This window comes from Chitinophaga pollutisoli, assembly GCF_038396755.1.
GTDB lineage: Bacteria > Bacteroidota > Bacteroidia > Chitinophagales > Chitinophagaceae > Chitinophaga > Chitinophaga pollutisoli.
The window spans coordinates 57,672-115,342 of record NZ_CP149822.1 but is presented as its reverse complement, the minus strand read 5'-3'; the positions used below and the strand labels follow the sequence as shown (position 1 = coordinate 115,342).

The 57,671-nt window shown below is 53.5% G+C and carries 38 protein-coding genes and 1 other RNA gene (2 of these 39 cut by a window edge); 15 read left to right on the top strand and 24 right to left on the bottom strand.

From position 1 onward, the window contains the following. From WJU16_RS00385 to rnpB, 4 genes are all read left to right on the top strand, one after another. Positions 1-1,364, top strand: partial view of an amino acid permease gene (locus tag WJU16_RS00385; RefSeq protein WP_341836342.1) — the 3' portion only. Its footprint begins 292 nt before the window's first position; 1,364 of the gene's 1,656 nt are visible here — the last part of the coding sequence; its start codon lies beyond the left edge, outside the window; the stop codon is at positions 1,362-1,364. 158 nt (positions 1,365-1,522) lie between these two features. After that, a complete protein-coding gene (locus WJU16_RS00380; protein WP_341836341.1) occupies positions 1,523-1,972 on the top strand; it encodes a DoxX family protein in 450 nt (149 codons plus the stop codon). Positions 1,973-2,008: 36 nt separating this feature from the next. Beyond that, positions 2,009-3,028: a Smr/MutS family protein gene (locus tag WJU16_RS00375; RefSeq protein WP_341836340.1), complete on the top strand. Its 1,020-nt coding sequence runs from the start codon at positions 2,009-2,011 to the stop codon at positions 3,026-3,028. A 23-nt stretch (positions 3,029-3,051) separates the two neighbouring features. Next, positions 3,052-3,422, top strand: an RNA gene (gene rnpB, locus WJU16_RS00370) — RNase P RNA component class A. A 65-nt stretch (positions 3,423-3,487) separates the two neighbouring features. Here the strand turns inward: rnpB and WJU16_RS00365 are convergent. The 5 genes from WJU16_RS00365 to WJU16_RS00345 all read right to left on the bottom strand — a co-directional run bounded on the left by WJU16_RS00365 (position 3,488) and on the right by WJU16_RS00345 (position 12,850). After that, positions 3,488-4,183, bottom strand: a complete 696-nt coding sequence (locus WJU16_RS00365) for a DUF4998 domain-containing protein (protein WP_341836339.1) — start codon at positions 4,181-4,183, stop codon at positions 3,488-3,490. Between the two features lie 7 nt (positions 4,184-4,190). Further along, positions 4,191-5,411, bottom strand: coding sequence for a DUF4959 domain-containing protein (locus tag WJU16_RS00360; RefSeq protein WP_341836338.1), 1,221 nt, complete (start codon positions 5,409-5,411; stop codon positions 4,191-4,193). A gap of 30 nt (positions 5,412-5,441) precedes the next feature. After that, positions 5,442-7,352, bottom strand: a complete 1,911-nt coding sequence (locus tag WJU16_RS00355) for a RagB/SusD family nutrient uptake outer membrane protein (RefSeq protein ID WP_341836337.1) — start codon at positions 7,350-7,352, stop codon at positions 5,442-5,444. 39 nt (positions 7,353-7,391) lie between these two features. Beyond that, entirely contained in the window at positions 7,392-10,616 is a 3,225-nt protein-coding gene (locus tag WJU16_RS00350; protein WP_341836336.1) for a TonB-dependent receptor, read from the bottom strand. Positions 10,617-11,176: 560 nt separating this feature from the next. Next, entirely contained in the window at positions 11,177-12,850 is a 1,674-nt protein-coding gene (locus WJU16_RS00345) for a S8 family peptidase (protein ID WP_341836335.1), read from the bottom strand. 363 nt (positions 12,851-13,213) lie between these two features. Here WJU16_RS00345 and WJU16_RS00340 point away from each other — a divergent pair, with 363 nt between their 5' ends. Then, a complete protein-coding gene (locus WJU16_RS00340) occupies positions 13,214-13,792 on the top strand; it encodes a hypothetical protein (RefSeq protein WP_341836334.1) in 579 nt (192 codons plus the stop codon). A gap of 498 nt (positions 13,793-14,290) precedes the next feature. On the opposite strand, the gene WJU16_RS00335 is transcribed toward WJU16_RS00340, so the two are convergent. Further along, positions 14,291-15,817 carry an aldehyde dehydrogenase family protein gene (locus WJU16_RS00335; RefSeq protein ID WP_341836333.1) on the bottom strand — a complete coding sequence of 509 codons (1,527 nt, stop codon included), beginning with the start codon at positions 15,815-15,817 and terminating at the stop codon, positions 14,291-14,293. A gap of 29 nt (positions 15,818-15,846) precedes the next feature. On the opposite strand from WJU16_RS00335, the gene WJU16_RS00330 reads away from it, so the two are divergent. Both WJU16_RS00330 and WJU16_RS00325 read left to right on the top strand, forming a co-directional pair. After that, entirely contained in the window at positions 15,847-16,416 is a 570-nt protein-coding gene (locus WJU16_RS00330) for a YeeE/YedE thiosulfate transporter family protein (RefSeq protein ID WP_341836332.1), read from the top strand. Then, a complete protein-coding gene (locus WJU16_RS00325; RefSeq protein ID WP_341836331.1) occupies positions 16,413-16,823 on the top strand; it encodes a DUF6691 family protein in 411 nt (136 codons plus the stop codon). The genes WJU16_RS00330 and WJU16_RS00325 overlap by 4 nt, the downstream gene beginning before the upstream one ends. On the opposite strand, the gene WJU16_RS00320 is transcribed toward WJU16_RS00325, so the two are convergent. From WJU16_RS00320 to panC, 7 genes are all read right to left on the bottom strand, one after another. Further along, on the bottom strand, positions 16,820-17,716 hold the full coding sequence (locus WJU16_RS00320) for a DUF1338 domain-containing protein (RefSeq protein WP_341836330.1): 897 nt from the start codon (positions 17,714-17,716) through the stop codon (positions 16,820-16,822). The genes WJU16_RS00325 and WJU16_RS00320 overlap by 4 nt on opposite strands. 422 nt (positions 17,717-18,138) lie before the next feature. Continuing rightward, a complete protein-coding gene (gene panB, locus WJU16_RS00315; protein WP_341836329.1) occupies positions 18,139-18,957 on the bottom strand; it encodes a 3-methyl-2-oxobutanoate hydroxymethyltransferase in 819 nt (272 codons plus the stop codon). Positions 18,958-19,041: 84 nt separating this feature from the next. Beyond that, positions 19,042-19,935 (bottom strand): exopolyphosphatase, encoded by an 894-nt coding sequence (locus tag WJU16_RS00310; protein ID WP_341836328.1) that lies wholly within the window; start codon positions 19,933-19,935, stop codon positions 19,042-19,044. Between the two features lie 74 nt (positions 19,936-20,009). Continuing rightward, positions 20,010-22,157 carry a polyphosphate kinase 1 gene (gene ppk1 / locus WJU16_RS00305; RefSeq protein WP_341836327.1) on the bottom strand — a complete coding sequence of 716 codons (2,148 nt, stop codon included), beginning with the start codon at positions 22,155-22,157 and terminating at the stop codon, positions 20,010-20,012. A 121-nt stretch (positions 22,158-22,278) separates the two neighbouring features. Then, complete coding sequence (locus WJU16_RS00300; protein WP_341836326.1) at positions 22,279-23,307, bottom strand: lysylphosphatidylglycerol synthase transmembrane domain-containing protein; 1,029 nt, start codon at positions 23,305-23,307, stop codon at positions 22,279-22,281. A 29-nt stretch (positions 23,308-23,336) separates the two neighbouring features. Continuing rightward, positions 23,337-23,681: an aspartate 1-decarboxylase gene (panD, locus tag WJU16_RS00295; RefSeq protein ID WP_341836325.1), complete on the bottom strand. Its 345-nt coding sequence runs from the start codon at positions 23,679-23,681 to the stop codon at positions 23,337-23,339. Between the two features lie 46 nt (positions 23,682-23,727). Beyond that, a complete protein-coding gene (panC, locus tag WJU16_RS00290) occupies positions 23,728-24,576 on the bottom strand; it encodes a pantoate--beta-alanine ligase (RefSeq protein ID WP_341836324.1) in 849 nt (282 codons plus the stop codon). A gap of 110 nt (positions 24,577-24,686) precedes the next feature. On the opposite strand from panC, the gene WJU16_RS00285 reads away from it, so the two are divergent. The 5 genes from WJU16_RS00285 to WJU16_RS00265 all read left to right on the top strand — a co-directional run bounded on the left by WJU16_RS00285 (position 24,687) and on the right by WJU16_RS00265 (position 35,709). Beyond that, the gene (locus WJU16_RS00285) at positions 24,687-25,508 is read left to right on the top strand and encodes a glycogen/starch synthase (RefSeq protein WP_341836323.1); all 822 of its coding nucleotides are present in this window, start codon (positions 24,687-24,689) and stop codon (positions 25,506-25,508) included. A 119-nt stretch (positions 25,509-25,627) separates the two neighbouring features. Next, on the top strand, positions 25,628-26,992 hold the full coding sequence (locus WJU16_RS00280) for a DUF4270 family protein (RefSeq protein WP_341836322.1): 1,365 nt from the start codon (positions 25,628-25,630) through the stop codon (positions 26,990-26,992). A gap of 10 nt (positions 26,993-27,002) precedes the next feature. Next, positions 27,003-28,256, top strand: coding sequence for a methionine adenosyltransferase (gene metK, locus WJU16_RS00275; RefSeq protein ID WP_341836321.1), 1,254 nt, complete (start codon positions 27,003-27,005; stop codon positions 28,254-28,256). A gap of 82 nt (positions 28,257-28,338) precedes the next feature. Continuing rightward, on the top strand, positions 28,339-29,355 hold the full coding sequence (locus tag WJU16_RS00270; RefSeq protein WP_341836320.1) for a polysaccharide deacetylase family protein: 1,017 nt from the start codon (positions 28,339-28,341) through the stop codon (positions 29,353-29,355). Positions 29,356-29,580: 225 nt separating this feature from the next. Continuing rightward, entirely contained in the window at positions 29,581-35,709 is a 6,129-nt protein-coding gene (locus WJU16_RS00265; protein ID WP_341836319.1) for a PKD domain-containing protein, read from the top strand. A gap of 54 nt (positions 35,710-35,763) precedes the next feature. Here the strand turns inward: WJU16_RS00265 and WJU16_RS00260 are convergent, their stop codons facing one another. The 11 genes from WJU16_RS00260 to WJU16_RS00210 all read right to left on the bottom strand — a co-directional run bounded on the left by WJU16_RS00260 (position 35,764) and on the right by WJU16_RS00210 (position 55,372). Next, complete coding sequence (locus tag WJU16_RS00260) at positions 35,764-36,921, bottom strand: acyltransferase (protein WP_341836318.1); 1,158 nt, start codon at positions 36,919-36,921, stop codon at positions 35,764-35,766. A gap of 15 nt (positions 36,922-36,936) precedes the next feature. Continuing rightward, a complete protein-coding gene (locus WJU16_RS00255; RefSeq protein WP_341836317.1) occupies positions 36,937-37,734 on the bottom strand; it encodes a prolyl oligopeptidase family serine peptidase in 798 nt (265 codons plus the stop codon). Between the two features lie 10 nt (positions 37,735-37,744). Next, positions 37,745-38,380, bottom strand: a complete 636-nt coding sequence (locus WJU16_RS00250; protein ID WP_341836316.1) for a TolC family protein — start codon at positions 38,378-38,380, stop codon at positions 37,745-37,747. A 60-nt stretch (positions 38,381-38,440) separates the two neighbouring features. Continuing rightward, on the bottom strand, positions 38,441-39,937 hold the full coding sequence (locus WJU16_RS00245) for an O-antigen ligase family protein (protein ID WP_341836315.1): 1,497 nt from the start codon (positions 39,935-39,937) through the stop codon (positions 38,441-38,443). A gap of 96 nt (positions 39,938-40,033) precedes the next feature. Continuing rightward, positions 40,034-41,251 carry a glycosyltransferase gene (locus WJU16_RS00240; protein WP_341836314.1) on the bottom strand — a complete coding sequence of 406 codons (1,218 nt, stop codon included), beginning with the start codon at positions 41,249-41,251 and terminating at the stop codon, positions 40,034-40,036. Further along, positions 41,248-42,516, bottom strand: coding sequence for an oligosaccharide flippase family protein (locus WJU16_RS00235; protein ID WP_341838693.1), 1,269 nt, complete (start codon positions 42,514-42,516; stop codon positions 41,248-41,250). The genes WJU16_RS00240 and WJU16_RS00235 overlap by 4 nt, the downstream gene beginning before the upstream one ends. Positions 42,517-42,602: 86 nt before the next feature. Then, positions 42,603-43,703 carry an acyltransferase gene (locus WJU16_RS00230; protein ID WP_341836313.1) on the bottom strand — a complete coding sequence of 367 codons (1,101 nt, stop codon included), beginning with the start codon at positions 43,701-43,703 and terminating at the stop codon, positions 42,603-42,605. Then, complete coding sequence (locus WJU16_RS00225) at positions 43,703-45,889, bottom strand: Wzz/FepE/Etk N-terminal domain-containing protein (protein ID WP_341836312.1); 2,187 nt, start codon at positions 45,887-45,889, stop codon at positions 43,703-43,705. Before WJU16_RS00225 ends, WJU16_RS00230 begins: the two co-directional genes overlap by 1 nt. A gap of 106 nt (positions 45,890-45,995) precedes the next feature. After that, on the bottom strand, positions 45,996-52,745 hold the full coding sequence (locus WJU16_RS00220; protein ID WP_341836311.1) for a fibronectin type III domain-containing protein: 6,750 nt from the start codon (positions 52,743-52,745) through the stop codon (positions 45,996-45,998). 222 nt (positions 52,746-52,967) lie between these two features. Further along, positions 52,968-54,185, bottom strand: a complete 1,218-nt coding sequence (locus WJU16_RS00215) for an acyltransferase family protein (RefSeq protein WP_341836310.1) — start codon at positions 54,183-54,185, stop codon at positions 52,968-52,970. A 2-nt stretch (positions 54,186-54,187) separates the two neighbouring features. Further along, positions 54,188-55,372, bottom strand: coding sequence for a glycosyltransferase family 2 protein (locus tag WJU16_RS00210; protein ID WP_341836309.1), 1,185 nt, complete (start codon positions 55,370-55,372; stop codon positions 54,188-54,190). A 524-nt stretch (positions 55,373-55,896) separates the two neighbouring features. Between WJU16_RS00210 and WJU16_RS00205 the strand changes: the two genes are divergently transcribed. The 3 genes from WJU16_RS00205 to WJU16_RS00195 form a co-directional block, all read left to right on the top strand. Continuing rightward, on the top strand, positions 55,897-56,283 hold the full coding sequence (locus WJU16_RS00205) for a response regulator (protein ID WP_341836308.1): 387 nt from the start codon (positions 55,897-55,899) through the stop codon (positions 56,281-56,283). Between the two features lie 53 nt (positions 56,284-56,336). Then, entirely contained in the window at positions 56,337-57,464 is a 1,128-nt protein-coding gene (locus WJU16_RS00200) for a sugar transferase (protein ID WP_341836307.1), read from the top strand. A gap of 105 nt (positions 57,465-57,569) precedes the next feature. Then, a protein-coding gene (locus WJU16_RS00195) for a glycosyltransferase family 2 protein (RefSeq protein WP_341836306.1) crosses the window boundary here: on the top strand, positions 57,570-57,671 show its 5' portion. Its footprint extends 810 nt past the window's final position; only the first 102 of its 912 coding nucleotides appear in the window; the start codon lies at positions 57,570-57,572; its stop codon lies beyond the right edge, outside the window.

Sequence of the window (57,671 nt, the reverse complement as noted above, 5' to 3'; positions counted from 1 at the left end):
GCGCCTATACCTACTCCTACGTTACCTTCGGCGAAATGGCTGCCTGGATCATCGGCTGGGCGCTGATTCTCGAATATTCCATCGGCAACATCGTGGTGGCGATTTCCTGGAGCAGTTATTTCAACAACGTGCTCGAAGGCATTGGCATCCACCTGCCCGCCTGGCTCGCCACCGATTACAATACCGCCAAAGCTGCGTTCGCAGCCACGCCCGCCAAAGAGGAAGCCTGGAACACTGCCCCCATGCTCGGCAGCTGGCGCGTCATCCTCAACATTCCCGCATTCCTCATCGTCATCCTGGTGACCATCCTGGCGTACGTAGGCATCCACGAAAGCAAGCGCAGCGCTAACCTCATGGTAGGCCTCAAAATCGTGGTGCTCCTGGCCGTGATCGCCATCGGGGTCTTCCATATCAATACCGAAAACTGGCAACCGTTCATGCCCGAAGGGTTTAACGGCGTGCTGATGGGCGTTTCGGCCGTGTTTTTCGCCTATATCGGCTTCGATGCGATTTCCACCACAGCGGAGGAAAGCGCCAATCCCCAGCGCGACATGCCCCGTGCCATGATTTATTCCCTCATCATCTGCACGATCATTTACGTGATTGTGACGCTGGTGATCACGGGCATGGTGCATTACAAGGAATTCCAGCATGTAAGCGATCCCCTGGCGTATGTATTCGACAAGCTGAACATGCGCACCATCGGGTACGTGATCTCCATCAGCGCCGTGATCGCCGCCACCAGCGTGATCCTCGTATTCCAGATCGGGCAGCCCCGCATCTGGATGAGCATGAGCCGCGACGGGCTGCTGCCGAAAAAATTCGCGAAAGTACATCCCAAATACCACACGCCGGGTTTCTCCACCATCATCACCGGCGTGATCGTTGCGATCCCCTCGCTGTTCGTGGAAAGCGGCATTGTGACGGACCTCACCAGCATCGGCACCCTGTTCGCTTTCGTACTCGTTTGCGGCGGCGTGCTCCTGCTCCCGAAAGTGCCGAAAGGAGAGAAGAAGTTCAATCTACCCTACATCAACGGCCTGTTTGTGATTCCCGTCGTGTTCGGCCTGTTCTCCTGGTTCTTCTGGGACCGCGTCTCGGAATCCTTCGCCGGCATCGCCGCGATGGACCACGACCGCGTGCTTTTCGTGATTTTTTACATCCTGGCCACCCTCATCACCGTGCTCACCATCTGGAAAAAGCTGTCGCTCATTCCCGTGATGGGCATGCTTTGCTGCCTGTACCTCATGATCGAGATCCCGGTACGCAGCTGGGTGGTATTCTTTGGCTGGATGGCCGTGGGGCTGGCGATTTATTTCATGTATGGTTTCTGGAAAAGCAAACTAGCAGCAAAAAGAGTGTAACACACTGAAAAACAGATACATGTAAGGGCGGTCAGAAATGACCGCCTTTTGTTTTTGGGGGAATGAATGAAAACAGCCATAGCAAAGGATTTGCATCCAATGGCGTGAAATTTTCGTAACTTCAGGTAAGTGTTCTTTTCACCGCTAAAACTTTCGTTATGAACCTCCTGCAGCGTATCGAACGGTGGGGTGACAATCATCATCCCAAATGGGTAGACGGATTGCGGATACTGTTAGGTTTGTTTCTCATGTGGAAGGGCATCCAGTTTGTCGACAACATCGACCTGCTGAAGGCCCGGATCGCGGAGCAGCCTTTCCTGACCGCGTTATCGTTCTGGCTGGCTCACTACATCGTTTTTGCCCATACCGTAGGCGGATTGTTCATTGCACTGGGGCTGCTGACCCGCGTGGGCGTCATCGCCAACCTCCCGGTACTCATCGGCGCGGTATTTTTCATCAATTCTTCCACAAATCTTTTCAGCGTTTATCCCGAGCTGAGCCTGTCCGTGCTCGTGCTGCTGGGGCTTTTGCTGTTTCTCGTTGAGGGCAGCGGGAAGGTTTCCGTGGATGAATACATGAGGACCCACCCGGAGAAAAGCGCCGCCTGATTGCAGTAAGCGCGCCTTTTGTTAATTTTGCCTGCTATGAAATATACAGTAGGCGATAAGATACTTTTGCTCCATTCCAAGGAAGAAGGCACTGTACTGGATATCATCAACGATAAAATGGTGATGGTGGAAGTCGGCGGTACCAAATTCCCCGTGTACCTCGACCAGATCGATTTTCCCTATTTCCACCGCTTTACCCAGAAGCAGGCCCCTTTGCCGCCGAAGCGTACACCCGGCGAGGAAATTAAACGGGAAAAGCCCCAGCCGAAGGTCAACAAGCCGGAAAGAGGCGTTTTCCTCACCATGCTGCCCGTCTGGAGCCATGATGGCTGGGACGATGTGGTGGATACCCTCAAATTCCATCTGCTCAACGAAACCAACCGCGCATACACCTATCGCTTCGAGATATGGCTGAACAACACGCTGTTCCTGGAACTGAAGCAGGAAATCCCCGCGCAGCAGCATATCTACCTGGCCGACCTCAACTTCGACCAGCTCAACGATAAAGCCCGTTTCGAGTTCAAATTCACACCCAAAGAAGCAGACCTCAGCCTGGCCCCCCAGCTCGATAAAACCTGGAAAATTAAGGCGAAACAACTGTTCCAGCAGCTGGAAAAGGTAAGGGAAGAAGGAAAGGCGACGATTGAATACGAGCTCTTCCTCAAATACCCCCAGCGCCAGGAAACCGATTCTTTCGGCTTCACCCCGCAGGAAAAGAAGAAACTCAACACCCTGACCGACGTCCGCCAGCTCAAATCCCCCGAGCGCCTGGACGCCCGTTACGAAATCGACCTCCACATCGAACGCCTGGCCGACAACTGGAAAAGCCTCTCCAACCTGGAAATGCTCGCCATCCAGCTGAACGAATTCCAGCATTACATCGATCTGGCCATCACCCAGCGGCTGCACAGCATGATCGTGATCCACGGCGTAGGCTCTGGCAAACTCCGCGACGAGATCCACGATATCCTCAAAACCATTCCCGAAGTGAAATTCTTCGTGAACCAATACCATCCTTTCTACGGATACGGGGCAACTGAGATATTTTTTAAGTAATTTTGCCTTTCGTTTTACGACGCCCGGCGCAGTGGCGCTGTCGTTCCCGCTCCGGCGGGGAAGGAAAGTCCGGACAGCGCAGGGCAACGCACCACCTAACGGGTGGGGCGCCCGGAAACGGGCGTACAGATAGTGCCACAGAGAATAACTGCCACGGAGCAATCCGGGGTGAGGGTGAAAACGTGGGGTAAGAGCCCACGCCGGTTGCGGGCAACCGTTGCCGGGGGTAAACCTTGCGTGCTGAAATGCCATGTATACGGTCGATTGAAGGCGGCCCGCCTGATGACCGAGGGTAGGCAGATACAGGCGCACAGCGATGTGCGTCGCAGATAAATGACAGCGGCGCCTGTTCACACAGGCCGCACAGAATCCGGCTTACAAACTCGCCGGGCGACGTAAAATCGAAAAAGAGAAGCCGGTCACGCAAAGTGCCGGCTTCCTTTATTACATCTTTCCCGCTCAATTCAACGTCAATGTATCACTGTACGTAACCCTGAAGGTATCAATAGCGTTCTTTACCGGGATGTACGACGACCTCACGGCCACCTTGGTGCCGGCAGGCGCGTGTTCAATAACAGCCTGGCTCTGCCGTGCATCCACAATCACGGTTTGCAACTGCTGCCCCGCGTCCAGGTACGTGAGGGAAGTGCCGGTGCCAAGCGTGGTGTCCGTAGCCTCGAAATACAGCGTGTACTGGTCAGGACCAGTGGATTCATACGGCTTTTCAGACTTCAGCAGCCGGTTTGTCAGCGACGAATTATACAACGGCCCGTACATCCTCACGCCAGAAACAGACTGCCCGATCGAGCGGTTGCCCTTCGCATCCGCGGTGTAGAGCGTAAAGTTCTGGACGTATTCCAGGAGCCCGGAAACGATGGCGCTCACGGTGTCGGAAGTTTTGCTGTTGCCTGCGGGCAGCAACAGCGAATCATTCCCGTTGTTCCAGTAGAGAATGTAATTAGTGATGCTGGGATCCGGGCTGGGGTTCCACTGCAGCTTGACGCGCAGGTTGCCTTGGTAAAATTTTATATTGTTAACCGGGCCCGGGTAAATGATTTCGCGGTTATTCAGCAGTTCCCGGAAGTTGGAAGCTTCCTTCATGCAGCCGGCCAGCAAAAAGGCGGCGGCGAATATTGTGGTGATATATCGTTTCATCGGGAGGTTAGTTTGTATTTCCATAAATGTAAACTTCCATTGCATGGGCCATGGTGGCGCCTGACCAGGATTCGGATACTGCCATCCGGAAGAACCGGGTTTTAGGTGCTGAAAACGGAACGTTGAATTCCATACCCTGGTTATAAACCGCGCGGTCCGCCGCCGTGGGCGAGGTGGGATTGGCGCCCGAAGGAGGCCCGGGCCAGGTGTAATTCCCCAGGTTCACCCAATCGCCTATCACCGCGCCTTCCTCCGCAAACACCGGCAAAACGGCATCTGCGGGCGCCGCCACGTTGGAGCCCCAGATAGAAAACACTTTGGGGTTCCCGTGCGCGAATTCGTATCCGGACCTGCCGATAAGTTTGAACCGGCTAAGCTTAGCCGACACGCCCAGCCCGATGGTGGCCACAATAGGCAAAGGCATCGATTCCTGCACGGTGTGCCAGCCGGAACCATGGTTGCCGTCCCACAGCCTTTCCAGCACCCAGCCGAAACCCACCTTGCCGTCGCTCGGCAGCGTATTGCCGAAAAACTTGTTCTTATCCAGCTGCACCTCAAACAGGGGATTGATCGTCTTGTAAACCGTATCGGAATTATTCCCCCACTGATCCGTAATGTATACGGCGAACTGTTTGGGTAGCGTGTCGAAACCGCGTGAAGAAAAACTCACCTGTTCTATATCGCTGAAACGTTGTTCGTAAATAGCATAGTCGGGAGCGCCGTCGGGTTTGTACAGTACGATCGCGCCTACCGGCTTTTTGTTGACGTTGCTTGTTTGCACATTAACGCCGCCAAAATCAGCGCTGATCTGAAGGCTTTTGGCCACCAGCTTGTAAACCGGCGTATCGGGATGCACTTTAACGGTCACAGGATCCGATTCCACATTGGCGCGCGTAACGGCAGTCAGCGTCACTTCATATTCCTTCTTTTCCGCAAAACCTTCCACCTTGATGGTGTCGCTGTAGTAACTGGATTTTGTTTGTCTTTTTTTACCCGTCACATCATTGATGACATAGTCGGCCTTTACATACAGGAGGTTTTCAGTTTTGGGCAGGCTGTAGGTGATGAAGGAGCCGCCCTTGAAATTCGACACCTTGATGTTGGAAATCGCTTCCGGTTTGGTTTTGTCGTCCGACACGGGATCGTTGTAGTCTATCGCCTTGGTGCAGGAAAACAGGTATCCTGCCGCCGCGATCGCTAGTATATGCTGTAATTGTATTTTAAACATACGTTGCTGATTTGAGTTGATGGAATGGAATTACCAGTAGAGCGTTTGCACCAGGTTGGGGTTATTGGCCATGGCTGCGTCCGACAGTGGCCAGAAATAATCCCGCACGCTTACTTCCGGGATAAACAGTGTTTGGAGCGTGTAGAAATTGGCGTTGCCGCTCTGGAAAATGCTCCAGCCTTGCACGGGGGCCGACAGCACCGTGAGCATTTCCTTCCACCGGCGCAGGTCCCAGCCCGCTTTACCCTCGAAACACAGCTCTACGCGCCGTTCGCGGTGGATGATTTCCCGGAGGCCGTCTTTGGAAGCTGGCTTGTTCGGCTGGCTGCTGGCCTGCGCCCAGGATTCCACGACACCTTTCAGCCCGGCTCTTTCGCGCACCAGGTCAATGTACTGGTAAGCCTCCGCCGAAGGGCCGCCGGCTTCGTTCAGGCATTCCGCATACAGCAGGTATAGGTCCGCCAGGCGGAAGCGCGGCAGGCGGAACGCCGTTTGTTGCACTCCTTCATTGAAAACAGTCAGGTAATTGGCCAGTTTTTTCGGCCAGATAGCCAGCATATTGATCCGTACACGGTCTTTGGGACCGGCTTTGGAAGTAGGGCCTTTCGCCTCGATGGACAAGGGATTGTTGGGATCGGTTACACCGTTGCCATACCAAACGCCGCCGTCAAAACCGATGTTCGCATAGTAACGCGCCTCCCGCCTGAAATTATTCCGGACAGTTGTGTAACCCGATTTGATGTAATACCGGTTCGCGTTATCGCCGGCCTGCAGCTCGAAACGGCCGGAGTAATCCCAGGTCTTGTCTTCATCGATAGGAACACCGTTGTCGGAATAGAAAAGGTCGGTGGTAAACAGCGGCACGGTGAAACTGCTCGGGGCCGCGGTTGAATTTTGTACTGCCAGCGCTGTGAGGCGGGGGATGCAATACGACTGATAACCGAAGTTGCCGTTCAACGCCCAGATCACTTCCGCGTTCAGGTCCCATTTTTCCGTTACTGCATTCTGGATCGTGAGTACCCTGCGCAGGGAATCGTTGATATTGGGCAGGTTCGCCGGCTGGATGAAGGTATACAGTTTCATGTTGAGCGTAGCCGCTTCGTCGATGGCCGCTTTGCAGGCTTCGGCTGCCCTGTTCCATTTTGCCGGGTCGGCAGTAGCGGAAAACAGCGCCTGTCCGTCCTTATTCTTGAAATTGGCGTAATCAGGATTGCCGTTGTAGAGCGGGCTGGCTTGCGTGGCGAGGATTTCCGCTTTTACGGACATGGCGATCAGTTTGGTGATCCGGCCCAGTTCCTGGGGCGAATTGCTGATTTGCACCGGCAATTCCGGCATGGCTTCGTCCATCATTTGCACGGCATACGCAAATACGGAATCCACCGGCGCCCTTTTCACCCTGATTTCCTCGATGGGGGCTGTGATGCTCTGATTTTCCTTATAAATAGGGACAGGACCGTACATGCGCGCCAGGAAATAGTGGTAATATCCTTTCAGGAATTTTACTTCCGCGATCCAGCGGGCCTTTTCGCCCTTCGAGAGATCGATGGGCTTGTCGATGTTTTCCAGCATAATATTGCAGCGGCGGATCGCCTGGAAGATATTCAGGCCGCTGTTGGACCCGTCCCAGTAATTCAGCACCGGGTTGGAGATATTTTGCGTGGTGCCGCGGATGAGCTGGAACCCGATGTCGTTGATCGGGCGTTCCGACAAATCGTTGGGATAAACGATCTCCGCCGAAGTTGTGAAACCAGGGTCGTAGATCACGTTGCTCATGCCCTGCAGGGTACCGTAGCAGGCGAAAAGATAATTCTCCGCCTCGTTTCTGTTACGAAAAGCGTAATCGATGGTGCCGACGTTCTCGGGCGTTACGTCGAGGTATTGTTTGCACCCGGGAGCGGCCAGCAGCGCCCATCCCAGCGCAAGGCGGCAGAGCGTTTTCATGTTTGTATATGGACTATTGTATTTCATTTTTGACATGGTTTATAGGTTGACGTTGATACCCAGGTTATAGGCGCGCTGGAGGGGATAATTGAATCCGTTGCCGCCTTGCTCGGGGTCCCACAGGTCGAATTTGGAGACATTGAAGAGGTTCATGCCATTGACGTACAGGCGGCAATATTTCAGCCCGATGCGGCTCACGATGCTCATGGGCAGTACGTACCCGACTTCCGCGCTTTTCAGCCGCAGGAAGCTGCCGTCGCGCATCCACCAGGTGCTGGGTTGAAGGTTGTTTTCGATGGATTGTGCGCTGACGCCGAGGCGGGGGTACAAAGCATAGAGGTTTTGGTTTTCCTCAGACCAGTGGTCGTCCGCAAAAGCCTGCAACACCTGTGACTGGCTTTGGATTTGCGGGGAAGGAGGGATGATGAAAGGGCTCACGGAGCGGGGATCGATGAAGAACGAAACACGCGTTTGCCCCTGGAAGCGGGCGCTCATCTCCAGGCCTTTGTAGTTCAGTGAAAAACCGAAACCGTACATGATCTGGGGGATGGTCGGCAGTCCGATGGGCGCCTGGTCGGCCACGGTGATGCGGCCGTCGCCGTTGAGGTCACGGTATTTGATATCGCCGCCCCTGACAGGGTTGCCACCGAAGATCTGCGAGGGAGAAGCCGCCACTTCTTTATCATCCACGAAAAGCCGTTCGGCGATATATCCGCGTTGTTGCCCAAGCATGGTACCCGAAACATACCTCCAGGGCTCCGCGTACTTGGGCTCCTCATAAATGCCGTATGCGCTGTTGGAATACGTGAAGTTCGACATGAGCTGCGCGCGGAAGTTCCTGCTGAAGTCGCGGTTGTAATTGAGGGTGAGATCCAGCCCTTTCACTTTCACCGTGCCTACATTCGTGAGGATAGGCGCTTCCAGCCCCATGCTCGATGGGATATTCCTGCTCATCAAAATGTTGCGGCGGTGCTGCGTAAAGTACTCCGCGATCAGGTCAAACCCTTTCAGGAACGAAACTTCAAGCCCGGTGTTGAGAATTTCCGCGGTTTCCCAGGTCACATCGCGGTTTTCGTAGTTCCGGATCGTAACGCCCGGACGGCCGTACCCGTTGTTCAGCCCGAAAGTAGCGCCATTACCACCGGTCAGGTTTACGTCGGATAAGTAGAAGAAGCGCTGGCGGCCGATGTCGTCATTCCCCGATAAACCATAACTGGCGCGGAGTTTCAGCGAGCTTACGACATCCAGCATATTATCCGACCAGAATTTCTCGCGGGACACCATCCAGGATGCGCCGATGGTGGGGAAGAAGCCGAAGCGGTTGTTCTCCGAAAATCGTTCCGAACCATTATATCCGAAGTTAAATTCCGCAAAATACCGGTTGGAATAGTTATAGGCCAAACGCCCCGCCAGGTTGAGGTTTCTGTAAGGCAGGGAATATTGCAGGCTGGGCTCGGATGTTAACGGATCCACTCCGTTCGCCACCAGCCGTTGTTCCCTGAAGCCGATGAGCGAGCTGGAAATGTTGTGGTCGCCCAATTGCTTGGAATACTCCAGTTGCGCCTGGAAGCGGAGGTAGGTATTAGCGTCTTTATTGCCGGGCGAATACACGAGGTACTCGGTAGCCGCACCATTGTTACCCGATCCGGGGCTTCCCTGGAATACGCCTCCGGGAAGGGAATTAAGCCAGGTAAGCGTGTAACGGTTATTGGCCCTGTCATAATCTTGCGGCAGCACCGTGTAATAAAACGGATTATATGCCATTGAATTATCGAAGTAGGAATAACGGTTGGTGTTGAAGAATCCGTGCACCTTCAGCCCGGGTGTAATGAAATCCAGGTCCTGGTGCAATTCCAGCGTGGCCGACATGCGCGACTCGGCGAACCGTTTGTACCCTCTCAGCATTTGCGCATATGGATTGGAATACCCGACCCCGCCGGTGGAACTGCCTGCCATACTGGAGTTGCCGAAGAGGATATGCTGCGTCAGCTGGTTGGCGGAATCCGGCGCGAAATAGGCAGGAAACAAAACCGGGCTTGTGTGCATCGCTGCGCTGTAGAGATCCGAGGAGAATGACGCGCTGTTGGTAATCGGCCCGTTGTAATCATTGAAATTCCCCCACAAACGAATAACCATTTCGGTCGACTTCGTGAGGTTAATATTAACGTTGGAACGCAGCTGGTAGTTTTTGAAGTTGACGTTGTTGTTGAAATTGTTGGCTACATTCCGTTTGAGCATGCCATTGTCGTTACTGAACGATCCGAAAACCGCATAACGCGCAACATCACTGCCGCCGCTTACGCTGACGTTCGCTTTCTGCGTACTGGCGGATTTCTTGAACAGCATGTCCATCCAGTCAACGGCCGGGTAAACATAGGGGTTGCTTCCTTCCGCCTTGTTGAGTGTGCGCTCGGTATTGTAAATCTTATCCGCGTCGAAAACGATGGGGGAGAGCGGGTCCCTGGTGGTGCTGGCTTCGTTGTACAGCTTCATGTATGTAATCGGGTCGGCCAGTTTAATGGTTTTGGTGGGCTGGGTGATAGCGTTCTCCAGGATAACGCTCAATTTCGCCTTGCCGGCCTTGCCTTCTTTCGTGGTAACGATGATCACGCCGTTCGCGCCCCTTGCACCATATAACGCCGTGGCGCTGGCGTCTTTGAGGATGGAAAAACTGGCGATATCGTTCACCTGCAGGCGGGCGAGGTCGTTAGCTTCCAGCTCCACGTTATCGATGAGAATGAGTGGGTTTTGCCGGTAGCCAAACGTGGTAACACCACGGATGAAGAAATTGGAGTTATCCAGGCCTGGTTGCCCGCTCGACTGGAAACCGATAACGCCCGCCACCTGCCCGGCAAGTGCGTTTGTGAGATTACTACCGGCCGTCCGCAGGTTTTCCGGCTTGATGGTAGCCACCGATCCCACTACCGATTCTTTGATTTGTTTTTTGCCGAATGCCGTCACCACTACATCAGACAGCTGCGTTTCCACAGCCCTTAGCTGAATATTCAACACCCGGTTTTGCTCGCTCACCTTCACGGTGTCGCCCGTATAACCGACGAACTTAAACGTAAGGAAAGCACCGGAAGCTACGTCCAGGACGAACTTTCCGTTTTGATCGGTGGCAGTTCCTGATTTGGTGCCGATAACGATCACGCTTACACCGGGTAGGGGAAGACCGGTATTGTCCGTAACCGTGCCAATGACGGGGATCGTCTGTTGGCCAAAGGACTGCTGTGCCCATATGAGGCATAGCAACAATAGCATCCGCGGGAATGCTGTGCATGGTTATAGTTTGTTCATTTGCAACGGGTGTTAAGATTCCAGAAAATTGGTTTAATACGACTGTTAATGTTGATTTGGTTGAATTGGATGATTATTGACAAGATGATTCAGGCAAATAGTCTCCCTTTCCGTGTGCGGGGCACCGAATTTTTCCCTCGCCGGGAAGGGTTGTGGAATGAAGTAAAATTCAGGTCGAATGCGGGCACGGCATTGCCATATCGCTGCTAATGCAATTCACTGCTACAGTGCCTGGTAAAGAAATCTGACGGTAACTTGGTTTTTTCTGGTTTTACAAATAACGTGAATAACAATAGGATATCTAACGCTCCAAACAATTACGTAAACGGGATTACGTGTAATGATCTAACAACTAAAACAAAATAGTAGAAATCACGACATTAAAAAAGGAAATGGGCAATAATGGTAAAAAACTATTAATGTTGGTTTACATCCTGCAAAAACAGAAGGCACATGGTGCTGAAAAAATGCTTTCAGTGCCATGTGCCTTGTTATTTTGCGGGAAGCGTAAGCTTCCGTGAATTTTAGTCTTTCTTGAGATTCACCTTACCCTTGTTCTTTTTTACGTTTTCGCCTTTGGTTTTGGCAGCGAGCTTGAGGGCTTCGTATGCGTTCACCATGCCGCCGGATTTGGAAAGCTCGGAGAAATCGATCTCCTCGTCTTTAGCGCCTGGTTTGTTCACCTTCTGCCCATCGGGCAGGGGCGTGGCGGATTTTTCGATGATCTGCTTCAGCTGGCGGGCGCTGAGATCGGGGTAGTAGGAGAGGATCATGGCTGCAAGGCCGGCTACCACAGGCGATGCCATGGAAGTACCGCTGGCGCTGCCATATTTATCGCCGCCGGGAACGGTGGAGTAAATCTGCACACCGGGAGCGAATACGTCCACTTCCTTTTTGCCGTAGTTGCTGAAGCCGGCGATCTTGCTGCCGACGCGCCCGTTGCTGGATGCGCCTACCGTGATCATGTTATCGGCTTCCTTTCCATCCTCGAAAGTATCTTTCGGGTAGTTTTCGGTTTCGTCGTTGTTGGCGCCATCATTGCCCGCTGCATGTACAAGCAGAACACCTTTTTCCTGCGCGTAACGGATCGCATCGTCTACCCATTGTTTCTGGGGAGAGAAGCCTTTACCGAAGCTCATGTTGATGATCTGCGCGCCGTTGTCTACAGCATAACGGATACCGAGCGCCACATCTTTATCACGTTCGTCACCTTCGGGCACCACTTTCACAGTCATGATGCGTACGTTATCCGCGACACCGTCCATCCCCGCATCGTTGTTGCGCACTGCGCCGATGATACCGGAAACGTGCGTACCGTGGAAAGCGAACTGTCCCTGAACGTCGTTGTTTCCGTAATAACGATCGTTGATGTCGTTGATGTTATCGCCAACGATAGTGGTACGTTTGTCAACGGGTTCGGTGCCGGTTACTTCCGCTTTCTTTTTAAGTTCCTTAATGTATTCTCCCAGATCGTTTTTAAGGGCCTGGTAAGTCATTCCTTCTTCACCGGTGCTGCTGAGCAGGCGCAGGGCGAAACCGCGGGCGAACATCACGTCGGAATCCCCGTTGCGAAGGGTATCGAGCTGTTCTTTCGTGAAATTGTTTGTTTTAAGATATTCGCTGAGGACGCTCTCGCATTTCAGGAGGTTTTCCTGCACTTTGAGCATCATTTTATAGTCGGTTTTAGCCTGGGTGGAAGGCTTCTGGCTGCGGTCTTTCAGCCGCGCCCAGTAAGCATATTCCTTAGTGCCTGGCTGCAGCGCGGAATCCGGGTCGCCGTACAGGCGTTTATAGCGGTAAAATTCACGGGTAGCCTCGTCTGAATCTTCCTTCACGGAAGAGCCGTCCTTGGCACCGAGGAAGTTCCAGCCATAGATATCGTCGACATAACCATTGCCGTCGTCGTCGATGTTGTTACCGGGAATTTCGTTGGGGTTGCGCCAGAGGATGGAGCGGAGGTCTTCGTGGGTGGTGTCTACGCCGGAATCGATAACGGCTACGATCACTGTTTTGCCGGTTTTGCCCTTGAGCAGTTCGCGGTATGCTTTTTCCACGCCGATGCCGTAAACGCTGTCGGCCTCATAACTCAGCAACTGCCAGTTTTTGGGAACGGAGGGTTTGGCTTGTCCGTATCCTTGGGTGGTAATCAACATGGCTACACTTGCTCCAATGGCCAGGGCTCTGCAGATGCTTTTCATTGTATTGTTCAAATTTTCCAGATTGGTTTGCAATTCAGATACCGCAATTCGTTAAAGATATGGTAAATGCGTTATAACAGCTACCCGGATGTGGTGAGTGGCTTTGCAGGCGGACCATTGGTCTGCCATTCACCAGACAACTTCGCGTACCCTGCTTGTCCAGCTCTGCCAATTCGCCCCATTTATAGCCCCATTAGTCACTTATCCTCCTGATCACCCCTTCGGATCGTCTAATTTTACCATATCTGACGTAAAAGCCGCAAAGATTCTCATTTTAACCGGAATCGTTGCAGGGTTTAACATTTCGTTCACTAATTCACAAACTCGTATGTAACCTTTTCCATTCACTCAAAATTTTCCGCCATGATGACAACCATTTTAATGACGCTGGCCTTACTAGCTGGCACACCCGAAGTGGACAACACTCCCCGGGCGACCACCACGGTCATTTTCGTGAACTGCGCCGAGGAAAACAACGGCGTGCTCACCGCCACAGGTCGCGACCAGGCGAGCCTGCTGGTACGTTTCCTGGAAAACGAAGACATTAAAGCGATATACGCACCATACCGCTCCTGCCTGGTGGCCACGGTGCAGCCGCTTGCCAGGTCGAAAGGGCAGGAGGTAGCCTATTTTTACGACGCCAGCGCCACCGATGAGGCAGGCATGCGGCATATCCTGAGCGTGATGATGGCCAAAAACGAGGGGAAAACCATCGTGGTATGCGCGCCAGGTACCAGTATCGAAAAAATGGCCGGAATGCTCGGAATAAAGAAAAAATCGATGAAACCGAATACAGGCTTATTTGGAGAAGTGTTGATCGTCAATGTTTTATATAAAGGTGAGGCGGTAGCACAAAAGTTGAATATGAATTTTCAAAAAAAGTGTAATATTTGGCTCAGAGAGTGTGAAATCTGCATCCCTGCAATTCACGCTTTCTCATAAGCATGGTTTCCGTTTAACGAAAAAGCGGGGTTCTCCAACCCCGCTACTCTCTTGCCCGTCACACTTTTGCCAACCGTGTTTTCCCCGCACCTTTTTTCTGTCTGCAACTTTTCCGCTATGTATTTGCATGGCCATGAAGTTCTGCTATTTTTAGCCCGTTGACAGTTTCCTGTACATACAACGAGCCCGAATTGCTACTCATGATATCCCAGCGGGATGATGCTGCCTTTTCCGCTTTATTCCATCAATGGCAGCTGTTTGTTACAATGTATGCCAGCGCTGATGCGTAAGGTCAAACCCAACCGTTTTGGTTTTTAAGGCCCTCCCAGATGGTCCGTGCATACTTCCAGTCCGGGCCTTTCCCGGCCGGGAATACATAGCTTGTTCATCATCCCGATATCCTTAATGAGCCGGAGTAATCCGGCTTTTTTTGATGCCATAAAAAAATCCCTCCGGGCAAAGGCGCCCGGAGGGATCGGATATTTTCTCCGTAATTGGTTACAGGTCGAATTTAATGCCCTGCGCCAACGGTAATTTGGTGCTGTAGTTGATGGTATTGGTTTGCCGGCGCATATAAGCCCTCCAGGCATCGGATCCGCTTTCGCGGCCGCCGCCTGTTTCTTTTTCGCCACCGAAAGCGCCGCCGATTTCCGCGCCGCTCGTACCGATGTTGACATTGGCGATCCCGCAGTCGGAACCCGCCTGCGAAAGGAATTGCTCGGCTTCCCGGAGGTTCAGCGTCATGATGGCGGACGACAAGCCCTGAGGTACCCCGTTCTGCAGCGCGATCGCTTCATCCAGATCGGAATAGCGGATCAGGTAAAGGATAGGGGCGAAGGTTTCGTGCTGTACGATCTTGAAGTCATTCTTCACTTCCGCGATGGCGGGTTTCACGTAGCAGCCCGATTCGTAGCCCGTGCCTTCCAGCACCCCACCTTCCACGGCGAAGGTGCCGCCTTCCTGTTTACAAGCCTCAATGGCTTTCAGGTAAGCCTGTACGGCGTCTTTATCGATCAGTGGGCCCACGTGGTTTTGCTCGTCCAGCGGATCACCGATACGCAGTTGTTTGTATGCGCTCACGAGTTTGGCTTTGAAGGCGTCGTACACGCTGTCGTGGATGATGAGCCTGCGCGTGGAGGTGCAACGCTGGCCCGCCGTGCCCACGGCGCCGAATACGCAGCCGATGAGCGACATATCGAGGTCTGCGTCTTTAGAAATGATGATGGCGTTGTTGCCGCCCAGTTCGAGCAACGCCCGCCCGAGCCTGGCGCCCACGGCAGCGCCCACGGCCTTGCCCATGCGGGTGGAACCGGTAGCGGAAACGAGCGGCACGCGCCCGTCGGCCGACATCCATTCACCCACGGCGCGGTCGCCCGTTACGAGGCAGGAAACGCCTTCGGGGACGCCGTTCGCGGCAAATACTTTGGCGGCGATATGCTGGCAGGCCAGGGCGGTCAGCGGCGTTTTTTCGGATGGTTTCCAGATGCAAACGTCGCCGCAAACCCAGGCTAGCATGGAGTTCCAGCTCCAAACCGCCACCGGGAAATTAAAAGCGGAAATAATGCCTACGATGCCGAGGGGATGCCATTGTTCGTACATCCGGTGGCCGGGGCGCTCCGAATGCATGGTGAGGCCGTGCAACTGGCGGCTCAGGCCAACCGCGAAGTCGCAGATATCGATCATCTCCTGTACCTCCCCGTACCCTTCCTGGAGGCTCTTGCCCATTTCATAGGAAACAAGGCGGCCGAGGGCTTCCTTGTCGGCGCGAAGGGCTTCGCCCAGCTGGCGGACTACCTCGCCGCGCCGGGGCGCCGGCCATAAACGCCAGGCCTCAAAGGCAGATTGGGCCGTTTTAACCACTTCCTCGTAATTATCCCGTGAAGCAGCCGTCACTTTGGCGATTTCACGGCCGTCGACCGGCGAAAAGGACACGATTTCGGACCCGCCGGCTTTCAATATGTTGCTACCGGTGGAAACGCCGCTGTTAGTACCGGCAATGCCGAATTGTTGCAGAATCTGCTCCATCTTGCTTGTGTTTTTTGTAAATTTCGTTCATGAACTTTTTAAAGTCTCCCTGGCCCTGGTATATCGCCGGACCACTGATCGGTTTGTCTGTCCCGTTGCTGATGCTGATCGGCAATAAGGCGCTGGGCATCTCGTCGTCGCTCCGGCATATTTGTGCGGCCTGTCTTCCCGGCAAAATTCCGTTTTTTCAGTATGACTGGAAAAAAGAAAGCTGGAATCTTTGGTTCGTGGGTGGCATCACCCTGGGTGCGCTGCTCGTGCTGTTGTTTTTGAACAACGGCGAACCGGTGGACCTGAATCCTGCTACCATCGCCGCCTTGCGGAAGAACGGGGTGCAGGAATTCGACGAACTGCTGCCTGGCGATATCTTTCACTGGGGCAACGCCTTCAGCGGTACGGGCCTCCTGTTTTTCGTAGCCGGCGGATTCCTGGTGGGTTTCGGAACGCGCTACGCGGGAGGTTGCACATCCGGCCATTCCATTTACGGCATAGCCACCTTGCAGTGGCCTTCGCTGGTGGCTACACTTTGCTTTATGACGGGCGGTTTCGCCATGTCGAACCTTATTTTACCACCTCTCATGCGCTGGCTGCTCTTATGAAAAACGCGAAATTCCTCATCGCCGGGATGCTTTTCGGCATTATCCTCGTAAAGGCGGAAGTGATTTCCTGGTTCCGTATCCAGGAAATGTTCCGGCTCGAATCCTTTCACATGTATGGCGTCATCGGCAGTGCCATCGTTACCGCGATGCTGGGCGTAATGCTCATCAAAAAGATGGGCTGGCGCAGCATGAACGGGGAGGAGATCGTGATCCGGAAGAAGCCTTTCCACCTCGGCAACATCTTCGGCGGACTGATCTTCGGGCTGGGATGGGCCATTACCGGCGCCTGTCCGGGACCGCTTTTCGCGCAGATCGGCAGTGGGTTTACCGTCGTGATCGTCACCTTGTTCAGCGCCATCGCGGGTACCTGGGTGTACGGTTTGGTGAAAGACCGGCTTCCGCACTAACCTTGTTTGCCCGTTTGCGTCGAGTAGGTGCTTTCGAAGATTTTGTCCGCATTGTTCGCTTCAAAACCTTCGCACCGGTGTTCCCTGCGGATATCGGCGGGAGCCAGGTGCGCAAACTGCGGCAGCACCCTTCTTTCCGCAAACTCCACGTACGACCCGGCGATCTCGTGTTTTTCACCACCCGCGAACTCCGCTTCGATCATCCGCGCCACAGTACTGCTTTGCAGCAACGCACTGTCCGGACTGGTCTTTATTTTACCACCGGAATCGTTGAGCCGGAAGCCTTCCTTCTCCAGAAAACTATTGAAATCCGCTACGGTGTTATATCCTGCGGGTAAATTATGTACGCTTACAGTGAAGTGATTGAGGTAGTATCGATTGTAAATCACCCATCCCGCATACTCGCTTTCCGCCGCAAGTTGCCGGAAATCGGCATAGGTTGGCGTACGCCATAACCCGCTGTGCAGGAAATGGTCTACGGCAGCGGCATCGTCGAGGTTGAGGGCATCTACCGGGTCGGATGTAACCTCGTCGGTATAACTATGGATAATCTGTTGCGCGGCAGGGGACAGGTCCTTCACGCGAAGCTCGGAAATGAAGATCCGCGGGAAGTTGTCTGATGGCGGCGCGTACCAGTAAGCGTCGAGTTTCTTTTCCGCGAATTTGTAATAATCCATTTTACGGTAGCCGTAATGAAGGAAAATCTTCTCGAGCGACTGGATACCGAGGTGGGGCACGCCGAGGGTCCGGAAAGCGATGTGATCGTTTTCAATGTCGGCGGCTTTGGCGATGATGCCTTCGCGGATCATGGCTTTGATGATGGCGCCCACGTCCGGGACGCGCTCCTGGTAACGGCTCATCAGTCCGTTCAATACTGTTTCCAGTGTTGTCATCAGCTTGGATTTTGTAAAAAAGTATGGGTGATATGCAGATTGCGGGGTAAACGCAGGCTCATGGCACGTGCGAGCAGGTGCTGCGCAGGTACGAAAGTAGTGAAAGTTGTATGTTGATCATGGCATTCACGAAAGCGAATATAATAAATGCCGGGGAATTAGCTGACGGGTAAAAATAATATCATGATTTCGCCGGCTTCCCGGGTGCGGTTCCTGGTTTTCTTTATACGTTACATAGAGACACGGGGTAAGCGCAGTACTGATACAGTACAGATACCGTACTGTAACCGTAGTAGCTAAGTATTTGAACAAAAGAGTTAGTGGCTTGGGATAGATTGTATTTTATCTTCCTGGTTCCGTGGCATAGAAAAGGCCGTATCGGATAAGGATACGGCCTTCAGGTATTGCTACAATGCGTTTTTCTAGTATTGCTCGTTGTCGTTCGGGAAATCTTTCGCTTTTACGTCGCTGATGTAGTTTTTGGTAGCGCCGAGGATTTCGTCGTACAGGTTGAGGTACCGGCGCAGGAAGCGGGGCTTGAATTCCTTGTTGATCCCCAGCATGTCGTGCATCACGAGCACCTGGCCATCCACATATTTACCGGCGCCGATACCGATGGTGGGGATGGTAAGCGCTTCGGAGACTTTTTTGCCAAGCTGGGCCGGGATTTTCTCCAGTACGATGGCGAATGCGCCGGCCTCCTGGAGGAGCATGGCGTCGCGGATAAGCTTGTCGGCCTCGGCGTCTTCCGTGGCGCGCACGGCGTAGGTACCGAATTTATAGATGCTCTGTGGCGTAAGACCCAGGTGGCCCATCACGGGGACGCCTGCGCTGATGATCCTTTTCACCGATTCGATGATCTCTTCACCGCCTTCGATTTTTACACCATGTGCGCCGGTTTCTTTCATGATCCGGATGGTGGAAATAAGCGCTTCTTTGGAATTGCCCTGGTAAGAGCCGAAGGGGAGATCCACCACCACGAAGCTGCGTTTGATGGCGCGCACCACCGAGGCTGCGTGGTAAATCATTTGATCGAGGGTAATGGGAAGGGTGGTTTCATGACCGGCCATCACGTTGGAAGCGGAATCGCCCACCAGCAGGATGTCTATGCCCGCGTCGTCGAAAATACGGGCCATGGAAAAATCATAGGCGGTCAGCATGGAAATCCTCTCTCCGTCCGTTTTCATCTTTTGCAGCACATGTGTGGTGATGCGTTTGATTTCTTTGTTTACAGCAGACATTGCAGTACGTATTTACGCCGGGCCCAATGCCCGAAGCGGCACAAAGGTTGGAATATTTAACGGATTTGCCTACATTTTTTTGACCTACGGCGTGGCCATGGCCGAAATCTCCTTGTAGAGGGCGCGCACCAGCCCGTCGGCCAGGCCTATCTTCGGAACGAAGATCTCCTGGATGTCGGTCCAGCGCATCACATTCACGTATATCTGCAACGCGGGCACGATCACGTCTGCACGGTCTTCCCGGAGGTTGTATAGATGGATGCGTTCTTCCACCGTGAAGCTGCTGAATTCCTTGTAATAATCCTTCAGCAGGTCCAGCGTCAGCGGCTTGCCTTCTTTCTTCTTGGAAAGGGAAAACACCTTGTTGATGTTGCCCCCCGAACCGATGGCCACCACCTGGTTGTAGCCTTTGAGGTGCACGCGGAGGAATTCCTTCATCTGCTGCCAGTGGTCTTCGCTCACCTTTCCCTGCAGCAGGCGGATGGTGCCGATATTGAAAGATTCTTTAAATATGAGGCGGTTGCCGTTGAAAAACGTCAGTTCCGTACTGCCACCGCCAACGTCGATATAGAGATATCCCCGCGTTTTATCGAGGTTCTCGGCGATGTGGTTTTCGTAAATGTAATTGGCTTCTTCCTGCCCGGAGATCACTTTAATTTCCATACCTGTTTCCCGCTTCACCCTTTCCAGGATCTCTGCGCCGTTTGAGGCGTCGCGCATGGCGGAAGTGGCGGCTGTTTTGAGGTATTTTACTTCGTAAACGTCGAGCAGGAGTTTGTAGGCTTTGATGGTGTTGACGAAGCTCTCGGCCCTTTGCGGTGAAATGGTGCCGGTGGCGAATACGTCCATCCCCAGGCGCAGGGGAACGCGCACGAGGTTCACTTTGGTGAAATCCATTTCTCCGTTGGCCTTGGGCGACGCTTCCGTGATCAGGAGGCGCGCCGCATTCGATCCGATATCTATGGCTGCAAGCTTCATTCCGTCATCAGGCGGTTTTGGTGTACCGATGCGTCAAAGATATTAAAACAGGAGGGAATTCTCCCGCTTCCGGATCAATTATAGGTTTTGTCGTGCAGATATTTGAAAATCTCCAGCTGCGCCCGGACTTTCCGCCCCGGCGTGTGCTTGTATGCGTTCTGCTGTTCGTTGTCCAGGATACGCACTTTCACATTGCTCAACAGCTGTATATTCAGTATCTCGATCAGCTCCTGCCGGATCACCGGATCCACGATCTCCACCGCGGCTTCCACGCGGTGGTCGAGGTTGCGCGTCATCCAGTCCGACGAGGCGATGTATACCTTTTCCTGCCCTCCGTTATGGAATACAAATACCCGGGCATGTTCCAGGTACTCATCCACGATGCTGATGGCTTCGATGTCTTTCTTCCACTTCTTGTTCGACGTATAGGCGCAGCAGATGCCGCGGATGATCAGTTTTACGTCCACGCCGGCACGGGCTGCTTCGTACAGCTTTTCGATCATGATATCGTCGGACAGGGAGTTCATTTTCAGCGTTATGGCCGCGGGCTTTTTATGGCGGGCGTTGCGGATTTCCCTGTCGATCAGGCGGAGGTACGACTTGCGCATATTATGCGGGCTCACCAGCAGGGTTTTGCACTGCAGGAGAATTCGCTCGTCGTGCCGGGGGCTTTCCAGGTAGCGGAAAATCCGGTTGATATCGGCCATGATGCCGCGGTCGCTCGTCAGCAGGCAGTGGTCGCCGTATACTTTGGCGGTGCGCTCGTTAAGGTTCCCGGTGCTAACAAAACCGTACTGCACGGTGGAGTTGCCGCTGCGTTTCTTAATGACGCAGATTTTGGCGTGTACTTTCATCCCCGGCACGCCGTAGATCACTTTCACGCCTTCTTCCTCCAATCTTTCTTTCCATTTCAGATTCGCTTCTTCATCAAACCGCGCGCGAAGCTCCAGCACCACCGACACTTGTTTGCCATTACGCACAGCGTTGATAAGCGCGTTGATAATACGGCTGTTTTTGGCCAGACGGTAAGCGGTGATTTTAATGGTAGTCACCTGCGGGTCCATCGCGGCTTCCCGGAGCAGGTCGATAATGGTATCGAAAGAATGGTAGGGCGTATGAAGCATCACGTCCTGTTCGCGGATCACGCTCATTACGCTCGGAACGTTCTGAAACAGGGGATGGATGAGGGTTTTGCGGCGCATGCGCTCGCGGGTAAAAACTTCATCCGGGAAATCCATGAAGTCTTTGAAGTTATGGATACGCCCGCCGGGGAGGAGGTTGTCCTTTTTCGAAAGGCCCAGGCGGCGGATGAGGAACTCGAGGAGGTACGGATCGATCTGGTGATCGTAAATAAAACGTACCGGTTTGCCCTTGCGCCGCGCTTTCAGCCCCTTTTCCAGCTGGTGAATGAGCGGAGTGGCGATATCGTTATCAATATCCAGCTCCGCATCCCGCGTAACTTTGATGATGGAGGAACTGAACTTGTCGTACCCGAAATAGGAGAAGATATGCGGCAGGTTGAAGCGGATCACGTCTTCCATCAACATAATATCGTGCTCGCCTTCTTTGCTGGGCAGGATGAGGAAACGGGGCAGTACAGTGGTGGGGATTTCAATCAGCGCGTACGTCTGCCGCACGGAATTGTCTTCCTTCGCCAGCACCACGGCCAGGTAGATGGATTTATCGCGCAGGTAGGGCAGGTTGGGTATGGATTCTACCATGAGCGGAATAATGTTTGTCCGCACGTGGTCGTTAAAATAATTCTGTACGAATTTCTGCTGCTCGCGGTTGAGTTGTTTTTCGGTATGCAGGAAGATGTGGTCCCGTTTCAGTTCTTCTTCGATTTCCTTCCAGATACGGTCGAATTCCTGTTGCTGTGTGATGACGGTGGACTGGATTTCTTCCAGGATCAGTTCCGGATTTTCTTCCAGGTGCATGCGGGCGCTGCGGCCGAATGCGACCATGCGCTTGAGCGTGGCAACGCGTACGCGGAAGAATTCGTCGAGGTTGTTGGAAAATATGCCGAGAAAGCGAAGTCTTTCGTAGAGGGGCACGGTAGTATCTGCTGCCTCCTGCAAAACCCTGGCGTTGAACGAGAGCCAGCTGATATCCCTTACAATCGTTTTCTTTTTCGCAAAAGCCGTCTTTAGTTTCGTCGTCTTCTTCACCGGTTTGTTTTTAAGGGGCGCCGGTAATATGGCGGCGGTAGAGTCGGATCTCATAAATGCACATGATTTTGGAGCGTTGGCAAGGCCAGCAAAAATGAATGGCAAAAATGAGGAAAACCCGGTCGCCAAGTATCCGTGCCGTGTTAACTTACCATTAAATTACGTAATTCCGCCATCATTTGTTGACAGCGTCAGGGGAATCCGTGCGGTGTTTTTTATTGTAGACGGGAATGGCGGCCATGCTCCCAAGGCCGAGCACGAGCATGAGCGCGGTTTGCGCCAGCCAGATGATCCAGCCGAAAGCGAAACCGATGGTTGCGGAAATGCCGTAGAGGATGAGGATTTGCTGCACGATATACTGGTAGGCGCCGATGCCGCCCTGTGTGGCGATCATGCCGATGCTCCCGAATGCGAGGATGGAAAGGGCGGCTTTCACGCCGAGCCCGATTGTTTCTTCAAGGCACCAGAAAGCGATGTAGACCTGCGAGAAATAGAGGAACCACATCAGCATGGTATAAAAAAGGAACCAGCCTTTGCCGCGCAGTTTGCCGACAGACAAGATACCTTCCACGATGCCGCGGAGCAGGTTATGGAAAGAGATGCCGGCTTTGGTGTGCTTGAAACGGCGCAGCAACCAGGCTATGAGCACAACGAAAAGCATGCCCCCCAGCGCGATGATCCCCCAGGTTGCCAAAGTCACTCCGGTGAATTTCCCGGACAACGGCACCCAGATGTATGCGTTTACAAAAGCACCCACTACATCCACCTGCACCAGCACGGTCACCGTCAGTAAAATGATGAGGCACAACAGGTCGATGGCGCGTTCGGCGATCATGGTGCCCACGAGGCGGTCGACCGGTATCTTTTCATACCGCGACAGCACCCCGCAGCGCGCTACTTCACCCAGCCGGGGAACGGCGAGGTTGAGGAGGTAGCCGATCATCACGGCGAAAAACGTATTGACTTTTTTGGGAGCATACCCCAGTGGGGCAAAAAGGAGGCGCCAGCGGAGGGCGCGCACCCAATGGCTGGCGAAACCCAGGATCATGGCGGGGATCAGGAGCCAGTAATTTCCCTGGCGCATGGCTTCCTTGATCTCGTTGATCTGTTGCGGCGTAAAACCGCGCACCGTCCACCATATGATGAGAATACCGAGGCCGAGAAAAACAGCGAACTGCAGGAATGTTTTAAGCGATTTCGGCATAAACCTGGGGAGGATGAGCGGGTTGCGGATTATAATTTATTGCCTTCCTTCGGGAAAACGGCGATGGGAACGAATGTTTTGGCCGCTTCGAATTCCATCGTGGCGTAGGAAATGATGATGACAATATCGCCTACGGCAACCAGGCGCGCGGCCGGACCGTTCATACAGATCACGCCGGATCCGCGTTTGCCTTTGATAATATAAGTTTCGAGGCGCTCTCCGTTATTCACGTTCACGACCTGCACTTTCTCATTGGCGATCAGGTTGGCGGCATCCATCAGATCTTCGTCGATGGTGATGCTGCCCACGTAGTTCAGATTGGCTTCCGTGATAACCGCGCGGTGAATCTTAGATTTTAATACTTCGATCAGCATATTTCTGGTGTAGTCCGCAAAGGTAGAGGAATTTCCTTTAAATAACCTAGCTGCCGACGGTCATATTGTCAATCAACCGGATATCTCCCAGCCTGGCAGCCACGAGAATAGCCATGGGGCCGTCTTCCGGCGCATCCAGCAAACGGAGGTCGTTCCCGGAGGCCAGTTCCAGGTAATCGGGTGCAAAACCCGCATCTTCCAGGCGGGCGAGCCCTTCGGCGCGGAGCCCGGAGAAGGGGCGGGTTCCCAGGTTATCTTTCACCCATTGAAGCGTGCGGCTGATTTCCACGGCAGTAGCCCGCTGTCCGGGCGTGAGGCGCATGTTGCGGCTGCTCATGGCAAGGCCGTCGGCCTCGCGGAGGGTGGGGCATATGTGTAATTGCGTAGAACTGCCGGTGATCTCCAGTAACCGTTTGACAATCATGCATTGCTGAAAATCTTTTTGGCCCATGAACAGATCGTCGGGCCGGACGGCCTCCAGTAACTTATGAACGATGATACCGACTCCCTGGAAATGGTTGGGGCGGTAGGCCCCTTCCAGCACGGATTCGATATATCCGAAATCGTAGTGGGGGTGTTCAGCGTCCGGTCCGGCGGGGTACATTTCCGCCACGGAGGGGAGAAAGAGATAATCTACACCGGCGGCGGTAAGGAGGAGGATGTCCTGTTCGAGGGTAGACGGGTATTTTTCGAAGTCTTTCGGGTCGTTGAACTGGGTAGGATTGACGAATATGCTCGCTACAACGATGTCCGTTTCCTGTTTGGCTGATTGGATAAGGGAGATGTGCCCTTGATGAAGGGCGCCCATGGTGGGGGCGAAACCAATCCGTTTTCCTGCCTTTTTTTCCTGTCCCAGCGCCTGCCCGAGATCCGCTACCCGCTTGAATAAGTACATAAACCTTTGCTTAAAAGGATGTTAAAAGTGACAATTTGGCCAGTATTACCTAAAAATTTCGTAGTTTTGCAAGCCAAATTAAAAATAACTGCATTAATAATCAGCAATAAATGTCCACAAAGAAAAGAATTCTTTTTATTGCCCAGGAAATGTCTCCTTATCTGGATTTAACAGCATATGCAGACATGGTCAATAAAATGGCGATCAAGTCGAATGAGGCGGGCCTGGAGGTGAGGGTTATCATGCCGAGGTTTGGGAGTATCAACGAACGCAGGCATCGGTTACATGAAGTGGTAAGACTGTCGGGGATCAACATCGTTATAGACGGTGACGATTACCCTTTGATCATCAAAGTGGCCTCGCTCCCCAATGCGCGGCTGCAGGTTTATTTCCTGGACAACGAAGATTATTTCAAGCGAAAGAACGTGTTTGCCGACGACGACGGCGCGTTTTTCGATGACAACGCCGCCCGGATGGTATTTTTCTGCAAGGGCGCATTGGAAACCGTGAAGAAGTTTGGCTGGCCGCCGGACATCATTCATTGCAGCGGATGGATGACCTCACTGATACCGGTTTACCTGAAAACTGCGTATAAGAAGGAGCCGGTGTTTTCGCAAACGAAGACGGTTTTCTCCATGGAGCCCAACAGCTTCAAGGATAAACTGGGCGCTACCTTCATCAAAAAAGCGATCATCAGCAACCAGATTAAGGAAAAAGACCTGGATCTTTACAAAGAAGGCACTAACGGAGCCCTGAACCGTGGCGCCGCAAAGTTCGCCGACGCCGTGATCATGGCAGGAGAGAAGGTGGATAAAAAGATCATCGAGGAAGTGAAAGCGGAAAAAGGCAAGATAATCTTGCCGTACAAGAAGGATAACGAAGACCTGGCGGACTACCTCCAGTTATATCACCAGCTTTTAGGCGTAAAATAAGTCCGGGAAAAATTAAAAATGAAAAGTTAAAACTGTGGGCGGGACAACCGTTTTATGGGCAAACTTTTTATTTTTAGTTTTTCTATTTAGTTAGTCAACAAACCGAACAAACCAATTACGTGAAGATTCAATTCAGGACCCTGGGCTTCGCCGCCGCCTGCCTCGCCGCCCTTTACGCCTTTACCGGCTGCAACGAGGCCACCATTCTCGGCAAGGAACTCATCCCCGGCTCAGACAAAATTGTGGTAAAAGATACCACTATCAATAACCTGATTACGCTCAACATCCTCCGGACGGATTCCAGTCTTCGCAGCGGGGGAGGTTATTATCAGGGCGCACTCGGAAGCATCACGCAAGATCCCATTTTCGGTAAGACCCATGGTTTTCTCTACACCCAGCTGGCCCTGCCAAATGCCGATTTCACCTTTGAAGGCACTGGCTGGAGCCTCGATTCCGTAGTACTTTATGTAGGTGCCGACACGGTTTGGTACGGCGCCAACGGCCCGCTCAACGTGAACATCTACCGGATGAACGAGCCCAATTTCAAGATCGATACCAGTTACGTATACAATGCGCCCCGTTCCTACGATCCCACCAAACTGGTAGGTTCGGCCACAATTTACCCGGTATACCCGAAAGACTCACTGTCTATCTACGGCACCAAATACGCCCCCCAGCTCCGCATGCGCCTCAACCCGTCTTTCGGGCAGGAACTGATGCAGCAGCGGGCGGACGGCGCCTTTAAGAACGATAGCGCCTTCCGTGCCTGGCTCGTGGGCCTGGCCATCGTTCCCGACACCACAACCGGGAACACCATGCTCTACACCAACCTCAATAGCGGTGATACCCGCCTGACCGTATATTATAAGAACTCCGAGAAAGACTCCCTGATGGCCAGCTTCAAGTTCGACATGTACGGCTCTGGCCACGCCAACTACGTTAACCGGAATTATACCGGCACGGAAGTTTCCCAACTCGTCAATACCAACAACCCCGCGGGCGACAATATCGTATACATCCAGGAAGCCCCCGGTGTCTATACCAACATCCAGCTACCCGATATCGCGGAAGTACCCAATGCGGTCATCAACAAAGCAGAACTGGTGATTACCGAGATCAACAGTGGCTCCGCCGGGATGGATAATATCTTCACCGAACCGGAGCGCCTGATGCTCCGCCGATATGTAACACACGACAGCCTTAGCTTCCTGGTGGATTATGGCCTGTCATCCAACCCCGACCTCGCTTATTTCGGCGGTAATAAAATTGTCATTAGTGACCTCGGCCCCTTTAAAGTTGTTCAATATAAATTTAATATTGCACGGCATATCCAGCTTGCCCAGCAGAAGAAGATCGACAACTCGGTGTTAAGACTGGAAGGCTGGTCCAGCAGGATGATTGACTTCCCGCGCCTCAAAGCAGGCGGCGGCAGTGCGACGCCTCCGGCCAACGTTAAACTCAGGATCATTTACACAGAATTATAATCTAGCTCTCATGCCTTACTTATTTACATCTGAATCCGTATCGGAAGGGCATCCCGACAAGGTTGCCGACCAGATATCGGACGCACTGATCGATAACTTTCTCGCATACGATCTTAACTCCAAAGTGGCTTGTGAAACCCTCGTTACTACCGGTCAGGTAGTGCTGGCAGGAGAAGTTAAATCCGAAGCTTATCTCGACGTGCAGGACATCGCCCGTGAGGTTATCCGCAAAATCGGGTATACCAAGAGCGAGTATATGTTCGAAGCCAATTCATGCGGTATTTTTTCCGCCATTCACGAGCAATCTCCCGATATCAACCAGGGTGTAGACCGTTCCAAACCCGAAGAACAGGGTGCGGGCGACCAGGGTATGATGTTCGGTTACGCTACCCGTGAAACAGAAAACTATATGCCGCTGGCACTCGACCTGGCACATAAACTGCTCATCGAACTGGCGAACCTCCGCCGCGAAGGCAAGGAAATCGGGTACCTCCGTCCCGACGCGAAAAGCCAGGTAACGATCGAGTATTCCGACGACAACCAGCCGATCCGTATCGATACGATCGTGATTTCGACGCAACACGACGATTTCGCGAAAGACCAGGAAATGCTGGACAAGATCAAAGCCGACATGATCAATATCCTGATCCCCCGCGTGAAAGCCAAGCTGAAACCGGAACTGCAGGCGTTGTTCAACGATAAAATCACTTACCACATCAACCCGACCGGCAAGTTCGTAATCGGTGGCCCGCACGGCGATACCGGTCTTACCGGCCGCAAAATCATCGTGGACACCTACGGCGGCAAAGGCGCGCATGGTGGTGGTGCATTCTCCGGGAAAGATCCTTCCAAGGTAGACCGCTCCGCGGCTTACGCCACCCGTCACATCGCTAAAAACCTCGTAGCTGCGGGCGTTTGCGACGAAGTGCTGGTGCAGGTCTCTTACGCTATCGGCGTAGCCAAGCCCTGCGGCGTGTTCGTAGACACCTATGGTACTGCGAAAGTAGGCCTGAACGACGGTGAGATCGCCCGCAAGGTAGAAGAGATCTTCGACCTTCGTCCGTATGCCATCGAGCAGCGCCTCAAACTGCGCAGCCCGATTTACGGAGAAACAGCGGCTTACGGCCACATGGGGCGCGACAACCAGGTTGTGACTAAAGTATTCAACAAAGGCAAGAAAACCGAGAAGCAGGTAGAAGTTGAGCTTTTCACATGGGAGAAGCTCGATTACGTTGAAAAGGTGAAATCCGCCTTCGGCATCTGATCCTGTTCATATTATATCTTTTGAAAAGGAGACCAGCGATGGTCTCCTTTTTTTATCTTTATCCTATTATACTTCCCCATACATGTCTGTTTCAAAGCAATTATACTACCGCCTGGCGCGGCTTGCGCCGGTTTCCCTGTTACAGAAGGTCGTTGCCCGGCCCTTGCTGTTACCTTACCATCACCTGGTTACCGACCGGGACGTGCCTTATATCAGCCCGATTTACCCCTATAAAAACCGGGAAGCTTTCGCGGCGGACCTGGATTACCTGTTGCGCCATTTCATGCCGGTAACGCTGGGAGAAGTGATTGGGGCGGCGAAAGGAGGGAAGCCCCTGCCGAAGAACGCTTTTTTGCTGACTTTCGACGACGGGCTGCGGGAGGTTTCAGAAACGGTGGCGCCCATGCTGGAAGCTAAGGGCGTACCGGCGGTGTTTTTCCTGAATCCGCCGATGCTGGGAAACAGGACAATGTTTTACCGGTTTAAGCTGGGATTGATCATCGGGGCGTTGCGCAACGGAAGCATGGCATCGCCGGCGCGCACGGAGGCTGCCCAGCTAATGGGAACGAGCCTAGCGGAGCTGGAGACCGCCGTGAAAGCGATCCGCTGGCATAACCGGGAGCTGGCCGATGAACTGGGGGCGTTGCTAGAGATTGATTTTGAAGGGATTTTGGCGAAAGAGCGGCCCTGGATGGATGAAAGCGATGTGGAGGGACTGGTGAAGAAGGGATTCTCGCTGGGTGGGCATAGTATGGACCATCCTTATTACCAGGAACTGGAGGTGGACGAACAGGTGGCGCAAACCCTGCAATCGGTAGACGCCGTTTGCAATCGGTTTGGCGTGCGGGAGCGGGTTTTCGCGTTTCCGCACTCCGACGCAGGGATCGGTAAGGCGTTTTTCGAGCGGGTTTTTGGGAGTGAGGGGCAGCTCGACCTCGTTTTCGGGACGGCCAATCACCGGCAGGATATGGATGAAAGGATACTGCAGCGATTTAATTGCGAGCGGCCGGGCATTCCGGTGGCGGATAGTGTGAAGGGAATCCTGCTTTTGGAAGCCCTGCGGAAGGCCTCCGGAAAGAACCTTGTCATGAGGAGCTGACAATCGCCGGTTTTTGTTAATGACTTTACGATATAATTGAAATAAACTATTCAATTACAAATTTATACGCATAGTTATATTTCATGGATTATTAATAAATTAATATATGTATTTTTTATCTCGATCTATGATTTGTAACTATTTTTGTAGCACCTATTTTTATCATTCGTTGAACTGTCTTGTGTGCCACCCTAGTATTAAATGGAATTTTAAATTTTGACCATCTTGAAGAACCGTTTTTTTGGATTTGCGCTGATGCGTGCCTGGATCTGTGTAATCGTGTTATTATCGCCCTGGCGGGCTTTTAGTCAGGGGACCCAGCAAAAAATCAACGTCGCCATGACGAGTTCCGCCACGCTCGAAGCGTGGCTGCACTTGCCGGATGATTATGGACAAACTTCCCAGCAGTATCCCTTGCTGATTTTTATTCATGGAGTAGGAGAAGGGGGGAATATCAATGATGTGCTGCGGCATGGCGTTCCGAAAATGATCGCCAAGGGTGCTAATATGCAGTATACCGTTGGGGGAAAGCTATTCAAATTCATCACCGTATCTCCCCGGATTGCGGGGGGCTGGGCGAACTATCAGACCGTGCAGAAGCTGATTGAGGAAATGAAGAAGCTCTACCGTGTGGATGCTTCCAGGATTTACCTCACGGGGCTGAGCGCCGGCGGTTATGGTGTATTGAACTACATCACCACCGGGAAGGAATACTCCGATAATATCGCGGCCATCGTGCCGGTTTCTTCCGCGCCGATCGATGATCCCAAGCTTCCGGGCCTGTGCAACGTGGCCGCCAGTAATATGGCGGTATGGATGCTATGTGGCACCAGCGACGGTTTCCTCAAATATCAAACGGATTACATTTCCCGCATCAATGCATGCAACCCCGCCATCAAAGCGAAAGCCACCACTTTCACCGGTGGGCATGATTCCGGGTTCTGGGACAAGGCATACGACCCCGGGCATACTTATCAATCACAGAATATTTATGAATGGATGCTGCAGTACAGCAAAGACGGTTCTTCCGAGGAACCGCCGCCGGTTACTGCACCCGTTGCGGAAGTGAAAAATGCCAACGTAACGCTGACGCTTCCAACCGCATCCGTTATGTTGGACGGCTCAGGTTCCACCGCGCCCAACAGTTCTATTTCCACCTACGCCTGGAAACAGGTTTCCGGACCCGGATCCGCCACCATCGCAGGCGGAGCAACTTCCAAAGCCACTGTCGGCCAGCTCGTGGCTGGCAAGTACGTATTCTCGCTCACCGTTACCAACGCCGCCGGACAAACGAATATCGCCTACGCCAATGTTACTGTGAACGCGGCCTCCACCGGTACCGACTGCGAAAACTGTAAAGTGGTCATCACACCCGGGAACGACGGTGGCGCGTATATCAACGGTAATAACTACACTATCGAGCCTGGCGACACGATCTGCGTGAAAGCCGGGAATTATGCGTATATACAGTTCATGAACTTCACCGGCAGCGCCGACAAACCGCTTGTATTCATCAACTGCGGCGGCCAGGTGCGTGTAGGCGACGGTGGTAATTACGGCCTCATCTTCAACAACGTTAAATACTTCAAGATTACAGGTTCCGGCAGCGCCGATAAATACGGCTTCCGGATCGATGGCGTGAGCAAACGCCTCAGCACAGGGCTTGCCATGGGTAAGGGTTGTACCGATTACGAAGCGGAGCGCATTGAGATCACGGGCTCGGAAGCGGGTTTGATGGCGAAAGTCAACCCGGATTGCGACCCCATGAACCAATATCCGAACTTCGCCATCCGAAACATCAGCATCCACGATATTTATATCCATGACGTGCTCGGCGAAGGCATGTACATCGGCAACACGGCGCCCAATGGTACGCCGACGGTTTGTGACGGCGTTACGAAAAACCTCCTGCCCCCGCGCATCTACAACCTGAAAGTATATAACAACATCACGGAAAATACCGGCTGGGATGGCATCCAGGTCGCTTCTGCCCCGGAGAACGTTGAAATCTACAACAACAGCGTGTATAATTTCGGGACCGTAAACAAAGGCAGCCAGCAGGCGGGTATCATCCTCGGCGGCGAGAGTAACGGTAAAGTGTATAACAACAAGATCATCAAAGGAACGGGCAATGCGCTGGAAGTTTTCGGCGTAGGGCTTTGCCTTGTTTATAACAATATCATCGCCGATGCTGGTTTTGACGGAACGGCAGCAGGCCAGGACGCGTTGTTTGTAGACGACCGGCCCACCGATCATAACTTCAAGCCCCTCCAGGTGTATATCCTGAACAACACTGTCGTGAACTCCGCCCGCGATGCGATACGCGTGTTGAATTCCTTTGGTACCATCGGCACGGGGAACCTCATCCAGAACAACCTTGTCTTCAACACCGGCTCCGGCGCTCACGTGGCAGTACAAAGGGGAATCGACGCGGTTACCACCAGCAACGTAACCGGCCAGGATATCAACACCGCCGGTTTCGTGAATGCCGCGGGGAAAGATTTCCATATCACGGCCACGTCTGTTGCGGTGAACAAGGGACTTGACTTCAAAGCTTATTTCAATTACGACATCGACGGGCAGGCCCGCCCGCAAGGCGCAGCATTTGACGCGGGCGCCGACGAATATTCCACCGGCAGCACCAACAAACCGCCCGTGGCCAACGCCGGCAGTGCGGTAACCATCACGCTGCCCGTGACCACCGCCAACCTCGACGGCTCCGCATCCGCGGATCCTGACGGCAGCATCGCGTCTTACGCCTGGACTTTCGTTTCCGGGCCGGTGACACCGGGTTTCGGAAGCGCATCCGCATCCAAAACCACCGTTACCGGGCTTACCACCGCCGGCAGCTATGTTTTTCAGCTTGCAGTGACCGACAACAGCGGTTCACGCGCCACCGCGCAGGTAACCGTTACCGTACAGGCAGCCGCTTTGCCGCCCACGGTGAACGCAGGCACGGATAAATCCATTCGCCTTCCCGCCACCACCTCTTCGCTCAGCGGAACGGCTTCGGCCTCCGGCGGCGCCACGATTTCCACATACGCCTGGACGCAAATCAGCGGCCCCGCCACTTCGGTTATCGCATCACCCGGTACCGCCGCTTCCGCTATCAGCGGGCTCACTGCGCAAGGAGCCTATGACTTCCGTTTGACGGTCACAGACAGCAAAGGCGCATCCAAATCCGACACGATCCGGGTTACGGTATTGCCGGCTTATACCGGCCCCACCGCCAACGCCGGCACCGCAATATCCATCCGCCTTCCCGAAACCACTGCCAGCCTCACCGGCAGCGGCACCCCCGCAGCAGGCAGCACGATTTCCACCTACGCGTGGACGCAGACGGCCGGGCCCGTTACCGCCGTGATCGCGACTCCGGCAGCGGCCACCACCAACCTTACCGGCCTCACCACCGCAGGCACCTATACTTTCCGCCTGACGGTTACGGACGACAAAGGCCTGACCGCATCCGCCACCGTAAACGTGGTTGTTTCTCCGGCCTTTATCGGTCCGGAAGCAGATGCAGGCGAAAACCTGTCCATCACCTTGCCGGTAACTACCGCCACACTAAATGGTTCGGGCACTCCGGCGCAGGGAAACACTATTTCCAGCTACGCCTGGGAGCAGACCGCTGGGCCCGCAACGGCCACCATTGCAAATCCTGCCGCAGCAACGACCGGGCTAACCGGGCTGGCGACTGCGGGCACTTATACCTTTCGTATCACTGTAAAAGACAATAACGGTCTGTCTGCCTCAGCCACCGTGGATGTGCAGGTTTTACCTGCAAACGTTCCACCGGTAGCGGATGCGGGCGGATCTCAGCGGCTCACGCTTCCTGTTAGCACGGCAACGCTGACTGGCACTGGCACCGCCGCTTCGGGCAGCAGCATCATCAGCTATGCCTGGACGCAGGTATCCGGGCCGCGCACTGCTACACTGGCAACCGCAAATGCGGCCAGCACAGGTGTTTCAGGACTTACGACCGCCGGGACATATATATTCCGGCTGACGGTAACCGACGACAAGGGCCTGACGGGCACGGCAACAGTTGAGATTGTAGTGGCGCCGGCCAACGAGCCTCCGGTTGTAGATGCAGGTAATGATCAATCGATCACGCTGCCGGCAACTACGGCCACGCTGCGCGGTACGGCTACACCCGCTTCGGGCAGCAGCATCGAAACGTATGCATGGTCGCAGGTGTCGGGCCCGGTAACGGCTACGATTTCAGCTTCTGCCGCGGCAACAACGGGCGTTAGCCAGTTAACACAATCAGGAACATATACTTTCCGCCTGACGGCAACCGACGACAAAGGGCTTTCTGCTTCCGCAACGGTTACTATTCAGGTGAGTCCTGCCAATACGGTACCGCCGGTAGTGAATGCAGGTAACGCGCAAACAATCACGCTACCGGTTACGACCGCTACGGTTTCCGGTTCCGCCACGGCGGCTTCCGGCAGCAGCATCGCCAGTTATGCATGGACGCAGGTTTCCGGTCCCGCCACGGCAACTTTTGCCAACAACGGTTCCGCCAGCACGGGTATCAGCCGGCTCACACAGGCCGGGACGTACACCTTCCGCCTGACGGCAACCGATGATAAAGGGCTTTCCGCTTCCGCGACGGTTACCGTTACCGTGAACCCGGCCAACGAGCCTCCGGTGGTGAATGCGGGCAATAATCAGTCGATCACATTGCCGGCAACCACCGCCACGCTGAATGGTTCTGCCACACCCGCATCGGGAAGCAGCATTGAGACGTATGCATGGGCACAGATAAGCGGGCCGGTGACGGCAACGATCGCTTCCAGCGGTGCCGCCAGCACGGGTATCAGCCGGCTCACGCAGGCCGGGACGTACACCTTCCGCCTGACGGCAACCGATGATAAAGGGCTTTCCGCTTCCGCGACGGTTACCGTTACCGTGAACCCTGCGAATAATATTCCTCCGGTGGTGAACGCGGGCAGTGCGCAAACCATCACTTTACCGGCTACTACCGCCACGCTGAATGGTTCTGCCACACCCGCATCGGGAAGCAGCATTGAGACGTATGCATGGGCACAGACAAGCGGGCCGGTGACGGCAACGATCGCTTCCAGCGGTTCCGCCAGCACGGGTATCAGCCGGCTCACACAGGCCGGGACGTACACCTTCCGCCTGACGGCAACCGATGATAAAGGGCTTTCTGCTTCCGCGACGGTTACCGTTACCGTGAACCCTGCGAATAATATTCCTCCGGTGGTGAACGCGGGCAGTGCGCAAACCATCACTTTACCGGCTACTACCGCCACGCTCACCGGTTCCGCCACGGCGGCTTCCGGCAGCAACATCGCCAGTTATGCCTGGACACAGGTTTCAGGGCCCGCTACGGCTACTTTTGGCGCCAGCAGTTCCGCCAGCACAGGTGTTAGCCGGTTGACACAGGCAGGGACTTATACTTTCCGTTTGACGGCAACCGACAACAACGGCTTGTCCGCTTCCGCGACGGTTACCGTAACGGTGAACCAGGCGGCGAACATCGCGCCGGTTGCCGACGCGGGAGGAGACCAGGAGATCACTTTGCCGGAAAGCACTGCAACACTCAACGGGCAAGCTTCCCGCGACGAAGATGGCTCGATAGCCAGCTGGAACTGGGCGCAGGTTTCGGGGCCTTCAACTTCGGTGATTGCCAATCCCGGCGAGGCTTCTACATCCGTTCAGCAACTTTCCACCGCAGGCGTTTATGTATTTGAATTAACGGTTACAGATAACCGCGGCGCCACCTCAAAAGACCGTGTTTCCATTACGGTAAACATCCCGCTTGATCCGCCGGTAGCGGATGCAGGCGCTGACCAGGTGCTTATTTTACCGGAAACGGTGATCAACCTCAACGGCAGCGGTTCCCGTCCTGCCCCGAATAGCAATATCACGGGATATAAATGGGAACTGGTGGGAGGTGATGCTTCCAAAGTTACCATCAGCAACGCATCTGCATCGGCTTCCTTCGCGGTACTGCGCGCAGCGGGCTCATATACTTTCCGTTTGACGGTAATGGACGCCAATGGCCGCACTGCAACTGACAACATGGTGGTTACCGTGCAAACCGACGAAGACCAAAACCACAGCGAAAATGTAACGGTGGATATGTCACCGAACCCGGTACAGGACCAGCTTCGCGTTGCCATCAAGCTGCCGGGCGAGCAACCGGTTTCGCTCCGGATCTTCAATTTTTCCGGCGCGTTGCAGGCTACGCACCAATTGGGAACGATCATCAACACCGTAAAATACATCGATATGAGCGCTTACACGGGCGGCATGTATATTATCCAAGTACAGGTAGGACCACATCACCAGGAGTCCTTTAAAATCATGAAAGCAAAATAATCAGCTATATCTGCTGCATAAAAAATGCCCGGTCGTTGTGCCGGGCATTTCTTTTTATATGCGTGTCTGGACCACCGCGTACCGCGATTTGATCCGGAGGAAATATTTTTCGAAGCATTCATACGACAGATAGGCGATCCCGCAGGTGACTGCCACGCAGGTGAGCGGATACATCAGCTCCCAGGTGAAGATGCCGGGAACTTTACCGAACATCTTGAGGAACAATATCATAACGAGTTGGCACACGGGTGTATGGAACAGGTAAATGCCGTAGCTGACTTTCCCCATCGATTTCATGATGGGTTGCTCCAGGTGCATGATGCTGTTGGGAGAAACAGCCATGAGCATGAGGTAGCCGAAGAGGAAAGCGTGAATGAAGTGGTCGAAATAATATTTACTGAGCACAGGAATCTGGGCCACGCTGAACACGACGAGAGCCGTAATGGCCAGCATGATCCATTGAACGCCGGGTTTGAAGGCGTTTTCAAAGAACCGGGGGAACCGGTCTTTATTGAACAGCAGCCAGGCCGCGAACATCCCCGTCCCGAAGAGTTCCAGCTTGTCGAACAGCAACACGTAGTTGATGCCGAACAATTGCAGGGAGGTTACCGGGAAAAAGTGGGGGAGTATCAGGCAGAGGGCTTTGCTGAGGAAACCGATGGACAGCAGCACCACGAACAGCGTTTTGAGACTGTTGCGGAAAGCGGCCACCAGTAAGGGCCAAACAAGGTAGAATTGCTCCTCGATACAGACAGACCATGTGATTTCAACGATTCCTTTGTTATAAGGGAAAAACGCCAGCTGGATGTTCACCGCGAACAGGAGCAGGAATATCAGGTTGACGACCGTTGTTTCCAGGCCGATGCCCGTTTCTATACCCAGCTTCGCGAACACCCAGGGCGCCAGCACGATCATGCCGATACCGTAGGCCAGGTACAAGGGCCAGATGCGGAGCATGCGGCGGATGTAGAAGTTCTTGAAACTGATATGTCCTTTCTCCTTGTTTTCCTTGAACAGAAGATAGCTGATCAGGAAACCACTGAGCACGAAAAAGAGATTCACGCCCATGCGCCCTGTATCTTTCAACATATAATCCATCCAGCTCCACGACGAAACACCCTGTTCCGCCTTGAAATACTGGCCGTGGTGAAGTATCACCAGCAGCGCGGCGATAAATCGGATAGCATCGAGGTTTTTAAAATATACTTTCATTACTGGTCAACGGGGTTATTTGCGGTATTGGAGCATCCATTCGTAGATGTTCATGCCGATGCCGTGCTTGTTAGCCGGGTCGTAGAGCGAAATCCAGGATTTGTGCGCGAAGTTCTCCACGATCGTCATCTTCGCCAATCCTGGACCGTACTTGTTGGTACTGTCCACATACTTCATGCAATCTTCCATAAAGTGCGGCTCTCCTTCTCCGGCCAGATACCAGCAATGGACTTTGGCATCCGCAACCATTTTGAAATTTTTCTTGTTTTTGTCGTCGATCGTTGCAACGGACATCGGAACGGCGGCGGCAAATCTTGCGGTGAGCGCGGGCTTTTCCGTAAGCGCCATTACCGTGGCCCATCCGCCGGCGCTGTAACCCGTGATGTAAATCCGTTTCGGGTCGATGCGATAGCGGGACGCAACATCGTTCAACATCCTTTCGATTTCGGCGGGCTTCAGGCCCCAGCTGGGCGCCTGCGGCGACACTACGATGAATTTATACAGTTTGCCGTCTGCCGGGTTCCGCGCCTGGATCTTTTTTCCTCTGCTAATCCAGTAGGGAACACCTTCGAGGCGCAATTTGCTGATATCGTTGCCTGATTTGCTTTTTCCGTGCAGATAAATGATCACCGGGTAATTGGTGTTGGTGACCCGGTAATCGTCCGGAAGAAAAACCAGGGAATTGATGGTACTGAAGGCCGTGGCTTTCAACTTCACGGTATCTGTCAATTGTTGGCCAGTAACTGTGGACGCGAATAAAAGAAATATGCAGGTAAGTGTAGCCGGAATATGCTTTTCTGATAAATGAAACATACACATGAATTTATATACCGAGAACGGTCTCGAGCTTTGTACCGATGATCTCTTCGAGTTCAAGGGTTACCACGATGAGGTCTCTTTCGAGCGTGAGTTTACGCACGCGGCCATCGTTGTATTTTTTGGCAATATTGCTGTATTGTTCGAAGGTGATACCACCTGCGGCGAGTTTCGCTTCGGCCTGGTCAAAAGCGGCCTGGTCTTCGTCGGAGATTTCCTCCTGCATGGCGAGTTGCGCTTTGGTGGTGAGGTAATCCTGGTATTTGGTAAGAACGATGGCAGTGATCTGGCGCTTGGCGAGTTCCTGGTTTTCGGTGGCGATATCAATATTGCGGCGGGCGATTTTCACGTCGCTGCCTTTGGTGAACAGGCTGCCGAGGGGGACCATCACACCTACGTTCCAAAGGGGATAGTAGAGCTGTGTACGGTTCTGGTCGTCGATGTTCTTTAGTTTCAGCGTAATTTCGTTAAGGTTGACGCTACCGGTAACGTAGTTGGCCCAGCTGGCGGTCGCCTTGTTCAATTCCGAAACTGACTTTTCCCTTTCAGCGTTACGGATGCGGATGGCCGGGTTGTTGAGTGCCAGGGCAACCAATTTATCCTTGATCGCCTGCTGATTCGGGGGGCGCTTGCTGGGGTGCATTCTGCGCCAACAATGATAAGGCGGGGGCGAGCAGAAGGAGAATAATCAAAGCTTGCTTTTTCATATTGCATTTGTTTTTATTATGTCAGAATTAGTTTTTGCGGAAGCCTCCTCGATGCCTCGGAGGTTGACGATAATGGCCAGCGCGCTGTAAAAGAACAACCCGCCCGGCATCTGCCCGATCGCAACCTGCGCATAGTTGGCGACGATATAGGCGTAAATACTGGCGACGATGCCGAGATATATGATTTTAAATTCTTTGGATTTGCTCCGGTAATAGTTCCGGACGCCGGTGTAAAGGATGGTGAAATACAGGCTGCAGGTCAAAGCGAGGCCCAGCCACCCGGTTTCTATCGCGGTACGGAGGTAGCCACTGTCCGGCGGGAACCCCGCGAGCGGGTGCCCCGGATTATACTCAAGCCCCTGTACACCGCTGGTGGCAACGCCTCCGCCCAGCGGATGCTTCCAGATATACGGCTGTATCTTCGCCCGGTTCTCGTCGCGCACGTTCAACGACTCGTCGTCCGACATCTCGAAAGTGGACCGGATACGGTTGACGGTGCCGTTGCCGTAGAACGGTCCGAACACCAGCACGCAGAAGAACATCAGGAAGCCCACCGCGAAAAAGAGCGTCCGTTTGTTCGTGATGGTCATCAGCACATAAATCGCCAGCGCAGCGGGGATCATGAAATAGGCAGTCCTCGTCCCGGAGTAAGCCATACCCAGCGCCATGAAAATGATGGCGAAGAACAGCGCCCTGCGGTATTTCTTGCTTTCCGTATTGAGGAATATAATCAGTGTAAACACCACGCCATGCGCCATGAGGATGCCGAAAGCCGTGGGGTCGGAGAGGAAGGAGAACTTCCGCATGTCGCCGCCCTGGAAATACAATTTATACCGGATCGGATCCGCCATCACCCAGTTCAACTCAAAGCCCAGCAAGCCATGCCATTGCTGGAAGCAGCCATACAGCCCCGCCAATGCGGAAAGGATAATCCAGAACTTGATATAGTCGACGATATCCTTGCGGGTGCTGAAAATGTGCAGGCCCACGAAATAGATCATGATGAAGTTGAGGAACTTGCGTACCGTAAACAGCCAGCCATCCACGGAATACATCGCGGGGTTGAAAAGCTCTATCAGTAGAAAACAGAAATAAATACCGTACATAACGGTGATGATATTCCCGGAATATTTCCAAAGTTTTTCCTTCAGCACGGTTTTGCGGTAGTAAATGCCGATGAAGGTAACCGCCAGCAATGCGTCGCAAACCACGCCCATCGGTATATCCACCGGGATCATGCGCTTGATGTAAAACATGAAGAACCCGATAACCGTCACGATATAAAAACCAAGACGGGTGTTAAACAGGCAGATCAGCGTGATGGTGATGCCGATGAGGCCCACAGCGATTCCCAAACCTACCATCTCGTGGATCATGCTCACCGCGTAAGCGATACCGCCGGCCACGAGGGCCATCAGTACCCAGGCAACGGGCGTATCCACAAGGGCGGACACCGTGCGGTGGCGGAGTATGAATGCAGACAGCGATTTCATCAGTAGAACAAAATTTTAATGCCAAGGAACAACATCGTGAACGCGAGGAACACGGTTACTGTAATCTCCAGGATTCTTTCGTCCGAAAATCTGTTATCAGCCATGTTGTACTGTTTTAGGTTGAGTTGAAACGGATGTCAGCGCGGCTTCCAGCGCAGCCAGCGAGTTTTCCCAGGTGTGCGACAACGCGAAAGCTTTCCTGCGCTCCCGCAATGTTTCGTCGTGCTCGCGCAGCCCTTTGGCGATGGCATCGATGTATTCCCCTGCGCCTTTGCACAGATATACATACGAAGCGAACATCTCCATGGCTTCCGTGGCCGTGGCGGCAACAGGCTTGCCAAACGCCAGGTACTCGTCGATCTTGCGGGGATAGTTGCCGATGGTCATGGGATTCACGAGCTGCGGATTGATGCAGACGTCGAACGACTGGATCCAGGAAGGCAGTTCCGAAGACGGGCGGTTGCCGGTGAACAAGACGTTGGGCATGGTATGCAGGGGGCTTTGGCGGAAGGCTTCGTCTTCCGGGCCCACGAGCAGGAATTGCCAGTCGGGCCTCCGGGCGGCGATATCCTCCATTAACCCGATATCCAGCCGCGAAGCGATCAGCGCGCCCACGTACCCGATCACGGGTTTGCCATTTTCTTTCAGCAGGGATGGCGCTTCCGGGCCAACGTTGTCGAGCCAGCTGAAGTCGCAGCCCTGCCCGATGTCGAACGAAGCCGGGTTATGTTTCCGGCCGTAAGACGCAAGCCATGCGGAATTGGCCACTACCACGGTGGATTTGGCCATGAGCTGAGGCTCGAGGCGCAGGCCATGCCGCTGGAAGTAGGGCTGGCTGGTGAGATTGTCGCGGATATAATAAATGGTGCCTGATACGCCGCTGATCATCTCTGGCAGGTAAAAGGCTCGGAAGAAATCGTTGTCGATGAACAGGAGAGGATCGCTGAACCCAAGGCGTGCCGCGGCGTCGTTGATGGCGTTGGCCATTCTCTTGTTGTTGATGCGGTTGAGACGGTCGAAGAGCCCGGCGAAGGGGATCCAGTTGATAGACTCGAGGATCGTGCGGGGATCGAGGGTCCAGAGGTTGGGCGCGATGAGCTGCAGGTCGCTGGCCTGGCCGGCGATGCTGCTTTTCCGAGTGCGGGTTTTGGCGTCGTTCCGGTCGCGGATCGCGGAAATGCGGTCAAGCGCGCGGTTGACGTATAATACCCTGTTCGTGCGCGCCATCACCGCGGCGATGTTTTTGCAGTTGCTCCCGATCTCGATGTCCCAGGGCTGCAATCCTACAATGATGATATCTCTGTTGCGGATCATTTGGGTTGGGATTTTAGGATGAAACGTTGGCGGAACACCTGGTACATTTCCGGGTAGAATTTCACAGCGTAGCCGAGCGTCCGCAGGAAATCGGTGCCTAATGTCTTACGCAGGTATATTTGCGTGATCAGGAAACAAACGAAGTAGGAGGTCATCATGCCATATGCCGCACCATGCAAGCCAAACGCGCGGGTGAATAGGTAACAAACGGGAATATTGAGCAAAGCGGTGATGGTGATGACGTAGAAATTCATTTTGGGTTTGCCGATGGAATCCATGATGGTGCCGAACTGCTTAATGAAAGGCAGGAACAATCCATAAAGGATGGTCAGTTGCAGCAGCGTAGCAGCTTCCAGGTAATCCTGACCGGCGATAATGCCAATAACGAGGCGGGGCAACAGCAGGATACCAAGGCTCACCGGGACGGCGATCGCCAGGATCGAGCCCACCGCCTTTTCATAATAATAACGGACGCCGGCGATATTTCCGCCTTCCATCATTTTCGCACTTTTGGGGAAAAGGATATCGCCGAGCACCTGCGAAGGCATGTCTACCAGGTTGGAAATCCGCAGACATACGCCGTACATGGCCACGGCGGGGGTGGAGATGAGCGAGGCTACAATGAACTGATCGGTATTCCTGAAAATGCTGGAGCTCATGTTTGTGGCGAAAACGAAACGGCCGAACTGCCAGAGTTTCCCCATCCATTCCGCATGGAATTTCACTTTTCCGGACAGGAACTTCCGGGCAAAAAACCATCCCGTCAGCGTACCAGCTACGATGCCGGCGTTGAAATAAATCACGAGGTCCACCAGCCCGATGGGCCCCATCCATACCAGGTGCGCCACGATGAGCAGGAAAGCCGTACCCTGGCGGCAGGAATACGCCCAGAAAATTCCCCTGAAATCGGCATTGGCATTCTGCATCCATTCAAAATGGGAGAACGGAATGAGCAGCAGCAACCCCGGGAGGAAGAGCCACACTACCACCGACAGGTCGGGCGCCTGCAAAACACCCGACAGCGGCACGATCCCCAAAGCCAGGGTGGTGGCCGTCAGCAGGGTGATCACCACATTCAGCCCCATCGCCGCACCTTCGATATGATGATGCGTATCAGCAGGGTGGTTGTTGATATATTTGATCACGGCATTCTTCACCAGCGACTGCCGGCACATTTCAATGATGCTCGTGATCAGCAGGAAAAGATTCCATACACCCATTTGCTCCTTGGTCAGGAACCGGGTCAGCACCAGGATGCTGCCGATGCCGAAAAAAGCACGGCAGCCTTCTGCAATCCATTATAGATGCCGGATTTCAGCCAGTAGGTGTATGTTGGGCCAGGCATATCGGTTTACTTCATTTTTAAACTAGCCGCAGGCTTAAGGGCGGGTCTTTCCAGGCTGTACAACCACCAGGCGCCGATGCGCATAGCGAATTTGTACAGCAGGATGGGAACCACCACCGCGAGCGGGAGGCATATCGCCAGCAGCACAGGAACACTGGTGACGCCGAATATTTTTACCAGCACCATCCTCGCGGCAGAGGCCACGAGCACGTGCGAAACATAAATGTACAGGGAATGATATCCCGCGATCTTCAACGGCTTCAGCGCGTCGTAACGCTGCAGCAAAAACGAAAGACTCAGCATGGATGCGCAACCTGTCAATGCGATCACCGCAAACAGGATGGGCTGGTATTCTTCCACGTACAGCGTACTGCCATGTTCCAGGTTGGCCTGCAAAAAGTACCATTGCCCGATCACAAACACCGGCAACATCACCAGGAACACCTTCCAGGAACTGTAAAGTGGATATTTCGTCTGGTCCAGCATCTTATCCGCCACCAGTTCGCCAATGGCGAAGAATACATAATAGTGGCAGATGTCGTACAGGAAACCGAGATCGATTTTATGCACGGAAACATAGCTGCTCAGCATATACAACACGGCACCCAGTGCCAGTTGCGCGCCCACCTTCATCTTCAGCCGCTCCCGCGCGATGATGTATAACACCGTCACGTTGAAGAGGGCGTAGAGGTACCAGAACTGGTCGATACGGCGCGGGTATAGAAACACATAACCATAATCTGCCCAGCTCCGGTCGGCATTTACATAGCCACTCAACGCAAACTGGATGGTAATCTGGATAAAGGACCAGAGGAGGTAGGGATAAAGCAGGATGCTGAATTTATTTCGGATTAACCCGCCAAGATCGCGCTTGGCCAGGCTTTTGGCAATAAATATACCTGAAAGGATGAAGAACAGCGGCATCCGGAAGCTATAGAAAATAATATTGGCATTCTCCAGCCACTGGTACTCCGCCGCGTCCACGCCCGAACGGGTAATCCCTTCGAAGATGTGGCGGTACAGCACCAGGATGATGGCGATCCCGCGGGCATAGTCGATCCATGCCAGCCGGTTGCCTTTCGCCGAACCCGTCAATGCCTGCGTCATCAGATATCGATGTTTTGTTGTTCTACCTGGTTCAGCACCACGCCGGTGAAATTACCGTTCAGCGATGACAGGTATTCGATCGTTTCCTTGTCGGTTTGCTTGATGCTCGACCGGGCTGATACCACTGCGACAATGGTATCAGCGTACTTCAGCAATTCTTTACTGTCTGAGCGCTCGTTCAATTGTGCGCCTTCCAGGAAGATGAAGTCATAGTAACCGCGCAGCGCATCCATATGGTCGAGCAGGTTACCGGGCCGCAGCACTTCCGCCGGTGTATACTGACCGCCCTTGCAGCCGATCACGTCCACATTTTCGATGCCCGTGGGCGAAATCAACTCGTCGAGTTTCTTCTTAAAGTCTTGCCCGTCGCCCAACACAAAATCCTCCAGCAGCGGTTTCGCCTCAAATTCCTGCGTGAGCGTGTTATGCGGGAAATTGGTATCGATGATCAGCACCTTTTTATGGCTCAGGCTCAGGCTATGGGCAAGGGCTTTGATGATGGTGGATTTACCTTCGCCCGGGCGAGGACTGGTAAACAAAAACACCTTCTTCCCGCTGTTTCCCACTTCATAACGCAGTTTCCGGAGCAACTCGCGGAATACACTGCTTTGCGCCGGTAATTCCTCGTCCGTGAAAATGTTCTCGAATGTCATGCGCTTCATGTTCACGCGGTTCACTACGCCCATCAGGCGCAGGTCCGTCACTTTCTGGAACTGGGTAGGGGTTTTTATAGACAGATCGATATATTCCATGAAAATGATGGAAATACAGCAGAACACGAACATCGACATCCCCGACAAGGCGAGGATAATCAGCCGCTTACTGGGCTCGGGTTCCACGGCGGGTTGCCCGAACAATACCTGGCGGAAGTTATCCATCGGCGCGATGCGGCTGTTGAGCGCACCGTCGTACCGCGTTTTCACTGCTTCGTATTCCGATTGCGCAAGTTCCACTTCCTTCTGCAACGCGAGGTTATTGGCATTGCGCGAAGCGGCCGCGCCGATGCTGGAGTTCAGCTGGCGTACCTTGTCTTCGTAGGCTGAAATATTCTGCTGCGAACTTTTAATCTGGAGCTCCAGGTCGCTTTTCTTCTGTAAGAGATCGGCTTTGGTTACACCGCCGGCAGGGCCGGAGGATACCGACGCCATGGCCATCAGCTTGTTTTTGTATTCCGTTTTCTTGGCCATGTATTTATTATACAGCTCGGTGTTGTTGCCGCCTTTGGCCTGGTAGTCATTATAAGCGTCGTTCATTTGCTTGCGCAGGTTCGCGAGCTCCGTGTTGGCACTATTGCCGCTGGCCGCTGCCGCGCTGTTACTCTGATCTATCTCTGCCAACCGGTTTTGCACCTGCTGCATGGAAAGATTGGCGGTATTGAGCAGGTTGCGCTCATCAGCCAGACGGGTTTCGAAATTGCTCACCTGTTCGAGCTTGCTGGAGCTTTCCACCGAAACGTCCATGGTGCCCATGGTCTTGATGTTACCGATTTTCTCGTCGAGTTCGGCTTTCTTCTGGTCAACGAGCTTCTGTAACGTTTCGATGTTCTGGGCAGTCTGCACATTGCGGGAAGATTCGTAGTTCCGGAGAAATTCCGCCACGATCTGGTTCACGAAATAGGCAGACATCTCAGGACTGGTCGAACGGTACTGGATGTCGATATAATCGGTACGTGCCACGCGGTTGGCGTACAGCACATAGCGGAACGTTTCGAGGTCATATTTATAAAGCTTCAGCAGTTCGATGATCTGGCGTTCTTCGGGAACGTAGGAACTGAGGAGCTTCTCCTCGTTGTACTTCTGGGTGAGGATCCTAATGGCTTTCTCTTTGTCAGTGTTCCGGTACACCTCGCTTTTCAGGTCTTCCGGCGTCAGTTGGCGGAATTCCTTGCCGGGGTTCTGCAGATCGTGCAGGAGCATGTTGTAACCGGTCATACCCAATACCCGTGGCGATTTCAGCGCCTCGATCACGTTACCGAACTTGGAATCGATCTCGTAAATGTTGAAACTTTCATCTTTCAGTTTCACCTGGTCATTGCTGGTAAAACCAGTCGCGATCTGGGCAACCGACTTGTACAATTTTTCCTGGTTCAGGGTTAACACGAAAGCCCCAACGATCGCCAGCAGTGTGCAGATCATAATCAGCCACTTCCTTCTCAACAATGCTTTCAGCAGATAAATCAGGTCCATATGGATGCTTTTGTTAAAGTGTGAAATTTTTTAATCCGACAAATCCGAAAAAATCCGGTTTGACCCGGATTTTTTCGGTAAGTCATTTTAAAGGTTAGAATCGATATTATTTGCTTTTAATCAATTTAACCGATCCAACTACTTTGGTTCCATCTACCAGTTGCAGGAGGTACAGGCCACCTGTTACGCGGTCGGCGCCCAGGTCGAGGGATACTCGGTGCGTGCCCGCGGGCAGCTTGCCGATCATCTTCGTTTGTACCGATCTGCCGGAAACGTCTGTCACATTCAGCATAAAGTTGTTCTGTGACTTGCCGTCGCTGGAGATTTCTACATTGACGTTAGCAATAAACGGATTCGGGTATGTTTTCTCGATCTTCACGCCCGTAATGTCGGTCAGCGCATCGGCTTTGCCGCCAGCTTTCTGCAAGATCAGGTCTGGGTCTATCTGGTTCGCTTCCGGTGTGTACGACTGGATCACCAGCGCACCGATGTAACCGTAGATGGATTGTCCGCCTGCCATCACCGAGATCAGTACCTCGCCGTTCTGATCGGGCGATACGTCGTTGATCTGGGTGGTCTGGTTGATGTTGTATCCTGCATTCAGGGCAACGGTCTGACCGTTGATGGTGTAGTTCGAAGTACGGTCACCGGCGCCGTCGCGGCTTGCGAAGAATACGAAGTTGTATTTCTTGGCGAGGTTCAGGCCTTTGATCTTCAGCTGACCGCTCTCGTTGATGTCAACCCAGTAAGTGCTGCTGATGACATTGTCGGGATAGATACCGCTGTTGTTGCCGGTGTTCATGCCGTACGGGTTATCGCCCGTGAAAGCTTTATGGATCACCATCGTCATGCCGGTGTTCTCGTTGTTATCGTCTTTCAGGTTCGGGAATTCCAGACCCTGGGCAGGAGCGGAGTTGGTGTTGTTCCACGGCGTTCCTGCAGGATTGAAGACGTTAAAGTTGATGTACACCGCATTGCGGAAGGTGGCTGCTGTGGCTACGTTGCTGAAGTCGGACTGTACGGCCGCTTTCAGTGCGCGCACTTTGTAGTAGTAACGGGTGTCGATGGCGAGGCCATTATCCGTATACGTGCTCACGTTGTTGCCAACGGTGGCCAGGAGCGAGTAGTTCACCTTGTCGGAAGAACGCCATACTTCGAAGCCGGTCTCGTTGTTCGAGTTATCGCCCCAGTTCAGCTGGATGCTTGTTTTGGACTTGGCAAGCGCAGTTGCGTTACCGGGTGCCAGCGGGGTACCGTTGTCGAGGTAGTATTGGATCACTACGGAGTTGATGTATCCGTAAGCGGCGCCGGTAGCCTGTTTCACGGTAAAGTCGATATTACCGGAAGCGTCGGGCGTGATACCGTTGATCTGAACGGTGTTATGCGTGTTGTTCGCTGCGTTCAGGGTCACGATGCTGCTGCCTACCTTATATTCCGTGTTCTTGTTGTCGTTGCCCTGGCGGCTGCCGAAGAAGATCAGGTTATAACGGTAAGTGGCGTTCAGGTTGGATACGCGGATCCTCCTTTCTGTTGCCGCATTCGTATAGTAAGTGCTGGCCAGCACGTTGTCGGGATATACACCAGAGTTGTTGCCAGTCGTGGATCCTACGGTATTGGTACCGGAGAAGGCGTCGAGCAGCTGGATGCGGATGCCGGATGCAGTACCGGTTTCATCATTCAGGTTGGCAATCTGTGCATTCGCACCGGGGAAAGTATTGAAGTTATTCCAGGGAGCGTCTGCAGGCAGCGTCTGGTTGAAGTTCACATACACGGTCGTGATGTTCTTGTCACGCACCTGGATGTTGAACGTCCGGGTAGTGGCACCGCCCTTGTTGTCGGATGCGGTCACGTTGATGTTTGCGAAGCGGCCAACGTCGCCGGCGGAAGGCACGATACTGATGCTGCCGGTACCATCGCCATTGTCGGTCAGGGTAGCGAACGACGGGAGGTTGGAAGAGCGCAGCGTGAGTACATCACCCGCGTCATCCGTTGTTACCAGCGGAATCGCGAAGGTCTCGTTGTTCTTGATGCTTACATCGCCGATGCTGTCCAGGCGCGGGTTGTTGTTGCCGGTCAGGATGCTGATGGTATCGGTGTAAGCGGATGCACCGTTGTCGTTGATCGCACGAAGCGTGTAGTAATACTGCGTGCTGGCAACGGAAGTTGCGTCTGTGTAGCTGGTTGCATTGGCGTTGCCACCGGCGGGGTTCAGCAAGGTGAACGGACCAGCAGGTACGGTAGCGCGGTACACCTGGTAAGCGGATTCGTTGAAGGCAACGTCTTTCCAGGTCAGTTTAACACCGCCGGAAGTGGATGCCGCAGCGAACTGGGTCGGTTTCGCAGGCGCGTTACCGTCGTCGTAGTTCACCTGGATCACCAGTGCGTTGATGTAGCTCCATACAGAACCGGTGCCATTCTTCATCGTGATGAGAATTTCGTTGTTCGCATCCGGTGAGATATTGTTGATCGCAACCGTATTCTGGGTGTTCTTCGCAGCCTGCAGGGAGACCGTGGTGCCGTTAACGGTGTAGTCGGTCATACGGTTGTCGGTCACGTCTGCGCGGGCACCGAAGAAAGTCAGGTTATACTTGCTGGTAGCGCTGAGGCCCACCAGTTTGAAGGTTTGCGCAGCGGTGTTGCTCCAGTACGCAGTCTTCATTACGTTGTCGGGATATACACCGGAGTTGTTGCCGGTGGTAGTACCGAAGTAGTTCGAACCGTTACCGAGAGCGCCCCAGTTGCTGGTTACGCGGATACCTACTGTGGTAGTAGCGCCGGCGTTGTCTTTCAGGTTGGCGAACAGGTCGTTCAGTACGGGCTGTTTGTTGGTGTTGTTCCAGGGCGCGGGAGCCGGGTAAGAACCGTCGGTGAAGTTCACGTAGATGGTTCTGCTCGGGTTCACGTCGTTCACCGTGATGGTGAAGGTCTTGGAATCGATACCGCCTCTGCCGTCGTCGGCTTTCACGGTTACTTCATACACGCCTGCGTCGATGAAGCCAGGAGCCAGTGCGATGGTGGCGCTGTTGCCGTTGGGCGTCAGGGTAGCGAAGCCGGGCAGGCCGGTTGCGCTCCAGGTCACGGTTTCGCTGGCATTACCGTCGGTAGCCGACAAGGCGATGCTGGCGGTGGCGTTTTCGTTCAGCGAGGTGTTCGAAATAGCCGCGATCACGGGAGAGTAGTTGTCGTTAACGGTCAGGTTGAAGGAAGTGCTGGTTACACCGCCGTTGGCGTCTGTTGCCGTTACGGTAATGTTATTGTACACGCCTTCATTCGCCTGCGTCGGGTTGAAAGTCAAGGTAGCCGTACCGCTGCCGGTCACAAACTGGCCGAATGCAGGAACATTGGCAGCAGTGATGGTGAGCGCACCGCCGTCAGGATCAGTTGCCGTGAGCGCGAGTACCAGCTGGGTGCCGTAGCGAACCGAGCGGTTTTCGAGCTGGGTGAGCGTCGGCGGCGTATTCAGCGTGGCCTTGTTGGCGGTATTGCTGAATGCGGAGCTGCCACCTTCGTTTTTCGCCAACACCTTATAATAATAGGTCACGTTCGCGAAAAGGCCGGTATCGATGAACGATGCTTCGGAACCTGCATTGGCCGGAATTGTTACAACCGGGCGGAAGTTCGTCGCGTCGTTGGCCGAGCGGTGAATTTCAAACGCCGTTTCGGTGGTGGAGTTGTCGTTCCATTTCAGCTCAATGCTGCTGCCGCTGAGGGCGGTCAATGCCAGGCCGGTAGGCGCAGCAGGGATCGCAGGCATAGCGAAAGTTTTCGCCATCGCGTTCCTGTTGATATACATCGAGTCGGCGATCAGGCGCTTGGTGACACCCGGACCGGCATAACTGGTTGTCAGCGTATGGTTACCGCTTCGGTCAAAGTAAGTAACATGGATGGGATACTTACCGGCAGTCAGCGTTTTGGTGCCGCTTTTTTCGGTAGGACCGCCCTGGTGGTTATTGCTAACAACGAGGTTGGCTTCGCTGAAAGTACCGATATACAGTTTGCTGCCGTCATCTGAATTCGTATAGAAAGTATACGAACCGGTAGTCGGGATGTTGATGAAACCGGAGAACTTCAGTGCGAAGGCGTCGTCTCTCTGGCGAACATCCAGCGTTACATTGGTAGAAATACCCGTTTTCACTGAAGTCAGCGTATTGAAATCGGGAAGGGAGGTGATATTGGTAGCCGTATTATAGGCATTGTACACAAATCCACCGCTTTCGTTCGGGTGGAAGCCCGATGCGCCATATTTATTGATGGACTGGATGCGGTAGTAATAAGTGGTAGCCGCATTCAGGCCGCTGTCGAGGTAGCTTACTTTATTGGCGGCTGCCGTGTAAACGATTTCGTACGGTCCTGCCACGCTTTCTGCACGGTAGATTTCAAAGCCGGTTTCGTTGTTGCTGCTGTCGGACCAGGTAAGCTGGATCTTGTTGTACGACAGGGCAGTGGCCTTGATATTGCCCGGTGCATTCGGTACGGTACCGCCCGGAGCCGTGTTCAGGTCTTTGAAGTATTCAACGGGGATGGTTTGCTTGGTGCTGCCAACGCCGTGCGCCGTGTTCTTCCAGGAAACCACCATCGATTCACCGCCGCCTTGTTCGAAGAAGGCAATGGCGATCTTGTGCATACCTGCAGTGAGGTACTTGGTGCCTTCGCGGTCTTGCGAACCGTGGAGGCCATCGTTGTTCACCAGCGGGGTAGCGGAAGCGTTGTAGTCGGTGTCGATCCACAATTTGCTGCCGTCGTCTGAGTTGGTCACGAAGGTATAGTTACCAGTAACCGGGATACGAATCTGGCCTTCCCATACGAAACCGAACTGGTCGTTTTTGTTACGAACAGAAATGTCTACGCCCGGGGTGATACCGGTTTTAACCGGCGTCAGGGTGTTGAAGTCGGGGAGAACCGACCAGTTGCCTTCGTAGTAACGGTAGTTGAGGCCGTTAGCTACGGGGCGGCTGCTTACCTGGTTGCTTCGGGGGGAAGAGTTGCCTGCCAGGTCGCGTGCTTTCACCACGAAGGTGTAAAGGCTGTCGGATTTCAGGTTGTAAACGGTGAATTCGTCTTCCGTAGCGTCTACGGTGAAAGATTTCAGGCTGTTTACGTAGATGTCGTATTTGAATACGCCAACATCATCCTGAGACGGGCCCCATTGCAGCTTCACGGAAGTGGTGCTGGTACCGGCGATCGTCAGGTTGGTGGGAGCAGTGGGCGGGTTGGCGTCTACCTGGGTGGTTGCATTCGCCTCATTGCTCACCGCGGAAGCGGCGGTATTGTTTACTGCGCGCAGTACGTAGTAGAACTTCGTATTGGGCGACAGGTTCTGGTCGGTATATGTAGCAGCATCGGGGCTGGTGATGGCGATCAGTTCGTAGTTGGAACCTGCGCTGTTGGAACGATAGATCTCGTAGCCGGTTTCGTTGTAAGTGGCGTTCGGATTATCGGTCCAGTCGAGGGTAATAGCCGTTTTGCTGATAGCGGTGGCGGTGAGGCCGGAAGCCGGCGCGGGCGCGTTGGTGCCATTGGCGGCAACAACAGTGAAGGGAGCCGACCATTCGCTGGAGCAACCGAATTTCTCGGTTACGTTTGCCTGGTACTGGCCGGGTGTGTTCACCGTCTGCGTTTGTGCGGTACCGATGATGGCGGGGTCGCCAACTTTTCTCCATTGGTAAGAAGTATAACCTTCGGGGAGGCTCAATACCACATAATTTTTGCCATCCACAGCCGGAAGTACTTTACTCATCAGGCCGGAGATAGCCAGCGGGGGCGTTTGGGTGGCGGCTTTTTGTTTCACCACAACCGGTGTGGGCGACCAGGGCGACCATTCGGTCCCCCTTTTGATCCTCGCGTCGTAAGTACCGAATGAAGTAACAGTATACTCATTGGTTGTGGCGCCGGAAATCACGTTGCCATCTTTGCGCCATTCGTAACCGTCAAATCCCGGGGTAAGGCCCAGGATCACATTCACGGTTTCGCCGGGGCAAAATTCGTTATGACCGAATTGCGGCCAGGGGTTAGCCTTGTGCTGGCGGCCGATGAAGGGCCAGAAGTCGGCTTCGTCCCAGGCGGTGTTCCAGATACCGTGGCCGCCGTTGGGATACAAAGTCATTTTCGCGTTACCGCCGGCGTTCAGGTCGGCGTTGATAACTGCGGTAGTGGTGGAGGGGTGGGGGTTGTTGTCCAGCCCGCCCTGGAAAATCCACAGGGGGATGTATTTGAAGACGTTCACCTGGTCGCGGTAAGCGATAGAAGCGCCGCTGATCGGCAGGAAGCCCGCGACCACCTTGGGGTAACGAAGCGTAAATTCCCAGGTGGAAGTACCGCCTGCGGAAAGACCGTCTACGAAAATTCTGTTGGGATCAAGTTTGTTGTTGGCCTGCAGTTCGTCGATGATCTGCTTAATAAAATCAAAGTGGGGATTGCCAAAAAATCCGGTCGTGTTTTGCGGCACGAGAATGAAACCGTCGAACTTACCATTGTCGACAGCGGCGCAGAATTTGCCACCGCCATGGTACAGGGAATACTCGTTGTCATAGATGCCGCCACCTTCGCCACGGCCGTGGAGGAAGATGAACAGGGGATATTTTTTCCCATCAGATACGCCATGAACGTAGCTTTTGGGGAATTTCAGACGGAAAGGCATACCGCTGAGATAGTACGCCTTGTAGGAATCCTTGTTGCTGAAATTCACGGAAGAACGGACTGTGCGCACCCATTTGGAAATGGTGCCCCAGGCCGGAGTCTCGGGGGGATCATTGGGGTTGTAGGTAATCACCGGGTCAGCGGGATTAAATACCTGTGCCAGGCCCGGCACCGAGAAGGCCAGGCAGCATGCTAAGAATAACAGGTAAAATTGTCGCATATGGTAAGTGTTTCAGTTGTTCAAGTTTGAAACATCCCAGTGTTTGATTCGACGTTACAATATGTTTTTAGCCTACTCAATCACTGAGCGGCTTTTCGAAGGAAAACGGTTAAAAAATAAGAGGAGGTTTTTTGAGAGGATAAGGTTGGGGTATGAATTCAGAGTGTAAAACTAGGAAATATTTTCATTATATCAAATATTTTAATGCCATTAACAAATCGTTTAAATAACAGGCTGGCCGCCGGAAACGTTTGCTTCCGTTGGAAGTCCCGCCGCAGGCCGCTTGCGCGGACCGTGCAGGTAAAACCCGATAATTGTATAGCGCACCCACCATTGATAAGTGAGGAGGCTGACACCGACAGTCACCGCTAAAGCTGTGGCATATTTAGCCGGCCCCCAGACCGGGAAATCCCCGATAAACAGCTGCACGCCCCCCAGTAACCCAACGTGGATCAGGTATACCCAATAAGAGGCGTCTGACAAATACCGCACCGCCGGTCTTTCCGCATTTACCCACCGCAGGAACACCCCGGCAACGCCCGTCACCAGGCACATCGTGGAAACGGTAGCGCAAGCCTGGAGCAAAGCCCTTCCCATCTCCGGAGCCCCCGGATCAATCTTCACCCACCCCGCAAAGGCTCCCACCACAACACCGGCAACGGTAAACGGCACCGCATACCGCTTCAGCAACGGGAAAATCCGCTGCATATGGTGGTGCAACACCCATCCCGCATAGAAAAAAATACCGTAGTAGGCCAGGAAAGAAACTTTCGGCACCAGTCCGGGTGCATATTCCACGAATGGCGACGCAAACATCCACAGGCTCATGTAACTGGCCAGCGCCATCAGCACCAGGAAGCCCCCGGGCGAAAATCCTCCCTGCAGGTACTTCGTACCCTTCCATTCCCGCAGCGCCGGCGCCTGCATAACCTGGCGGATCACCAACCCAGCCGCATACAGGATTGATAAATAATACAGGAACCACAGATGCAGCGGCCCCCGCCAGGTGAAAATATCTTTCAGCACCGCGGTAATGCCCTCCATCCCGAAACCCATACCGGCAGCAGATACCCGCGCAACGGCAGCCGGGAGGTAGGTCAGCGGCAGGATCGTGAAAAGCCCCACCACAAAAGGAATGATGATTCTCTGCACACGGTGCCGGATAAACGGTTGCGTGCCGATCTTCAGCAACAGCAAACGAAAGAAGAATCCCGCGATCACATAAAATAACTGCATCCGGAAAATGTGGATGAAGAAAAAGATGTAATCGTACGTAATGTCCGTATAGTAAGGATCGTGGTATAAACCTTTGAAAGGATGCCAGGTGTAAGGCATAGCCGCGTGCAGCCCCACGCCCAGGAACATCGCCAGGGCACGAAGCGCGTCCATGCTGGAAATGCGGCCCATGCCGCCGGAAGTTTTATGTGCGGTGTGGCTCATGGTCAGGTGTTCTGTAATGTGGGCGTGCGTACGGCCTTGTCCCAGGCCGCCTGCTGTTTCTTACGGACAAAGCGGAAAAACCCTTCGAAAATGGACACGTTCATAAAAAGAAAATAAAACGGTACGTAAAAAGGTTTCCATTTCACGTTGCGCATCGCCATCAGCCAGCCTGCCAGCGCGGCGGCATAAAACGCCACCTGCGCCGCCAGCACCCATTGATACAGGGCGCCCTGCTGCGCCGCCACCAGCCACACATTCGTGACCAGCGCCAGCGGAAGGCTTAAAGGCGCAAGTGTCCAGCGGAGCACACGGTGACCGATATACTGGAAGCTCAAAACGGGGTGGCGGAAAACATTCAGCAACCCGCCAAGGCGGCTGATCGCCTGGAAGCCGCCCGCACTGATGCGCACCTTCCTTTTATGCTCTTCCCCGATACCGGCCGAAGGGCTCTCCATTGCGAATGCATCGGGCGCATACGCGATGCGGTATCCTTTGGCACAGATCCGCAGCGAAATAATAAAGTCGTCGAGGATCACGTCGGGCTCCACGGCCTGGTACAACTCGGTTCTAACGGAAAAAAGCTCGCCGGCCGCGCCCACCACGCTGAACAGTTCAGCGTCGAGGCGTTTAAGGAGCGATTCGTATTTCCAGTATATCCCTTCGGCATTTTCCGCGCCGCCCGTTCCTGCGATCACTTTCTTTTCACCGGCAACGCCGCCGCAGCGGGGATCCTGATAATGGCGCACGATACGCTTCACCGCCTGCGCATTCAGCAGCGTATTGGCATCGCAGAAAATCACATAAGGCGTTTTCACCTGTTGCATGGCGCGGTTCAGTGCAGCAGTTTTCCCGAGGCGTGCCGGCTTGTGCATAACGGTGACGGAAGGGTAGGAGCGGATAATGTCTGGCGTGCCGTCGGTGCTGCCGTCGGTGATAAATATAATATGCAGCTTGCCTTCGGGATAATCCAGGGCAAGCGTGTTTTCTATTTTCTCGCGGATGAAAGGCGCTTCGTTATACGCGGCCACTACCAGCGTTGTGTCCGGGAAATAGCCGTCTGGCAAGGGTTTGGAGCGACGGAAGAAACGCTTCAGTTTCACCGCCACCGCCACTGCGATCCCGTATCCCAGGTAACTGAAAAATAGCAGGAAGAGGCTTGTGAAGAATATTACTTTAATAACGATCATGAGTCTTGGGGAGTAAATTCGGAGACAATATTATACAAGAATCCTGAATTTTATGCCGGTAAACCGATCGTCCACCTACTTAAACGGATCGTTTACTTTGGATATTTTACCTTTCACGAGGAAAAACGAAGCATTCGCAAATTTCAGATATTAACTTTTTATAAGTCATGTACTTTTGTGTCAGTACAAAGAGAAAAAGTAAAATTTCCTGCGTTTGTCGACCACCTTTTCAAATCCGCCTGTGAAAAATTTTATTTGCGAGATTTGAAAATAAACATATAATTTTACTCCAGTTTTTGTACGACCCGTAATTCTAACCATTCCTCTGACTAATTCCTGCAATAATTTAACCTCCGGCGCCCGCAGCGTCATCGCATCGCGTTTGATATTACTGCTGCCAAACCGGCCCCTGACCAAATCCTCCCTGGAAAATCAAAGATGAACCACGAGGGCAAGCTGCCTATTTCCGCAACTGCCGCAAGTGGGAGAAAAATTAAATCTTTATTTTCTAAATGTAGGAAACAATGAAGAAGACTATACTAATCGTAGATGATAGCGTGCACATCAGGATGTTGTTGGAAGCTATGTTGCAACACAAATACAAGGTTTACACCGCCGAGGACGGACTGAGCGCCATGATGTGGCTCGCAGCCGGCAACGTTCCGGATATCATCGTGACCGATATCCAGATGCCGCACCTTGATGGTTGGGAATTGATCAGCAATCTGCATAACAACCTGCTGTATAATGATATCCCGGTGGTTGTGCTCACCGGCGTTTCCCTGCACAATGTCAACTTTGTTCACCCCAACGTGGTGCATGTCATCAATAAACCTTTCGATCCCCGGGACCTCCTGGAAAAGATTGGGCAGCAATTCAGCAATCCGCAGCCTGTTTCCGTTACCGGTTGAGCAGACACTGCCTATACCGCTATTAGCTATTGAATAACACCTATAATCCGAGTATGATGATTCATCATTTGTCTTTACCCCTGAAAAAGGAAATCACCCACAAGGTGGTTCCGGTTGCTGCAAGCGCAGCGCGGTCCTGGGCGCTCTGCATAGGAGATCCCGGGTTCATGCAGCGCGTGCAGTCGGAAAGGCCCGACAGGATCATGGTTGTCAGCAGTATTCATTCCGCTGCGAAAATCCTTCGCGACCAGCTGCACCTCGACGTTAAGCCTGCGTATATCATTTGCAATCTCGGCCAGGGCAAGCCCGCCGACCTGGCAAAACATATTCGCTCCCTTAATGGCCTGGTTGACATTCCTGTTTTTGGTTACGTGCAAAACCTCACGCCCGAACTGAAGCAACAGATCCGCGCCGCAGGAGGGATCGACAACGTGATAACCGGCGAAACATCCGCGGATGATTTCGCTTCCATCCGTGACCAGGCCATCCGCATCCGTTCACTCGCCAAAGGCGCCGCCGGAGAAGCGATCGCCAAAGTGCGCAAAGCACCAGCCGCTTACCTAAACCGTTACGTAAAAAGAGGGATCGACATCCTGGCGGCCGGTACTGGTCTGCTCTTGCTGAGCCCGATGCTGCTGCTCATCGCCGCACTCATCAAGCTGGAATCCAAAGGCCCGGTTTTCTACATTTCCCGCCGCGCGGGACAAGGTTACCGCATCTTCAATTTCTACAAATTCAGGACGATGGTAAACGATGCGGATAAACAGGTGAATAATATGGCCCACCTCAACCAGTACGACACCGGCGACAAGGGCCCCGTATTCTTCAAGATCAGCAACGATCCCCGCGTTACGCGCCTCGGCAGCTTTCTGCGCAACTCCAGCCTCGACGAAATCCCCCAGCTCCTCAACGTGCTGCTCGGGCATATGTCGCTGGTAGGCAACAGGCCCCTGCCGCTGTACGAAGCCGCTTCGCTCACCACGGATAACTACTGCGGCCGCTTCATGGCGCCGGCAGGGCTCACCGGGTTGTGGCAGGTGAAAAAACGCGGGAAGAAAGAAATGAGCGTGGAAGAAAGGATCAGCCTCGACATCGAATACGCAAAAAAACATACCGTACTGTTCGATATGTGGATCCTGGCCAGCACGCCCAACGCGCTTCTGCAGAAAGACAACGTTTAGAAATACATCCCCGGAAATATTCCGGATGTTCAGATACCCCAACCGGACAAGCTTTCCGGAGAACCGAAACACCGAATTAACTGAATGAAACAGAATTTACCAGATATGGAACAGCTGAAGACGAAGCCTTTGGTGTCAATCATCGCGTTGAACTTCAACCAAACGGCCGTTACATGTGCGTTCCTGGAATCGACGAAGCAACTGACG

Excerpts from the sequence above, each read along its gene's own strand:
- WJU16_RS00310 (WP_341836328.1), bottom strand. The coding sequence starts at position 19,935 with ATGAAGCTTGCAGCCATAGATATCGGATCGAATGCGGCGCGCCTCCTG.
- WJU16_RS00245 (WP_341836315.1), bottom strand. The coding sequence starts at position 39,937 with ATGAAATCGCTGTCTGCATTCATACTCCGCCACCGCACGGTGTCCGCC.
- WJU16_RS00240 (WP_341836314.1), bottom strand. The coding sequence starts at position 41,251 with ATGATCCGCAACAGAGATATCATCATTGTAGGATTGCAGCCCTGGGAC.
- WJU16_RS00205 (WP_341836308.1), top strand. The coding sequence starts at position 55,897 with ATGAAGAAGACTATACTAATCGTAGATGATAGCGTGCACATCAGGATG.
- panB (WP_341836329.1), bottom strand. The coding sequence starts at position 18,957 with ATGTCTGCTGTAAACAAAGAAATCAAACGCATCACCACACATGTGCTG.
- WJU16_RS00350 (WP_341836336.1), bottom strand. The coding sequence starts at position 10,616 with ATGCTATTGTTGCTATGCCTCATATGGGCACAGCAGTCCTTTGGCCAA.
- panC (WP_341836324.1), bottom strand. The coding sequence starts at position 24,576 with ATGTACTTATTCAAGCGGGTAGCGGATCTCGGGCAGGCGCTGGGACAG.
- WJU16_RS00365 (WP_341836339.1), bottom strand. The coding sequence starts at position 4,183 with ATGAAACGATATATCACCACAATATTCGCCGCCGCCTTTTTGCTGGCC.
- WJU16_RS00210 (WP_341836309.1), bottom strand. The coding sequence starts at position 55,372 with ATGATCGTTATTAAAGTAATATTCTTCACAAGCCTCTTCCTGCTATTT.
- WJU16_RS00220 (WP_341836311.1), bottom strand. The coding sequence starts at position 52,745 with ATGCGACAATTTTACCTGTTATTCTTAGCATGCTGCCTGGCCTTCTCG.
- WJU16_RS00200 (WP_341836307.1), top strand. The coding sequence starts at position 56,337 with ATGATGATTCATCATTTGTCTTTACCCCTGAAAAAGGAAATCACCCAC.
- WJU16_RS00230 (WP_341836313.1), bottom strand. The coding sequence starts at position 43,703 with ATGACGCAGGCATTGACGGGTTCGGCGAAAGGCAACCGGCTGGCATGG.
- metK (WP_341836321.1), top strand. The coding sequence starts at position 27,003 with ATGCCTTACTTATTTACATCTGAATCCGTATCGGAAGGGCATCCCGAC.
- WJU16_RS00325 (WP_341836331.1), top strand. The coding sequence starts at position 16,413 with ATGAAAAACGCGAAATTCCTCATCGCCGGGATGCTTTTCGGCATTATC.
- panD (WP_341836325.1), bottom strand. The coding sequence starts at position 23,681 with ATGCTGATCGAAGTATTAAAATCTAAGATTCACCGCGCGGTTATCACG.
- ppk1 (WP_341836327.1), bottom strand. The coding sequence starts at position 22,157 with ATGAGATCCGACTCTACCGCCGCCATATTACCGGCGCCCCTTAAAAAC.
- WJU16_RS00215 (WP_341836310.1), bottom strand. The coding sequence starts at position 54,185 with ATGAGCCACACCGCACATAAAACTTCCGGCGGCATGGGCCGCATTTCC.
- WJU16_RS00340 (WP_341836334.1), top strand. The coding sequence starts at position 13,214 with ATGATGACAACCATTTTAATGACGCTGGCCTTACTAGCTGGCACACCC.
- WJU16_RS00345 (WP_341836335.1), bottom strand. The coding sequence starts at position 12,850 with ATGAAAAGCATCTGCAGAGCCCTGGCCATTGGAGCAAGTGTAGCCATG.
- WJU16_RS00375 (WP_341836340.1), top strand. The coding sequence starts at position 2,009 with ATGAAATATACAGTAGGCGATAAGATACTTTTGCTCCATTCCAAGGAA.
- WJU16_RS00380 (WP_341836341.1), top strand. The coding sequence starts at position 1,523 with ATGAACCTCCTGCAGCGTATCGAACGGTGGGGTGACAATCATCATCCC.
- WJU16_RS00355 (WP_341836337.1), bottom strand. The coding sequence starts at position 7,352 with ATGAAAACGCTCTGCCGCCTTGCGCTGGGATGGGCGCTGCTGGCCGCT.
- WJU16_RS00270 (WP_341836320.1), top strand. The coding sequence starts at position 28,339 with ATGTCTGTTTCAAAGCAATTATACTACCGCCTGGCGCGGCTTGCGCCG.
- WJU16_RS00335 (WP_341836333.1), bottom strand. The coding sequence starts at position 15,817 with ATGGAGCAGATTCTGCAACAATTCGGCATTGCCGGTACTAACAGCGGC.
- WJU16_RS00285 (WP_341836323.1), top strand. The coding sequence starts at position 24,687 with ATGTCCACAAAGAAAAGAATTCTTTTTATTGCCCAGGAAATGTCTCCT.
- WJU16_RS00250 (WP_341836316.1), bottom strand. The coding sequence starts at position 38,380 with ATGCACCCCAGCAAGCGCCCCCCGAATCAGCAGGCGATCAAGGATAAA.
- WJU16_RS00330 (WP_341836332.1), top strand. The coding sequence starts at position 15,847 with ATGAACTTTTTAAAGTCTCCCTGGCCCTGGTATATCGCCGGACCACTG.
- WJU16_RS00300 (WP_341836326.1), bottom strand. The coding sequence starts at position 23,307 with ATGCCGAAATCGCTTAAAACATTCCTGCAGTTCGCTGTTTTTCTCGGC.
- WJU16_RS00225 (WP_341836312.1), bottom strand. The coding sequence starts at position 45,889 with ATGGACCTGATTTATCTGCTGAAAGCATTGTTGAGAAGGAAGTGGCTG.
- WJU16_RS00360 (WP_341836338.1), bottom strand. The coding sequence starts at position 5,411 with ATGTTTAAAATACAATTACAGCATATACTAGCGATCGCGGCGGCAGGA.
- WJU16_RS00320 (WP_341836330.1), bottom strand. The coding sequence starts at position 17,716 with ATGACAACACTGGAAACAGTATTGAACGGACTGATGAGCCGTTACCAG.
- WJU16_RS00260 (WP_341836318.1), bottom strand. The coding sequence starts at position 36,921 with ATGAAAGTATATTTTAAAAACCTCGATGCTATCCGATTTATCGCCGCG.
- WJU16_RS00255 (WP_341836317.1), bottom strand. The coding sequence starts at position 37,734 with ATGTTTCATTTATCAGAAAAGCATATTCCGGCTACACTTACCTGCATA.